The 57,671-nt window shown below is 61.3% G+C and carries 43 protein-coding genes and 1 pseudogene (1 of these 44 running past the window's edge); 20 read left to right on the forward strand and 24 right to left on the reverse strand.

Annotated elements, in window-relative coordinates; translation table 11 throughout:
* The 7 genes and pseudogenes from BV034_RS19855 to BV034_RS19890 form a co-directional block, all read right to left on the reverse strand.
* Positions 1-1,543: pseudogene (locus BV034_RS19855) on the reverse strand (glycosyl transferase); the annotation flags it as partial.
* A 31-nt stretch (positions 1,544-1,574) separates the two neighbouring features.
* Positions 1,575-4,691 carry a discoidin domain-containing protein gene (locus BV034_RS19860; protein ID WP_050028730.1) on the reverse strand — a complete coding sequence of 1,039 codons (3,117 nt, stop codon included), beginning with the start codon at positions 4,689-4,691 and terminating at the stop codon, positions 1,575-1,577.
* 44 nt (positions 4,692-4,735) lie between these two features.
* Positions 4,736-6,004, reverse strand: a complete 1,269-nt coding sequence (locus BV034_RS19865; protein WP_050028731.1) for an ATP-dependent 6-phosphofructokinase — start codon at positions 6,002-6,004, stop codon at positions 4,736-4,738.
* Positions 6,001-7,671 (reverse strand): putative transporter, encoded by a 1,671-nt coding sequence (locus BV034_RS19870; protein WP_050028732.1) that lies wholly within the window; start codon positions 7,669-7,671, stop codon positions 6,001-6,003. Before BV034_RS19870 ends, BV034_RS19865 begins: the two co-directional genes overlap by 4 nt.
* Complete coding sequence (gene pckA, locus BV034_RS19875) at positions 7,668-9,272, reverse strand: phosphoenolpyruvate carboxykinase (ATP) (protein WP_050028733.1); 1,605 nt, start codon at positions 9,270-9,272, stop codon at positions 7,668-7,670. Before pckA ends, BV034_RS19870 begins: the two co-directional genes overlap by 4 nt.
* 141 nt (positions 9,273-9,413) lie before the next feature.
* Positions 9,414-11,483, reverse strand: coding sequence for a hypothetical protein (locus BV034_RS36240; RefSeq protein ID WP_265593215.1), 2,070 nt, complete (start codon positions 11,481-11,483; stop codon positions 9,414-9,416).
* Between the two features lie 12 nt (positions 11,484-11,495).
* Entirely contained in the window at positions 11,496-12,401 is a 906-nt protein-coding gene (locus BV034_RS19890; RefSeq protein WP_050028736.1) for an SgcJ/EcaC family oxidoreductase, read from the reverse strand.
* Positions 12,402-12,593: 192 nt separating this feature from the next.
* On the opposite strand from BV034_RS19890, the gene BV034_RS19895 reads away from it, so the two are divergent.
* Positions 12,594-12,824, forward strand: coding sequence for a hypothetical protein (locus BV034_RS19895; RefSeq protein WP_050028737.1), 231 nt, complete (start codon positions 12,594-12,596; stop codon positions 12,822-12,824).
* A 169-nt stretch (positions 12,825-12,993) separates the two neighbouring features.
* On the opposite strand, the gene BV034_RS19900 is transcribed toward BV034_RS19895, so the two are convergent.
* The 10 genes from BV034_RS19900 to BV034_RS19945 form a co-directional block, all read right to left on the reverse strand.
* The gene (locus BV034_RS19900; RefSeq protein WP_265593216.1) at positions 12,994-16,077 is read right to left on the reverse strand and encodes a two-component regulator propeller domain-containing protein; all 3,084 of its coding nucleotides are present in this window, start codon (positions 16,075-16,077) and stop codon (positions 12,994-12,996) included.
* Positions 16,078-16,277: 200 nt separating this feature from the next.
* Positions 16,278-16,646, reverse strand: a complete 369-nt coding sequence (locus BV034_RS19905; protein WP_050028739.1) for a hypothetical protein — start codon at positions 16,644-16,646, stop codon at positions 16,278-16,280.
* Between the two features lie 36 nt (positions 16,647-16,682).
* On the reverse strand, positions 16,683-18,401 hold the full coding sequence (locus BV034_RS19910) for a SulP family inorganic anion transporter (protein WP_050028740.1): 1,719 nt from the start codon (positions 18,399-18,401) through the stop codon (positions 16,683-16,685).
* A 54-nt stretch (positions 18,402-18,455) separates the two neighbouring features.
* Positions 18,456-19,361: a polyphosphate kinase 2 family protein gene (locus tag BV034_RS19915; protein WP_050028741.1), complete on the reverse strand. Its 906-nt coding sequence runs from the start codon at positions 19,359-19,361 to the stop codon at positions 18,456-18,458.
* Positions 19,362-19,469: 108 nt separating this feature from the next.
* On the reverse strand, positions 19,470-19,700 hold the full coding sequence (locus BV034_RS19920) for a hypothetical protein (RefSeq protein WP_050028742.1): 231 nt from the start codon (positions 19,698-19,700) through the stop codon (positions 19,470-19,472).
* A gap of 34 nt (positions 19,701-19,734) precedes the next feature.
* Positions 19,735-21,225: an efflux transporter outer membrane subunit gene (locus BV034_RS19925; protein WP_050028743.1), complete on the reverse strand. Its 1,491-nt coding sequence runs from the start codon at positions 21,223-21,225 to the stop codon at positions 19,735-19,737.
* 27 nt (positions 21,226-21,252) lie between these two features.
* On the reverse strand, positions 21,253-22,437 hold the full coding sequence (locus BV034_RS19930) for a biotin/lipoyl-binding protein (RefSeq protein ID WP_050028744.1): 1,185 nt from the start codon (positions 22,435-22,437) through the stop codon (positions 21,253-21,255).
* Entirely contained in the window at positions 22,437-22,853 is a 417-nt protein-coding gene (locus BV034_RS19935) for a DUF3302 domain-containing protein (protein ID WP_050028767.1), read from the reverse strand. Before BV034_RS19935 ends, BV034_RS19930 begins: the two co-directional genes overlap by 1 nt.
* A gap of 49 nt (positions 22,854-22,902) precedes the next feature.
* Positions 22,903-23,877, reverse strand: a complete 975-nt coding sequence (locus tag BV034_RS19940; protein ID WP_265593217.1) for a hypothetical protein — start codon at positions 23,875-23,877, stop codon at positions 22,903-22,905.
* 98 nt (positions 23,878-23,975) lie between these two features.
* On the reverse strand, positions 23,976-25,319 hold the full coding sequence (locus BV034_RS19945; RefSeq protein WP_265593218.1) for an OprD family outer membrane porin: 1,344 nt from the start codon (positions 25,317-25,319) through the stop codon (positions 23,976-23,978).
* Between the two features lie 199 nt (positions 25,320-25,518).
* Here BV034_RS19945 and BV034_RS19950 point away from each other — a divergent pair, with 199 nt between their 5' ends.
* Both BV034_RS19950 and BV034_RS19955 read left to right on the forward strand, forming a co-directional pair.
* A complete protein-coding gene (locus BV034_RS19950) occupies positions 25,519-26,166 on the forward strand; it encodes a response regulator (RefSeq protein ID WP_050028768.1) in 648 nt (215 codons plus the stop codon).
* 150 nt (positions 26,167-26,316) lie between these two features.
* Positions 26,317-26,730 (forward strand): response regulator, encoded by a 414-nt coding sequence (locus BV034_RS19955; protein ID WP_050028747.1) that lies wholly within the window; start codon positions 26,317-26,319, stop codon positions 26,728-26,730.
* 363 nt (positions 26,731-27,093) lie between these two features.
* Here the strand turns inward: BV034_RS19955 and BV034_RS19960 are convergent, their stop codons facing one another.
* A complete protein-coding gene (locus tag BV034_RS19960; protein WP_081887966.1) occupies positions 27,094-28,992 on the reverse strand; it encodes an ice-binding family protein in 1,899 nt (632 codons plus the stop codon).
* A gap of 959 nt (positions 28,993-29,951) precedes the next feature.
* Here BV034_RS19960 and BV034_RS19965 point away from each other — a divergent pair.
* Entirely contained in the window at positions 29,952-30,356 is a 405-nt protein-coding gene (locus BV034_RS19965; protein ID WP_265593219.1) for a response regulator, read from the forward strand.
* Positions 30,357-30,851: 495 nt separating this feature from the next.
* Here the strand turns inward: BV034_RS19965 and BV034_RS36245 are convergent, their stop codons facing one another.
* Complete coding sequence (locus BV034_RS36245) at positions 30,852-31,025, reverse strand: hypothetical protein (RefSeq protein ID WP_265593220.1); 174 nt, start codon at positions 31,023-31,025, stop codon at positions 30,852-30,854.
* Positions 31,026-31,320: 295 nt separating this feature from the next.
* Between BV034_RS36245 and BV034_RS19975 the strand changes: the two genes are divergently transcribed.
* Together BV034_RS19975 and BV034_RS19980 are read left to right on the forward strand one after the other, a co-directional pair.
* On the forward strand, positions 31,321-32,634 hold the full coding sequence (locus tag BV034_RS19975) for a hypothetical protein (protein ID WP_265593221.1): 1,314 nt from the start codon (positions 31,321-31,323) through the stop codon (positions 32,632-32,634).
* Positions 32,610-32,822: a hypothetical protein gene (locus BV034_RS19980; RefSeq protein ID WP_050028752.1), complete on the forward strand. Its 213-nt coding sequence runs from the start codon at positions 32,610-32,612 to the stop codon at positions 32,820-32,822. The genes BV034_RS19975 and BV034_RS19980 overlap by 25 nt, the downstream gene beginning before the upstream one ends.
* A gap of 481 nt (positions 32,823-33,303) precedes the next feature.
* On the opposite strand, the gene BV034_RS19985 is transcribed toward BV034_RS19980, so the two are convergent.
* Positions 33,304-33,930 (reverse strand): ATPase, T2SS/T4P/T4SS family, encoded by a 627-nt coding sequence (locus BV034_RS19985; protein ID WP_265593222.1) that lies wholly within the window; start codon positions 33,928-33,930, stop codon positions 33,304-33,306.
* On the reverse strand, positions 33,927-34,163 hold the full coding sequence (locus BV034_RS36250) for an ATPase, T2SS/T4P/T4SS family (RefSeq protein WP_265593223.1): 237 nt from the start codon (positions 34,161-34,163) through the stop codon (positions 33,927-33,929). The genes BV034_RS19985 and BV034_RS36250 overlap by 4 nt, the downstream gene beginning before the upstream one ends.
* A 761-nt stretch (positions 34,164-34,924) precedes the next feature.
* On the opposite strand from BV034_RS36250, the gene BV034_RS19990 reads away from it, so the two are divergent.
* The gene (locus BV034_RS19990) at positions 34,925-35,842 is read left to right on the forward strand and encodes a BRCT domain-containing protein (RefSeq protein ID WP_050028753.1); all 918 of its coding nucleotides are present in this window, start codon (positions 34,925-34,927) and stop codon (positions 35,840-35,842) included.
* A gap of 175 nt (positions 35,843-36,017) precedes the next feature.
* On the opposite strand, the gene BV034_RS19995 is transcribed toward BV034_RS19990, so the two are convergent.
* Together BV034_RS19995 and BV034_RS20000 are read right to left on the reverse strand one after the other, a co-directional pair.
* Positions 36,018-36,296: a DUF4339 domain-containing protein gene (locus BV034_RS19995; protein WP_050028754.1), complete on the reverse strand. Its 279-nt coding sequence runs from the start codon at positions 36,294-36,296 to the stop codon at positions 36,018-36,020.
* 327 nt (positions 36,297-36,623) lie between these two features.
* Positions 36,624-37,253: a hypothetical protein gene (locus BV034_RS20000; protein WP_050028755.1), complete on the reverse strand. Its 630-nt coding sequence runs from the start codon at positions 37,251-37,253 to the stop codon at positions 36,624-36,626.
* Between the two features lie 184 nt (positions 37,254-37,437).
* Here BV034_RS20000 and BV034_RS20005 point away from each other — a divergent pair, with 184 nt between their 5' ends.
* From BV034_RS20005 to BV034_RS20050, 11 genes are all read left to right on the forward strand, one after another.
* Entirely contained in the window at positions 37,438-38,265 is an 828-nt protein-coding gene (locus BV034_RS20005; protein WP_265593224.1) for a glycerophosphodiester phosphodiesterase, read from the forward strand.
* Positions 38,266-38,325: 60 nt separating this feature from the next.
* The gene (locus BV034_RS20010) at positions 38,326-39,780 is read left to right on the forward strand and encodes a hypothetical protein (protein WP_050028757.1); all 1,455 of its coding nucleotides are present in this window, start codon (positions 38,326-38,328) and stop codon (positions 39,778-39,780) included.
* A gap of 17 nt (positions 39,781-39,797) precedes the next feature.
* Entirely contained in the window at positions 39,798-39,977 is a 180-nt protein-coding gene (locus BV034_RS36255; protein ID WP_265593225.1) for a hypothetical protein, read from the forward strand.
* Between the two features lie 131 nt (positions 39,978-40,108).
* Positions 40,109-40,687 (forward strand): YdeI/OmpD-associated family protein, encoded by a 579-nt coding sequence (locus BV034_RS20015; RefSeq protein ID WP_050028758.1) that lies wholly within the window; start codon positions 40,109-40,111, stop codon positions 40,685-40,687.
* 191 nt (positions 40,688-40,878) lie between these two features.
* The gene (locus tag BV034_RS20020; protein WP_050028759.1) at positions 40,879-43,095 is read left to right on the forward strand and encodes a PAS domain-containing protein; all 2,217 of its coding nucleotides are present in this window, start codon (positions 40,879-40,881) and stop codon (positions 43,093-43,095) included.
* The gene (locus BV034_RS20025) at positions 43,082-43,714 is read left to right on the forward strand and encodes a response regulator (protein WP_063768844.1); all 633 of its coding nucleotides are present in this window, start codon (positions 43,082-43,084) and stop codon (positions 43,712-43,714) included. The genes BV034_RS20020 and BV034_RS20025 overlap by 14 nt, the downstream gene beginning before the upstream one ends.
* 75 nt (positions 43,715-43,789) lie before the next feature.
* On the forward strand, positions 43,790-44,155 hold the full coding sequence (locus tag BV034_RS20030) for a response regulator (protein ID WP_050028760.1): 366 nt from the start codon (positions 43,790-43,792) through the stop codon (positions 44,153-44,155).
* Between the two features lie 80 nt (positions 44,156-44,235).
* Positions 44,236-44,574 carry a DUF3302 domain-containing protein gene (locus BV034_RS20035; protein WP_050028761.1) on the forward strand — a complete coding sequence of 113 codons (339 nt, stop codon included), beginning with the start codon at positions 44,236-44,238 and terminating at the stop codon, positions 44,572-44,574.
* Positions 44,575-44,588: 14 nt separating this feature from the next.
* Complete coding sequence (locus tag BV034_RS20040) at positions 44,589-45,896, forward strand: HlyD family secretion protein (protein WP_050028762.1); 1,308 nt, start codon at positions 44,589-44,591, stop codon at positions 45,894-45,896.
* 47 nt (positions 45,897-45,943) lie between these two features.
* A complete protein-coding gene (locus BV034_RS20045; protein ID WP_050028763.1) occupies positions 45,944-47,611 on the forward strand; it encodes an alpha/beta fold hydrolase in 1,668 nt (555 codons plus the stop codon).
* Positions 47,612-47,679: 68 nt separating this feature from the next.
* On the forward strand, positions 47,680-48,351 hold the full coding sequence (locus tag BV034_RS20050; protein ID WP_050028764.1) for a hypothetical protein: 672 nt from the start codon (positions 47,680-47,682) through the stop codon (positions 48,349-48,351).
* A 169-nt stretch (positions 48,352-48,520) separates the two neighbouring features.
* Here BV034_RS20050 and BV034_RS20055 read toward each other — a convergent pair whose 3' ends face one another.
* Complete coding sequence (locus BV034_RS20055) at positions 48,521-49,903, reverse strand: vWA domain-containing protein (RefSeq protein ID WP_265593226.1); 1,383 nt, start codon at positions 49,901-49,903, stop codon at positions 48,521-48,523.
* Positions 49,904-50,903: 1,000 nt separating this feature from the next.
* On the opposite strand from BV034_RS20055, the gene BV034_RS20060 reads away from it, so the two are divergent.
* Both BV034_RS20060 and BV034_RS20065 read left to right on the forward strand, forming a co-directional pair.
* Positions 50,904-54,287 carry a hypothetical protein gene (locus tag BV034_RS20060; protein WP_050028766.1) on the forward strand — a complete coding sequence of 1,128 codons (3,384 nt, stop codon included), beginning with the start codon at positions 50,904-50,906 and terminating at the stop codon, positions 54,285-54,287.
* Positions 54,288-54,415: 128 nt separating this feature from the next.
* On the forward strand, positions 54,416-57,671 hold part of the coding region annotated (locus BV034_RS20065; RefSeq protein WP_265593227.1) for an autotransporter-associated beta strand repeat-containing protein (this coding region is incomplete at its 3' end). 1,030 nt of the annotated region lie beyond the right edge of the window; 3,256 of 4,286 annotated nt are visible.

A 57,671-nucleotide genomic window follows, 5' to 3' on the forward strand; every position in this document is an offset into this window, starting at 1 on the left:
TGGCCTGGCTGTTCCTGGCCCAGGTGCAGCCCGCCCCGGCTTCGCTCACCAGAAACCCCGCCTTTTCATTCGCCACCACATTGATCCAGGGGAGCGGCGGCCGCTGCAGTCTGCCACCCCGCTGCGGCAGGCGAATGACATACTCCGTGCCATCCTGGCTGAAGCCTCCATACCCATTGAAGAACTGGAGCGGCTCACCCGGCACGGTGCCCGGAGCTTCCTCCGGCTGCAGCTTTGGCACCACGGGTGGGCGCGGCGGCGCGGTCAGCACCGCCACCGCAGGCAGGCGGTGCTCCACCACCAGGGATGCTGCCGCCAGTAGCACGGCGCGTTGGGCACTGTCCAGCTCCCGTGAGTTCAAGGTAAACACGCGGTCGTCCAGCCCAGGCGGTGCAGGTTTGGCATCATCCGCCAGAACGATGAAGTTTGTGAAGAACCCCTTCGCGCTCCAGTAGCGACGGGCGCGAAGGGCCTCCTGCGTCACCGGCCTGCCCCAGCCTCCGCACACCACGATCTGCATGCGGTCCCGGGGAATGTGGTGCTGCCCGAACACAGCGTTCACATCCGTGTCCAGCGGCAGGGGCACTGCCGCCGGCTTCAATTCGCGACTTCCATAGTGCATGGCCGCCGCCAGTGACTGGAAGTCCGCCGCCTGATCGGCAGTGAGCTGGAGCTCCGCCCAAAGATTGCCCTCCTGACCTTCTGCCGCCGCAAAGACTCCCTCCCACTGCGCGGCGGCACGGTGCCCTTCCACTACCGTACGCACCTCACGGGTGGTCTCCGCAATGCCCGTAAGAAAAGCCAACTGCAAGGTCTCCCCCGGGTCCAGGTCCACCACGGCACGGAGACTGCAGCACGGGTCCAGCACATTCCCCACCGTACCGGAGAGATTCCCCTCCAGCGCCGCCGGATGCGCCGCAGTGCGCCCCCGCCCCAGGAAGCACAGGCGATCGGTCTCCCACCCCACCGGACGGGCACCGGCGAGGGCATGGTACAGGCAGGGCCACTTCTCATCATTGCCCCGCGGCCGCCGCTCCGTGACCAGGACAGCCTGCTCCGGCACATAGCGGGTTTGCAGAAACAACTTGGAGAAGGCCGGATGCCCGACGTCCGCCCCCTGCCAAGTGAGCACGCTCTCCAGGTAGCTCGTCACCTCGATGGTGCGTTTGCGCCCAGAGAGGTTCTTCAGCTGCAGACGGCGGATTTCCATGTCATGGACCGGGGAGACGGCGATGTCCACCTGCGAGAGGATGTTCCCGTACTCATGCAGCAGACGGCACGCTCCTGCCGAGGCGGAGAATCCATAGCGCCCGCCCGGGCTCTGCACCGGCTGCAGGCCGGCGGACCACAGTTCGCCGTTCGTCATATCACGGAGGTAGATGAACTGGCCATGGGCATCTTCCACCGGATCTCCCGGCCAGCGGTTCACGACATGGCCGTGGCGCCGGGACTGCCCGGTGCCAGCAGCCGTGACAAAGGCGAAGTAGCGCCCGTTGGCCAGCAGCCGGGCCTCCGGAATGGCAATGGGAAGCGGAGCACTCATAGGAAAGGTTCGGGCTATGTGAAGAGAAGGATCAATTTTCCGGGTTGGCAAAGGAAACAACTACCCTCGCCGGCAGTTCGCGCACCACCACCTCGCGGGCGTCGAATTCCCGCAGGTCTCTTTCATTCACGGTGACAGCGCAGATAGCTCGGCCCCCGGGTGGCCGCAGGACGAAACCGCCTCGCGGCACCCGCAGTCCTCCACCCAGCTCGACCAGTACGGAACCATCCGGCCGACGGTCCAGGCTCAGGTCGAGCCGGCCATACCAGGTAGGCAGCCCGCAGACAGAAATGCCGCCGCGCAGCGTGAGCCAGCGTTCATCCACCCCCGCCCCGATGATGAGAGCGTCATCCACCTCCCGCTCATAGGCAAAGAGCGCCGCAAAGACGAGCATGTACTCCGCCGCGATCCACGTGTGCGGCACGTCCCCCAGATGACCCGGGCTGCGAGGATCCTTCCAGGAGATCTCCGGCCACTGGTTCCAGTGCCGGGGCCGGCGGTCTGTCAGGAAGAACTCCAGCAGTTCCAGCGCGTCCGCCCGCTTGCCCAGATGCACCAGCGCCCCCACGATGCGGATTTCATACGCCGTGTAGTTGTTCCACTCCATCTCCCCGCCGTGCTTGCGGCGGAAGTCCCGCACAAAGAGCGAGAACATCTCGTCCAGTTGTTTCATCGGCAGGTGGGCCATGCTCTGCAGCAGGGTCACAGCGTTGGACGTGGCCGTGGGATCAAAGTCCGCCCACTCCACCGAGCCCGGCACATAGTGCAGCCCCTTGTCGGCGATCACCCGGTTGATCGAGTCACACAGCGTGTCCCGGAAGGCGTAGGCCAGCGCGGAAAAGTCTCGCGCTTCATCAGGGTGGCCCAGCTCCGCAGCCATGGCTGCGGCATCCCTCAGACCACGCAGGGCCCAGAAGTCATCCCAATAGGCATGCACAGGGTGAGACAGATACCCCTCGTGGCTGGCAGACTCCGGGAGCAACCCATACCTGGCCAGCTTTTCCGGTGTCTCGTACTCCGGCGTCATTCGCTGGGAGCGGAGCAGTTCGATGAAACGCGCCGCCTTCTGCACATACGGCCACATCTCAAGAAGGAAATCCCGGTCCCCGGTGAAACGGAACGACTCCATCACCCCGTAGATGAGCTGCCCGTGGCTGTCGTGCTCCACCAGCCAGTCCGGCCCCGTGCGGTCCACACAGCAGGGCACAAAGCCATCCTCCCGCTGGTAGGGCGCGAACCACCGGACGAACTCCGGCAGCGCCTCGTAGTCTCCAATGCGCATCAGCGCCGCGCCCATGATCACGCCATCCCGCACCCAGGAGCGGGTGTAACGCCGCGGACCCGGCTGGAGCGCCGGGCCGTCTCGGTTGATGAGGATCTGCCCCGCCGCCGTGCGGAAGGTGCGGGCCGCCTCATGGGCCATCCCTTCCGGCACCTTGTAGGTCACCGTGCCTGTGCGGCGTCGCATCACGCGCACCGCTTCCTCGAACTGGGCCGCCCCATCCAGCGCTGCCATGGCGTGGCGACGGTCCGCATCAATCATGCGCTTGAAGCCGAACGGCGCCGCCAGATACAGGTCATGATCCTTCCCGGGCTGGAGCGTTACGTCAAACCGCATGGCCGCCGAGGCAAAGCCGAAGTCGTCCCGCACCGCGGTCTGCGTGGGCAGCCTCCCCTCCGCGATAAAGTCCGTGATATTCCCCTGCTGAAAGGCCAGCGTGCCAAAGGAGTGGGCCTTCTGCAGCGGTACCACCCACTTGTCTCCGTTGATCTGGGCGGCTCCATCCTTCCACGCTATTTCATAGATCTCACTTACCCCGCCCAGGCCCGGCCAGCCCTGGCACCCGTGCGCGCTCTGCCAGGGCGGGTTCACCTCAAACGGACGCAGCGCCACATAGAAGCGGAGCTTCACAGGCTGCCGCCCCGTGTTGCGCAGGCGGTAGCGCACTAACATCACCGCATCCGCATTGCGCCCGGTGCCAAAGACCGTCGTCTCCAGCGTCAGGCCGGGCAGCTTCCACAACGCAGAGGGAATGGCCAGCCCGTCCTCGCCCTGGTGCACGCTGCGTTGGGCGTCTGCCCAGGAGCTCACCCGCCCCTTCATCTCGATCCACGGTTCGAGGGTAAAAGTGCCCATGTCCGGCTCCACCAGCCCGTCCTCATTGAGGAGGGCGCAGGTCCTGCCCTCCGGCGCCCCGGCGCAGGTCCAGTAGCTCTGCTCCCGCAGCAGCCAGCGCGGGTAGTGCCCCCGCCCGCTCCGTAGGGCGATGGCGTGGAAAAAGTCCACCACGGACCGGGAGAACTCAAAGGACTTCACCTCCAGATGCTGGACGGCTGCGGGACCGTCAAAGGAGAGAAGCAGGTGCTGCGACTCCCCGCCCGGCAGGTAGAGGTAGCTCCTCGATCCCTGGTCGTTCGTGGACTGGTGGAGCTGCCTCCAGGTCTCCCCGTCATCTGAAGCACTCACGGTAAAGGACCGGGTGGCTGGCTTTGATACCCATTCGATGATGAGACCGCCGTACTCCCGCGGGCCGTGAAAGTCCAACCTCACCCATGGGTTGGCATCCCCGCGGGCACTGCGCCAGCCCGGCCCCGCCTTGTTCCCCAGCAGATGGGCGGCGTCCGTGCCCCGCGCACTGGTGGAGGCCGTCACCAGCGGAGTCTTGCGCAGGGTTCGGTTCACATAGCGGAAGTCCTCCAGCCACACCGTGCCCTTCCCGCCAGGCCCGGCACTGATGACAAACTCCACAGCCCCCAACTTCCGCAGGATGCCCCCACCCGCAGGCCCCCAGGCAAACTCCATCTGGCTGCTCTTGATGTTGAGGGAACGAGGCTCTCCGCTGAACTGAAACGCCTGCTCCATCCAGCGCCAGACATTCCGGCCGGACGAGTCCGCCAGTTTGAATTCCAGGTTGTTTTTTGGAGCCTCCCCGCGCACAGCAAAGGAAAAGCCATACGCCTCCGGCAGCCGCATGGCGAAGACCTTCCGCACCACCACGAACCCGCCGCCGCCCATGAAGTCAAAGTCCAGCCGCAGGGCACGGCCCCGTAGTCCCTCATCGCTCGTCACGGTGAGCCGGGCGTTCCCAGAGGTGACGGCCAGCCAACTCGCTGGATCTGAAAAATCGTCCATGAGACGTGCATTCATCTGTGAAAGGCATGGGTTGTTGGAAATAAACTCGTTCCGGGCCGCTACATGAGCCGTGCGGGCTGTCCGGTGGTGGCCAGCACCGCCCGCCAGAGTTCACCGTTCACGTCCACCTGCTTGCTGGACCGGGCGATGAGATCGATGGGCACATGCACATAATGACCATGAAGGAAGCTCACGACCAGCCCCGTACGACCCGACATGGCGGCATGCACAGCGTGCCGGCCCATGCGATCGCAGATCAGCGCGTCCTCCGTGTTCGCCGGGCAGCCACGGATCTGGTAGCTGGGGTCGAAGTAGCGCATCGTCATCTCGATCCCCCTCGCCTGGAAGTGTGCGTTGAGCGCATCCCGGAGGTGCAGGCCGATGTCCTGCAGCTTCGTGTTTCCCGAGGCATCCTTCGCTCCGGTAGCTTGCAGCAGGTCCTGCCCTGCCCCCTCTGCCACCACCACCACAGCATGAGCCTTGGCCGCCAGCCGCCGCTCCAACGCGGCGAACAACCCTGACACTCCCTCCAGTGCGAAAGGCACCTCCGGCACCAGGCAGAAGTTCACATCCTGGCTGGCCACACACGCGGCCGCCGCGATAAAGCCGGCGTGGCGGCCCATGAGCTTCACCACCGACACCCCGTTGTCCACACTGCGCGCCTCTGTGTGGGCGGAGTTGATGACCCGCACCGCCTCATCCACCGCCGTGCCAAAGCCGAATGTGCGCGAGACGTAGCGCACATCATTGTCAATGGTTTTGGGGATCCCTACCACTGCCAGGTCATGCCCCTGGCGTCGTGCCTCCTCATAGATCGCGTTTCCCCCACGCTGGGTGCCATCACCACCGACGGTGAAAAGGATGTCCACGCCCAGTTTCACGAGGTACTCCACCGCCACGGTCACCGCCACCGGACCCCGGGAGGTGCCCAGCAGGGTGCCACCCTCCTTGTGGATGTCCTCCACCACATCATCCGTGAGCGCCATCGGTGCCTTGCCCACCGCCGGATCCAGCCCCCGGTAGCCACCCCGGATGCCCAGCACGGAACGCACGCCATACCCTCGAACCAGCTCCCGCGTCACCGAGCGGATCACGTTGTTCAGCCCGGGGCACAGGCCGCCGCAGGTGACGATCGCCGCGCGGGTTTCTGCCGGGGCAAAGAACAGCCTCTTCTTCGGGCCGGCCTTCTCAAACAGCAGGAGGTCCTCCGGTACGGTCCCGTTCTGCCAGTTGGCGGTGGAGGGCACACACCCACCGTCGTCTTCCGCATTCAAAATGGGTGTGTCATACCTGGCCTCCCCCAGGCGGGTGATCGTGGCAGTCTTCATGAGCAGAGAGTGATCGCGAGGATCTGCGCGGCAAGGATCCGCAACAGGGTGGTAAAAGGAAACACCGTCGCATACGCCACGGCAGGCGCATCGGAGCCCGCCATGCTGGAGGCAAATGCGAGGGCTGGCGGATCTGTCATGCTGCCCGCGACCAGCCCGCTCAGATCCATATAATTCATCTTAAATACGATTCTCGCCAATACCGCGACCGTGACAAGCGGAACAACCGTCACACACACACCCGCCAGCAGCCACATCACCCCGGTGGTGCTCACGATCGTTTCAAAGAACTTGGCCCCGGCGCTCAGTCCGACGGCCGCGAAGAAGAGTGCGATGCCAAACTCGCGGAAGGCGAGGTTCGTGTTTACCGGCATGTGCCATACTTGGCGGCGGATGCGTCCCACACGGCCCAAGATCAAGGCCACCACCAGCGGACCTCCCGCCAGCCCAAGCCGCACCGGATGAGGCAGCCCCGGCACCGGAATCGGCAGAGTACCCAGGAGGACGCCTAGGGCAAGCCCAATGAAAAAGGGGATGAAGTGCGTCTCGCTGAGTTCCTTGAGCGAGTTCCCCACCACGCTGGCGGCCCGGTTGAGATCCTCCTCACGTCCCACCATCTGCAACTGATCCCCATACTGGAGCCGGAGCCCCGGCACAGCGGACATCTCCAGATCCGCCCGGGTCACTCGCGTCACCGCCACTTGGAAACGCTTGTCGAGGTGCAACTCTCCCACCGACCTACCCAAGACACCGCGGTCGGTCACAACCACCCGCCTGAAGGTGACCGGACTCTCATCCAGCAGGAGGTCCTCCTCGCTGCGGCGCCCGATGGCACCTTCCATCTCCTCCAGCCCGCCGACCGTTCCCACCACGGACAAAAAATCCCCCAGATGAACGACCGACTCTTCCGTGGCCACCAGGGTCTCGCCGTCATGCCGGATCCGCGAGAAGGTGACTCCGGCCTCCACCCGGCTGGCGATCGCCCCCAAAGTGGCCCCTTCCAGCTCCAGGTGCGTGACCACCATTGTGCGCCGCTCCAGCGGTTCCGTCTGCACCCGGTGGCTGGCGGCAAAATGGGCGGCCTCTCGGGCAACATCGATCTTGAGCAGGCGCGGCAGCCACAGCAGGGTGGCGATGATGCCGATGGTGGCCGTAGGGTACGTCACAGCGTACGCCAGTGCGGGCAGCGCCAGCCTGTCAGGGGAGACATCCGGCATCAATCCCAGCGTCTGGGTTCCCGCACCGAGTGAGGGCGTGTTCGTGGTGCCGCCGGAAAAGATTCCGAGCACGGCTGCAGGATCGAACCCTGCCAGCCAGCCTGCCGCCGCCGCCAGCAAAGCCCCGATCAGCACCACGGCCGCCGCCAGGAGATTCAGCCTCATCCCCTGCTGTCGCAACGCGGCAAAGAATCCCGGACCGAGCTGCAGTCCGATGGTGAAGACAAAGAGGACGAGCCCGAACTCCTTCACAAAAGCAATGATGTGACCGTCCACCGCCTCCACGAAATGCCCCACCAGAATGCCGGCGAACAACACACCCGCCGTGCCCAGCTTGACTCCATGAACCTTGATGCTCCCCAGCGCCATGCCCGCCACGCACACCAGCGCCATCACTGCGATGGCGTGAGGGATGGGTTGCGTCTCGTGGAGTTCGAGGAGCCAGTTCATGCTTCACCCCTTGGGGCGGCCGCCCGCACTTCAGCGCTTGCGCCATCTGCGTAAGCTTCAAAGTTCTTGATGAAGAGTCCCGCCAGCCGGGCGGCCGTTGCATCATAGGACGCCTTGTCGTTCCAGCTGTCCCGCGGGCGGAGCATCTCCCCAGGCACTCCGGGACACTCCACAACCGTGTCAAAGCCAAAGACGGCATCACGCTCCGTGCGAGCCCCAGCCAGCGCCCCACTGTGAATGGCATCGATGATGGCGCGGGTGTGTTTGAGGCTGATGCGTTTCCCCACCCCGTGGCCGCCACCACCCCATCCTGTGTTTACCAACCACACGCGCGTACGGTGCCGGCGCATCTTCTCAGCCAGGAGCTCAGCGTACTTGCTGGGGTGCCACATCAAGAAAGGCCCTCCAAAGCAGGGCGAGAAGGTGGCCTGGGGCTCCGTTACCCCCATTTCGGTGCCCGCCACCTTGGCCGTATAGCCGCTGATGAAGTGGTACATGGCATGCTCCGGTGAGAGTGCACTCACGGGTGGCAGCACGCCAAAGGCATCACACGTTAGGAAGATGATGTCCGTAGGGTGCCCGGCCATGCAGGGTACACGGGCGTTCTGAATGAACTCGATGGGATAAGCACCCCGGGTGTTCTGGGTGATGCTGGTGTCCGTATAGTCCACGTCACGATCCTCATCCAGCACCACGTTCTCCAGCACGGCGCCGAAACGCAGAGCCTGAAAGATATCCGGCTCGCTCTCCGGCGTGAGGTTGATGGCCTTGGCATAGCATCCACCTTCAATGTTGAAGATACCATCATCGCTCCAGCAGTGCTCATCATCGCCGATGAGATTCCGTTTGGGATCCGCCGAGAGCGTGGTTTTGCCCGTGCCGCTCAAGCCAAAGAGCAATGAGGACGCCCCGCTCTGGCGGTCTGACGTGGCCGAGCAGTGCATGGAAAGCACGCCTCGCAAGGGGGCCAGGTAGTTGGCCACCGTGAAAACGCCTTTCTTCATCTCGCCTGCATACTCGGTACCCAGGATGACCAGTTCCCGGTCCTCCAGGCTCAAGTCAATGCTGGTAGAAGAACCCATGCCCTGCGTCAGCCGGTTCGCGGGAAAAGCGCCCGCATTGTAGATCACAAAGTCCGGCGTGCCGAAATCGTCCAATTCCTCCCTGCCGGGCCGGATGAGCATGTTGTGCATGAACAGCGCATGGTAGGGCCGTGAGCAGATGACCCGCACCTTGATCCGGTGCTGTGGATCCCAGCCCGCGTAGCCGTCAAAGCAGTACAGCCGCTCCCGTGTGTTGAGATAGTCAATGGCCCGCTGATGATTGATGGCAAAGACTTCCTTGGTCATCGCCACATTTACCGCCCCCCACCAGATGTTGTCCCGGGAGGCGGGATGGCTCACCACCCGTTTGTCCTTGGGCGAACGGCCGGTCTTTACCCCGGAGTAGGCCACCAGTGCGCCGTTGTCCGCGATGCTCGCATCCTTCTCATACCGGATGGCGTGCTCATAGAGGGCACCTGGTGGCAGGTTGCGGTGCACTTCTCCCACGGTGAGTCCATAAGGGGTGAGATCGGTTGTACAACCGTGCAGGAAGCTCATGGTGGTTCATGAATTAACCCGACTGACACGCACCCCGCCGCAGGAGTCCTGCGCAGACGAAGAGCATGCCAGTCACGGGAGGTTGCAGGAAACTGGGGACCCGCCCCGGTCACCAGGACAGATCACCGGCTTGTCTGATGATTATTTGGGCGGCATCACGGGATTGAGCGGCGGCAGCGTACGCTGGATCTGCGGTACCGCAGCAGGCTGACCGGTCTCTGCCGGTTCCTTCATGCGGACCAGTATCCAGGTCTCCGTACGGTTGCCATGGAAGTGCAGTGCCACCGTGCAGACGTCCTCTGTCAGGTTCGCCAGGCTGGTCGTGCAGATCGTGTTGCGATTCTCACCGATGCGCCACGCCACTGTCTGGGTCTTCTTGTCCAGCTGTCCAGTGATGGGACGCTGGTCCTCCGTCAGCACGTTTTGATAGGCCCCCGAGATAACGCCCTCCCGGTTGATCGAGAGCTGCATGAAGAGGATGGGGTCCCCCTTCTCCTCCTGGACGAGTGAGAACACTCCCAGCGTCATCCATTCCTCCGGCTGGCCCTCTGGTGCCGGAGCGGGAGGCGGTGCCTGTTCCTGCACCGCCACCTTTTCAATCACGGGCTGCGTGTACTCCGCCACCGGCAGGGGCTGGTTGTCCAGATACACGGTGTCCCCTTCATAGACCACGGTGGTGCCATAGTCCGGGTAAACCGGGGGCGGTACCGTGGCACCGTACACCCAGCTCGAAACACCGCCCCATGCACATGGCCGCCACCACCACCAGGGGTTTACTGGATAGTGCCCAAAACCATGGTACACGCCATGCCCCAGCCAGCCGCAGCGGCCCCACCAGTGGTCGTCAAAGCAATCGTCGTAGAAGTCACGGGCGTTATCCCAGACTTCATCGGCACGATCCCAACGGTAATCCCACATGTCCTTCCGGTGCTCCTGCCAGTCGTCGCGGTTCTGGTTCCGCCAGTCCTGGCGGTCATTCCGGGCGTTCTCCAGCTCACTCCACCGCTGGTCGCGGTTGTTCTGGAAGCTGTCCATGCGCTGCTGGTTGTTCTGCTGCCAGTTGTTCCAGGTGTCGTGCCGGTTGTCCACCCGCTGCTGCCAGTTGTCTCCTCGATTCTCCGACCAGTTGCCCCAGTTGGGCCGGTCCTGAGGCCGTGCTGGCAGGTTCCCCGGCCGTTCCCCCATGCCAGGCCGGTCGCCAATATGGGCTGGCAGTTGGGAGGGCCGCTCTCCGATGCCGGGACGCCCTTCACCGAGCCCCGGCCGCTCTCCAATGTTGGCAGGCAGCTGGGAAATGGCCGCGCCCGCTCCCGCCCCTGCTGCGATACCGAGGAAATTACCCAGATCTCCCTTGCTGGGGCGTTGGGCTGGCAGGTTGGCCGGGGTGCCCGGCCGGCCCGCATCTCCAGGACGCTGGGTGATCCCTGCACCCCCATCTGGCCGTGCAGGAAGCTGGGACGGGCGGTCTCCTGCTCCTGGTCTATCTCCCCCGCCTGGCCGTTGCGCCGGCAATTGCGTGGGGCGGTCTCCCGCACCCGGCCGCGTCGGCAGTTGCGACGGCCTGCCGCCCACATTGGGCCGGTCACCGCCACCCGAGCCGGGCCGCTGAGCAGGAAGCTGGGAGGGCCGGTTGGCACCTGAACCCGCCCCGCCAGGACGGCTTGTGGAAGGCAACTGGGAAGCGCTGCCTCCACCAGAAGGGCGATTACCAGCGACATTGCCACCACCGCCCGAGGGCTTCGAAGGAACCCGCCCCCCGCTGGGCTTGGAACCACCTGCAGGCCGCTGGCTCGGACGCGAGGCAGAACTGCCGCTGCCACTGCCTCCTGAAGGCCGGGAGACACTGCCACCGCCAGAAGGTCGCGAAGCCCCGCTCCCACCCGAGGGCCGGGTGGATCCGCCCGACGGCCGGGAACTCCCGCCGGACGGCTTTGAGTAATTTCCTCCACCTGATGGTCGCGAAGAGCCTCCGCCAGACGGTTTGGAGAAACTGCCCCCGCCACCGGATGGCTTGGGCCGGCTGCCACCACCACCTCCTCCGCCGCCAGAGGGCCGCGACATCCCACCGCCGCCGCCGCCTCCCCGGCTGCCGCCACCTCCTCCACCACCACCCCGGCCACCACCGCCGCCACGTGCCTCCACCTCGGCATGCTCAAACACAATGGCCAGGCCCAGCACCATGGCCAGCACCGCGTAAACTTTGGACTTCATGGCTCGGAGGGGTTAGTTGCCCTTCACACGCTTGACCTCAATGACACCGATGGAAGGCAGCGGCTCGCCATCCAGCGTGCGATTGCCCGACTGCCAGGTGAGCTTGTCCTCGCCGACCTTTGTGATCGTATTCTCAACGGTCGTCCTGCCGCCATCAGGATTCACTCCCGACTCTCGCACCAGCCAGCGCTCCCCTTCCCGGGTCCAGCGCCCTTCCGCGAAACCGCCCTCCGCATCAAAGGTCCAGGAGCGGATGGATCCCTCCACAGGGTCCCAGCCGATGATCTGCCACCCCTCCAGCAAAGTCTCCTCACCCTGCTTCACCGTCACATTGCGGGTGATGAAGGCCGCCCCCTTGGACCACACATACTGGCTGCGGACAGACAGGTCGTTTTCCTTGTCCACATCCTCCCAGTCACCGATCAGCCAGTCGAGTTCTGCCAGCTTGGCCCCCGGCGACTCTTCGGGATACGGTGTCTCGATCAACTGGCTGATCCGCCACTTGTCGTCTTTCTTGACGTGAATCGCCGTGTAGGTGGAGCGCTCCACATCACCGTCCTTGGCCGTCACCTTCGTGGCTCCCTTCTCCACCACCACGTCCGCGGACAACCTGCGCACCGAGATCGAGGCGATCTCGAGCTTCGACCCCTTGCTCCCTGCGAACGAATCACGGATACCCTCCTCAATCGCAGCATGCCCGGTGAGCGTCCGACCGTCTTCCGTGGAAAACTCGGCATCCTCCGCAAAGAAGCTTGCCAGGGCTTTTACGTCTCCTTTGTTGTAGGCCACTTCATACGCCCTGTTCAGGGCATTGACGGCAGTCTGTTCCGGGGTGGTGGCAGCTTGATCAGTCTCTTGGGCGGACACGCCGCCCACCACCATGAGCAATGAGGCAATGGACAAGGACAGTACTTTCATGGCTGGTAAGCAAGGGTGCAACTTTCAGGCTTTCAGTCTCCCCGGTTTGAATCGATCACGCCATAGGACCATGGTCCGATGCCAGGGAGGGCGTTCTCACACCGGCAGCCGCTTTCTTTCAGGGTGCGCCATCGGATTTTGGATGAACCGTGAAAGAAACGGCTGGTAGAAGAGCGGCGCGACCACCTTGAGATGGTGACGACGCAAAAGGTCACGCCATTGGGCGCGATAGTCGCGTACACCTTTGGCATCGCCAGCGGCATGAACGCCACGGCAAAAGTGAGCCCCCATTCCGACCATAGTTCCCAGACAGTCCTGTCGATGCAAGATCAACTCGCGCTCTGCGGCTGGGGTCTGGCCGCCATTGTCTCCATCACCACATGGCTGTTGAACAGCCACGCCGAAAAGCGGACGCAATCGTAGCCCGAGCTTCAGCAGACCTCGTGCGCCGCTTGAACCGGCTTGTCCCCTTACGCAGGCTGAAGGCCGCACCCCCTGCAGCACTCCGCATCATCACCCTGATCCCCAACACGCCCGCCAACACCTCAAACCCTCCGGGTTCATGAGCCAACGCACAGGAGAACCCTTCCCCTCACTCCTCCACCGTTCGCAGCGTGAAGCTGAACGTCGCCCCGCCTTCGGAATGGTTGCCCGCCCACAGCCGCCCTCCATGCGCTCCGACGATGGCTTTGCAGATGGACAGCCCCATGCCAAGGCCTTGCATTTTGGTGGAGAAAAAGGGCTTGAAGATGCGCTCCGCCATTTCAGGCGCGAGCCCCGGCCCACGATCCGACACCGCCACGAGAATGAAGCCAGGGTCCGCTGGCCGCGTCTCCACCACCAGCTGCCGGATCTCTGGCGGATTGGCCGCCATCGCATCGCATCCGTTCAGGATCAAATTCAGCAGCACCTGTTGGAGCTGAATGTGATCCCCCTTCACGAGCAGCACCTCAGAGGAAAAGCGCGTCTCGATGGAGACCTTCCGCTCGATGAGGTCGTTGTTGATGAGCAGCAGCGCCTGCTCGATGTCGGCATTGATGTCGCGCGACTCCATCTCTGCCTCGCCCTTTTTCACCATGTTCCGCATGCGCTCGATGATCTCGTTCGCCCGGCGGTCGGCGGCGGTAATGTCCTCCAGGCTATGGCGCACTTCCTCAATCTCCACCGGCTCGGTGGTGAGGAAGCGCATGGCCGCCTGGGAATTTGCCAAAATGGTGGTGAGCGGCTGTTTCAACTCATGGGCCAGGGAGGCGGAAAGCTCACCCAGCAGGGACACGCGACTCATGTGAGCCAGCTCGGCACGCATCTGCCGGGTGCGCTCCATCTCCGCCAGCTCTCGCCGGTGCCTCGCATTCATGATCCCCAGGCCAGCGGCGCCGCCCACGGCCACTAGCAGCACCATGCCCCCAGCTCGAAACCACCAACTCTCCCAGGGCTGGGGCCGCACCGTGATAGCGAGGCTGGCCGCCGCGTCGCTCCAGTTGCTCCGGCTGTCAGATGCGCCCACGTGAAAGACGTACCTTCCCGGTGCGAGACCGCCATAGGATACCTGACGGCGGTTCCCGGCCTTGACCCAGCCGGTGTCCAACCCTTCCAGACGGTGGCGAAAGCGGATCCACTCCCCGCCCGACAGCGCGGGGGCAGTGTAGCTGATCTCCAGCCGGTGCTGTCCGGCGGAAAGCACCAGAGCATCGCCCAGAGCCTGCGGCATCCCGTCCACCAGCACGCTCTCCACCACCACTCGGGGTTGGGTCATGCTCATGGCCTGCAGCCGCTGCGGATGAAACTCCGCAATGCCGCCCACGGTGGGAAAGAGCAGCCTGCCGTCCCGCGTCTTCATGGCCGAGGGCGAGCAACCGCTGGCGCACTGGGGTGAGAGCACACCTTCATTCTTGCCAAAGACCACCGGGTGCAGCTCGGTGATCGAGCCAGCGTCCAGTGCGTCGAAGTCCCGGCGGTCGATCCGCATGATGCCGCGGTTGCAGCCGAGCCAGACCGCCCCGTGGTCATCAGGCAGGATTTGGGAAACAACATCATCCACCAGCCCCTCCCGCATGGTGTAGTTCACCACCCGCCCCTCCCTCAGGCGGGAGAGACCACCGCCCAGCGTACCGATCCACACGGTGCCGTCTGGATCGCGATGGAGGGCGCGGACGTTTCCTGAGACCAGCCCCTCCACCCGGCCCCACTTGCGCAGGCTGTCTGCCTGCCAGCGGTACACCCCGGAGGCGCTCCCCACCCACAGGGTGCCCACATCCTCCGGCACCAGGCAGGTGATGCCGCCGCGGAAGGTGCCGCGCGGGGCGGAGACTTGAAACTCCCGCCCGTCCCACCTCAGCAGGGTGGCATAGTAGGTGCCCAGCCAGACCGTGTTCCCCAGAGCAGCCACCGCCCGTACTGCTTCGTTCTGCACGGGAGGCGCCCGGTGCAGCACCGTAGGCTGCCCGGTCTGCACTCGGCAGACAAACTGCTCCCCGGAGAACCAGGCGCTGCCATCCCCGGCCACCATGCCAGCATAGGCATGCGGGCGGAAGGGGCCAATCACTTCATCGGTTAGCTTCTCGAACCGCCCGTTTTCAAAACGGAGGATGCCGTCACCGGAGGCGCAGACAAGCCAGGCACTGGAGGGCGATGGCTCCTCTACGATGGAGGTGATGGTCCCAGCTTGGGCAAGACCGGCCTCTGCCCCCCAGAAGTTCAACACCCGGCGGGAGAGCCGGTACAGTCCTCCAAAGGAGGTGCCGGCCCAGATGCTGCCATCCTGGTCCACCAGCAGGCTCCGCACATGACTGGAGCCCAGCCTCTGCTCCATTTCAGGTTCGAACCTCCCTCCCTTCAGGCAGTACACCCCCCCTTTGCGGACGCCCGTCCAGATCGTGCCGTCCCCGCTCTGGGCCAGGCACTCAAAGCTGGAAAAAGGCAGCCCGTCGCGGGTGTCGAGTTTCTTCCATGAACCATCACGCATCTCCCACATGCATCCGTTGCCCATGCCAGCCCACACGCCTCCCTCCCGGTCCGCCAGAAGGCTGTAGCAATCACCCGACACGGGACCCGGCCCCGGCACTTTCACGAACCGGCCGGTGGAATTCTCAAACAACCCTGCCTCAATCACGGACACCCACATGACGCCGCGGAAGTCCTCCGCCACCGCGCGGATTTGATCCCGCGGCAATCCGTGCTCAGGCCCGATGAGCTCGAACCTCCCCTGCTGCCAGCGCACCAGCCCTTCACTCGTGCCAATCCACACCGCGTCATTCCCTCCTGCGGTCATGCACACCACATCCCCGCCAGAGGGGAAGCCCTCCTTCTGCTCATAGGTGGTAAACTTCCCGCCATCCCAACAGCTCACCCCGCCTCCGCTGGTCCCAATCCACAGCTTGCCGTCCCGGCTTTCTGCCAGCGCCGCAATGCGCAGGGAACGCAGCCCGTCCTGCAAAGCAAAGTTGCGAAAGCGATATCCGTCGAACCGCGCAAGCCCGCCCCCTGTCCCCACCCAGAGGAAACCATCGTGCGTCTGCACCAGCGCGTTCACCGTGTTCTGAGGCAGGCCGTCCTCCGTCTGCCAGTTGCGCGCCACCCAGTCTTGCGAAGCCGGGACGGAGACGGACGCAGAAGCAGCATGCTCCACCTCTGAGGCCTGACTGCTGGCAGCCCACCAGGCCAGACCCAATCCCACAATCCATCCCGCCCATGAGAATTGACTCCCACAAGTTGCCGCGCCCCCCTTCCGCCTGACAATCCGCCGCATGTGCTCTTATGCCATAACGGGCCAGCAACCGGATGTCAGTAGAAAAAATTCACAATTACCTCTTCTCATGTTTCCCCGATCTTCCAGAACCCCAGTCCATGCACTCTCCGCAGACGCACAGCGGGCGGTCAAGCCCGGCTGATTTTCCCCCATAACCCGGTGATGGTGGACTGGGCTGCCGCTTTCAGCTTTTCAATAGAGGTGCCTTCAGGCAAAGAGGTGTCCACCAGCGGGTCCCCTGCCAGTTCACTCAGCAGGGCGACGACCGCCCCGGTGTTCTCATACAGAAAGTCCTCCTTCTCTTTCTCCGTGAGGGCGAAGACGGCGAGGTTCAGCACCCAAGTGCCATCCTTGCGCAGGAGGAAACGGTCCAGCTGCAGCGTCATGCTGCCAGGCGCGCTGGCCTCCTGCCGCACGATGAAGGGGCCGCGCCCGCCGGGGCCATAGCCCAGGTTGAGAATTTCACAGTTGTGATAGCTGTTGGTCAGTGTGGCCATGGTTGATGAAGGTTTGAAGTGACCGCCCGGGAGTTCTCAACGTTCCGCCGGCGGGGAGGACGGGACGCCAACAGGTTGTGCAGAAGAAAAATGGTCCACAGCATCGGCGACTGAGGTGAGCCGGTTGATCGGACCGATACTTTCCTCGAACCCCTCCAGCCGCAGGGTCTCGCGAACGGACGCATGGGCCTCCACCACCTGGAGCTGGCTACCCAGGGCCGTCACATCCCGGTGAAGCGAGATCAGGGTCTGTGCAGACTGCATGTCCACATGCGGTGCCGCCGACAGGTCCAGCACCACCAGGGCCGGGACACTCACCAGCGCGCGGACCTTGTTCACGATGGCATCACGCACATGTTCCACATTGAAGTAATAGAGCGCCGACTCCGGCCGTGCGATCAGGAGGCCGCTCAAGGCCTCGTTGTCCGGATTCTTGGCCACGTCTGAATAGCGCCGGGTACCGGGTATGCGACCGAGGAAAGCCACATGAGGATGGGAGGACCGGCGCAGCAACTGCAGCAGGGAAATGATGGCACCGATCAGCACCCCGCGGAGCAGGCCTGACCCCAGCACTCCCGCCATGGCGGCGATGGCCACCACGAACTCCGCGCGATAGCATGTCCACAACCGCACCAGGGCCTTGAGCTTGAAGAGCCCGGCGATGGCAAAGAGCACGATGGCGGCCAGCACTGGCTGGGGCAGATGCCGCAGCACCCCGGAGAGGAAGACAGTGATCAGCAACACGATAACCGCAGAAATCAGCCCAGACAAAGGCGTGCGGGCCCCGGCGCTCTCATTCACCAGCGACTGGGACATTCCGCCGCTCACCGGGAAGGAGCGTCCCAGACCAGCGGCGAGGTTCGCCCCCGCCAGGGCCAGCAGCTCCTGGTTGCCATCAAACCGGCCGCCGTGTTTGGCGCAGAACATCCGCCCGATGGCGGCCGTCTCCACTGCCCCAAGAAGGAAGCACGCCAGGGCCAGGGGAAGCAGCTCATTGAGATCTGCCCATTGAACGGCAGGCAGGCCCGGCATCGGCAGTCCCTGAGGCACGGTCCCCAGCAGCTTGACCCCACGAGCCTCCAGGCCCAGGAGGGGCGAGAGCACGATGCCGCCCGCCACCACAAAGAGGGCCACGGGCTTGTTCTTGAGATAGATCTTACCTAGAACCATCACCCCCAATGCCAGGAGGCCGATGGTGAGCGAGGCCAAATTGGTCTCGCCCAGATGCGAGAAGAAATGCCCGGCCCGCTCCCAAAAGTCCCCGTGGCTGCCTTTGAATCCACACAGCTTGGGCAGCTGCGTGGAAGCCAGAAACAACGCGAGACCGGACTTAAACCCGATCATCACGGGATCAGAGATGAAGTGCACCACCGCGCCCGCCTTGAGCAGCCACGCCGCAAAGGCCAGCACGGCCACGATGAGGGCTGTGCATGCCGCCAGAGCGGAGTAACGGCTGACATCCCCCTGGGCGATGGACCCCAACGAAGCTCCCACCAACAGAGAGATGGCCGAGGTGACCGTGACCGCAGTGTGACGCGAACTGCAAAACAACCAAAAGACCAGCCCGGAAAACAGACACGCATACAGCCCTGCCTCCGGGGGCAGATTGGCCAGCGAGGCATCCCCAATGCCGGCTGGCAGCAGATACGCTGCCAGCGTGATGCCGGCCAACAGGTCCTGTTTGAACCAGCCGGGCTGATACTCACGCAGCCAGCGCATGGCTGGCAACACAGTGCGGGAGGACAGGGCGCTCATGTGCTTCTCGGCTCGTTCGTGGCCAGCGGATTCTCCTGCGCCCCAGCCCGGGCATCACTTCTCTGCCGTCAGCTCCTGTTTGGCGGCTGCCAGTTCCTCAAGCTTGGCCTTGCCCACATGCGGATAGGCGAGGTCCAACGTGGACAGCGCGTCGATAATGGCGGCAGCCACCACCACCCGGGTGTACCACTTGTTGTCCGCGGGCACCACATACCAGGGGGCCTCGTCAGTCGCCGTGTTCCGGATGGTGTCTTCATACGCCCTCGCGTAGTCCTTCCAGTGCTTGCGCTCAGCGGCGTCATTCGCGGAAAACTTCCAGTTCTTTTCCGGCCTCTCGATGCGTTGCAGGAAGCGCTTCTTCTGCTCATCCTTTGAGACGTGCAGGAAGAACTTGCGCACGATGATGCCGTTGTTTCCCAAATACCGCTCAAACCCGCGAATGTCCTTGTACCGAGTGTCCCAGATGTCCTTGCCGGCATGCTTCTCCGGCAGCTTCTGTTTTTTGAGAATCTCCGGGTGCACCCTCACCACAAGGGTCTCCTCATAGTAGCTGCGGTTGAAGATGCCAATCCTGCCCCGCTCCGGCAGGTGCTTCTGGCACCGCCAGAGATAGTCATGGTCAAGGTCCTCGGACGAGGGCATCTTGAACGAGGCCACCTGACAGCCCTGCGGATTCACCCCGCTCATGACATGTTTGATGGCGCCATCTTTGCCGGCGGCATCCATGGCCTGGAAGATCAGGAGCACTCCCCACCGGTCCTGCGCATAGAGCATGTCCTGCAACTCTGCCAGTGCCGTCACCCCGGTTTGGAGCGCCTCCTTGGCCTCCGGCTTGTTTTCCGCCGTGAGACGCCCCGTGTCACCCGGGTCGATGTCGTCCAGACGGAACTTGCCCCCGTCAGAGATGCAATAGGGCTGGGAAAGCTTGCGGGCGCGCTTGATGACTTCCTTGAGTTTCATGGCTGGCAGGTTGGGTTGGGCAGTGCAAGGGGTCACCGGTCCGCGGCAAGGGAACTTGCAGCCAGCCCCGGCAGACTCCCCGGGAAGGGGGAAAATTCCTGTTGACTCCTAGTACGCCAGGCCCCTGCGCCCGCGGGCCTTGTCGTTCACGTTCTCCCGGCGGTCATAACGGTTCTCAAGGTGATCGCCCGGCCCGTCGTAGTGGCGCCGGTCATAGCGGTCTTCACGGCGGTCGTAGCGGTCCTCCACCCGGTCCACCGTGCCCACACACCCTGTCAGCCCGGCGAGCAGCACTCCGGCGGAAGCAGCCATCAGTATCTTGCTTTGCAGTGTTTTCATAGATTGGGTCGGTTAAAGGGTGCGGGTCATCCGGCTACTTCTGGGTCGAGGTGGTGAACCCGCCGCCCAGCGCCAGATGCAGGTTCGCCCGCTCACGCAACCGCGAGGCGCGGATCTTGGTAAGCTCGATCTTGGCCGCGAGATTCTCCCCCACCAGCCTGAGGATGGTGAACATGTCTGCATGCCCCTGATCCACCTGCTCCCTGCCGAGCTTCACGGCCGTGCCGCTGTTGCTCACCATTTCGCTCAAGGCCCCTTCACGGCGCCTCAGGTGGTACTCACTGGCCAGGGCATCCTCCACTTCGGCAAAGGCGCGCAAGGCTGCGGAGGTGTAGTCTGAGGCAGCGGCCCGCTGTTCATGAGTGCGAAGGTCTTGGGCCGCCTTCAACTCCCCACCCAGAAAGATGGGCTGCACCACACCGGTGGCGAGGCTCCAGTTGATAGAGTCCAGCACCCCTACCCCGTCCAGATCTGCTGTGCCCGCCCCGCCCATGGCACTGATGGCAAAGCGCGGCAGCCTCGCGGCTTTGGCTTCATTCACCCGATGGAAGGCTGCGGCAAAGTGGCGCTCTGCCGCGATGAGGTCGGGCCGCCTCTCCAGCAGTTCCATGGGCATGCCTGCTGGCACGGGGCGGAGGCCGGAGGGAAAGCTGGTGCGGATGGAGGCCTTCCCCGCGGGATAGTGGCTGGTGACCACCTCGATGGCCCGCACGGCGTGATCATGCGCAGCCTCTGCTGCATACAAGGTGTCTCGCGCAGCGGCGGTGCGGGAGTTGACCTGGGCCAGCTCAAAGTCGCTGGAGAAGCCCTGCTCCTTGCGCTTGTCCGTAAGCTTGCCGTAGTCCTGGTAGAGGCCCAGTGTCTCCCTCGCATTGGCAGCCTGCTGGGAGGCCTCTATCGCGGAGAAGTATGCCTTGGCCACCTGGGCGGCGAGCGACTGCCGCGCATACTCATAGGTCGCCTCCAGCGCCGCACTGTCTGACTTGGCCGCCGCCTTCCGGGAGCGAACCCGCCCCCAGACATCCGCCTCCCACGCAGCGCCGATGCCGAGACCGTACACCCACCGCTGGGACGAGGAGTCAACCGTGCGGGTGTCCGGGCTGCCGCCGCTCAGATTGATGCCAAAGGAACCCAGCTCAGCGGGGTCAATCCCCACCCCCAGATCACCGGAAAGCTCACTGCCCTGGCGCTCGCCCAGCCCTTTGAGCCCCACCTGGGGATACAGAGATGAGGCTGCGATGCGCACCGCCGCACGCGAGGCATCCACGCGGGCTGCCGCGGCCTTCAGATCCGGATTCCGCAGGATGGCCTCCTCCACCAGCCGGGTGAGAGAGGGATCATTGAAACTACGGATCCAGTCCGGGGCCACCCGCCCCCTCGTGTGGGGCGAGGCCCACTTCTCATTTACCTGGGAACGGGCGTAGTCCGTCATGATGTCACCACCCGCGGGCGGTTCCTTGATCGCGCAGCCTGCCAGCAGCAGGCCTGTGACCAACGAAAGTGATGCCGTAGTCTTGGAGTGCATGGCGAAGCAGGGAGGGACAGCGCAGTCTCAGTGAAGCTTGAAAACGAACCAGTCGACCTTCGTGGACACACGGACGAAGACCTTTCGAATGATGTGGAGAAACTTGCCCTTCTCCGTATAGATGGCACCGCCGCCGCGGGCACCTGCAGCGAGAAAGAGGTCCTTGTCCCGCGGCTCTACCAGCAGCCGCACGGCGATGCGCTGGTCCGGCATTTCATGGGGCAGAGTGTTGGGCAGATTCCCGCTGATGGGCATCTGCCCCTGGGCTGTGGCCCAGAGGATGGAGTCCACCTTGCACTTGATGATGCGGTCCGGATAAGTCTTCAGGAAGATCTCGGCCTCGTTCCCCTCCTCCACATAGCGCAGCTCATTCTGGCTGTAGAAGGCCAGCACCCAGGGATCGTCCTCCTCTATAAAACTCATCACCGGTGAGAGGGGCAGCTGCACGGCCCGCACTCCGGGACGGAGCGCGAGGTTTGCCACCCTGCCATTCGCAGGTGCGAGGAAAGTGGTTCCTTCCAGATCATACTTGGCCGACACCAGATCCGCCTCCGCTTTGGCGATCTGCGCCTTGGCCTGGGCCACCTCGTCGATCTCCCCGGCCTCGGTGCGAGCATCAATCTTCTGCTTGATCTTGGACTCCATGGCCTTGGCCCCGGCAATCTGGCTCGTCAGCTGCGCCACATCCGACTCGGACTGCTCCTGCTCCGCCCTACGGCCGGCACCTGAGGTGGCCAGTTGGGTGAACTGGGACACGCGCTTCTTCGCCAGCTCAAGTTTCACGTTGAGCGCCTCTGTACTGGCTTGGGCGTTCTTCAACTCATCATCCAGCCCGCGTTGGTAGGCCTGCGCCGTCACCAGGCCGACTTTGAGTTCAGCCAGCTTGGCCTCCGCCGCATTCACCGCCTCCTGGAATGGCACCGGATCGATCTTGAAAAGCACATCGCCCTTCTTGATCGGCCGGTTGGGCTCAATAGGCACATCCGTGACCTGACCGGACACCCGCGGCACCACAGGGATCACATAGTTCATGGCCCGCACATCATGCGACGATGGCGCGACGATGTTCATGAACAGAATGATCACTGTGAGCGCGAAGATGGGCAGAGTGACCACGATCACCTGACTCACAATGTTCCAGGGCAGCAGCTTGAACTTGAAGAAGATCAGCCAGACGATGATCGAGTAGATGATGAGAAGGATAAGCTCCATCAGACAGTCCCTCCTTTTTCAGTTTCCGACTTCTTCCCGTGGCCATGCCCGATGGTCTCGTCCACATCCGTGCCGTACGCCGCCTTGTAGAGGACAGGTTTCATGTACGCCCACAGCCAGGCCAGCGGCCAGAGCAGCCCGCCAAACACGAGGGAAAGCAGGCACAGGCACTGGATGGCAGCGGTCTGAGGATGCTTCTTCTTCTCCGCAATCTTCTCCGGAAGAATGTGCACCAGCCAGAACACCACGATGCCGATGATGGGGGCGAGGATGATGGCCACCCAGGAGATGACATTCGCCACAGCATCCAGCGTCTCGCCGTGGAACAAGGAGGCATGAGCCTGCGCAGGCAAGGCCATCAAGAGCAGGAGAACCGACATCGCCGCTCGGGGATGTCGGTCATGATGAAGCTTCATGGTGGGGAGTCGGGGTTGGGTTGAGCTGTCCAAAAGGAAGTCCACCATGCTAGGCGGATCCGGCTTTCTGCTTCGCGATCGCGGCCTTCGTGGCATTGATGTTGGCGAGTTCGATGACAAACTCGGAATACCCCTGGAAAAGGGCGGTGAAGTCGCGCCGCAGTGTGACCACGGCTGCACGCAGGGCATCATCCATGCTCTTGGCATCCTTCGCCCCCACAGACAGGGTCGCTGTCTCATAGCCGGAGGCCACCTCCAGCTGCTGGGCCTTCCGTGTCTTCACCAGCTCATCACAGCGCACCAGTTCCGTCATCAGCGTATTGCGGTCAGCTTCGGAGCCGGAGGCGGCGATGCGGTCTGAGATGGTGCGCTTTTGCCGCTCGATGGAGTCAATGCTGCGCTGCAGCCCTTTGCTCACCTTTTCCCGCTGCGAGTTGGTGTGCGAGCTGAGCCGCCGGTTCTGCTTGTAGTCCTCGTTCTCCGCGTAGGTGGGGCCGTTCCAGCTGTCTCCGGTGACCTTGTAGCGCTCATATTCTTTGGGCGTGGGCAGGGACGCGGTGAGGCTCATGACCTGCTGCACCCGCTTCTCGATGCGGGCGTCGAACTTGGCGATGGCCTGCTGCTTCTGCTCCGGTGTGAGGTTCACCGTGGGGCGGCGCAGCTCCTCTTGCAGTCGGGCACGGCGCTGCTGGTAGTAGGTGATGTTCTTCCCCAGCGCATCGATGGTCTCCACCTTGATCCTCGTCATCTTGGATTTGGTGTCATTGGAGTCCCCCACCTTGCGCAACGTTTCCACGATATGATCCACCGTGTTTTCGATGCGGGAGTCGGAGGCCTTCAGCTCCCCTCTGAGAAGGGCGGCGCGGTCTTCTCGTGCCTTGAGCTGTGTCTCCAGGGCCGTCGGTTCTTTTCCCATCACTGGTGCCGGCACCGCCAGGGCCGCCCATCCCGCCACCGTGGCCGCTATGAGCAACATCGTGCCGGAACTGTGCGCCGGCGTGCAGAGGATTCGTACTTTTTTCATAGCCGTCGTGTGCTGAAAATTGCGATCTGAAATGCCTGCCTCATGCTCAGTCATTCACGCGGGCAATGCTATCGGCCTTTGGTCCTACAAGATCCCGGTCAGAAGGTGTAAGTGTAGTTACAGATGACGCGGAGATCCGTGAGATCGTCCCCCGTGCCGCCACGCTCATCCACCACGGCATAGCGCAGGCGCAGAGACAGCCCCTTCAACACCCCCTTGGGAGCGGTCCACTGGAGGTTCAAGTCGTACTCATCTCTCGCGTAGAGTCCCGCAGGATCAGGGTCCAACCCATGAACCCACAGTGCATAGGCACTCAATCCTTTGACCCAGGGGATGTCATATGCAGCCCTCAACATCAAGGCGTCCTCACCATCGCGATTATAGTCCTCCACCTGCACGGCGGTGTAACCCGGATAACCACTCCAGGGGGATTGAATGGCACCATCCCCAAAAATGTTGGTGTAGGCCGCAGTGAACAACGCTCCGCCCACGGGAAGCTCGGCCTTGATGCCAAACTGCTGACTGGAGTCACCGTCCTCCAGCAAGAGATCATCCCCCACACTGCGCTGGTCGATGAACTGCACGGCGAACCTGGGTTTCAGCTTCTCGCTGATGGCCACCTCCAGCTTGGCCTCGGCATAGCCGATGTTGATGACATCGGGGCAGTAGTAGTCAATGGCCCCCACGGAGAAGTCCCCCTTCTTGTAGAGAGCCCCCGCGGTGTAAACGCCACGGTCCGCATCCGCGCCAGCATCCCTGCCCATGGAGACAAAGTCATCGGAATTGCGGTCTTTGATCGCATCCACATATCCCAGTCCGTACTTGAGCGTGGCCCCTTCACTCCCCAGATCTGTCGTACCTTGCAGGGTGATCGCCTCAAAGGTGTTGGGCGTCATCCGCGAATCGTTCCGGTTGATGAACGGGGTGTCGTACTCCTTGCGACCCACGTACAAATGGAACTTCTCCACGAGGCGAAGGTCTACATAGGCCTCCCCCAACACGGTATATCCCTCCTGCCCGGACGCCAGAATGAGCGAGCCGTCCCGGTCATCATCCCCCGACAGATGCTGGGAGGTGTAAGCGGTCACACCGAAGGACACGTGATCGAGGAAGTACCCTGTCTTCACCCCTGCCCAGCCCCCGGTCGCCAGGGCTTCGCTGATGGAGCCATCGTACTTCTCCCGGTAGAAATAGTAGGTGCGGGAGTGCAGCTTGAACTCGGTGTCTTCCAGGGCCCCCTTCCGCTTCTGCAGACGCCATTCGCGTCCCCTCCAGTCAAAGGATTCATCAAGAGGAGTCTGGCCCTGCTCCGTGGAGGACGCGGCCGCTCCTTCATCTTCAACAGGCTGTTGACCCGACACTGTGGAAGCAGTGCCAACGCTCAAGGCAAGCATTCCACCTGCCACCACCATCTCAAGCCGGAAGCAATGCAAGGTTCTCATCAAGGTCGAAGCATGCCCACTCCGGTCCCACAAAGCCATCGGACCTTGGTCCTATTCCACCCACTGCTTTGCATTAGCATGCAAACAACCTGAGATTCCGTTTCCCTGTAGAAACTAGAAATCATCTTGACACTTAGCTTCGAAATGGAGAAAAATGGCGGACTTTTCGCAGCTCCGCATGCAACCGGAACCAAGAGCCATGCCCACATCCTCCGCTCCAGAAGATGGTATGGTGTACGTGGTGGATGACGATGGGCCGGTGAGGAGAAGCATTGAGCGGCTGATCCGGTCGTGGCGCATCCAGGCCACCAGCTTCCCCTCGGCGGCCACCTATCTTGACTGGGTCCGCCAGACCCCGCCTCCGGCGGCCTGCTGCCTGGTGCTGGATGTCTGCATGCCCGGTTCCGATGGCTTGGAGCTTCAGCAGACTCTCGCAGACCAAAGCATGCAGATTGTGTTCCTGACCGGGCATGGTGACGTGCCCACTTGCGCCACAGCGATGAAGGCCGGAGCCGTGGACTTCCTGACCAAACCCGTCGAAGAAGACAGACTCTACGGTGCCGTCACCATTGCGCTGGAAAAATCCCGTCAGGCCCGTCGGGAGGCCCAGGAGAGCATCTCCGCAAGAAAGCGTCTGCACACGCTGACAACCCGCGAGACGGAGGTCATGCGCTGCGTCATTGCAGGCATGCTGAACAAACAGATTGCAGACGTGCTGGGCGCTGCAGAAAAAACCGTCAAGATCCACCGCGGACGCGTCATGGAGAAAATGGGTGTGTATTCCGTGGCGGATCTGGTGCGTGCGGCTCAGGCGGCGGGTGTCCGCCCCATGGAAACCGTCCTCTAACTGGACGCCCATTGCGTCACCTTGCCACAGGTGACAAACCGGGATCACGCAACCGTTGCGCTGCGATTCGGCCCCTCCAACGCGCGTGTAAGACCTAGGTCCGATAGGCTACGGGGAGCGAATATTGGAGTGTAAAGCTGACCCCAAACCATGTCCCCGCCCCCCATCCATGTTTACATCGTGGACGACGATCCCTCAGTACGGACCGCCTATGCGCGATTGCTGCGGTCAGCCTTGATCGAAGCTCAAACCTTCAGTTGCGTGGAAGAATTCCTAAATGCGAGGGTTACTGATGCCAATGCCTGCGTCGTCTCAGACATTGTGATGCCCGGCACCAGTGGTCTGGAACTACCCAACAAACTGGCCCACTCTGGCCGGAAGTTGCCGATCATCTTTATCACCGCGCATGACTCCAAGGAACTGCGCAACAGGGCGCAAAGCATCGGTGCGGTGGCGTTGTTCCGCAAACCCGTCGACGGTCAGGCGCTGCTGGATGCCATCGCTTGGGCTGTGAACAGAACCCCAGTGACAGGCACCCACCCTACGGAGCCGAACGGCAAATAGGAGCAAGAATCCACAAATAGGTGACCCTATGCAGAGCAGGATGGGACCAAGCCTATTCGCACTGGTCGCGCTGCGATCACATTAGCAGCTTGAGGGAAGAGGCTGGAATGACACAGAGAGAAAGTCCTCCAGCAGCATCGGGCAGGCTTAATCTGCCAAGGCTCATTGTCTAGCATTCCCGCCTTCCCTTTCGGCGACCATCAATCATTGAAGCGTGCGCCTGCTGACCACACAGCCAGCCACCCCTTGTGCCAAGATGGCCACCCAGCACACTGATGCAATTGTTCGCATCGCCCAACTTGTGTGCTGTTAGCCCTTTGCTTGGGGCCAACCACGTGTGAATAGAAATGAACAAATAACTCGCTACCAACTCACCCGGAGTCCGACCAGTCCGCTGTGATTTTCGTAGTTCTCGCGACCCAGACTGGCCTGATAGGCAATGTAGGCGGCATAGCGTTTCCATGAGACATTGAGCGCTGCTGTCAGCAGAAGACTGTCGCGTCCCATCTCGGGCCCATACACGGTGAAGAGGCTGCCGCTGTCATTGGCGAAGCGGGCCTGAAAGGGAAGGCTGTCATCATGGAACTCATGTTGCCACTGAATGCCCACCGAAGGGGTCACAAGGGCAGAACCCACCTTGGTGGTGTAGGCGACCCGAGGTCCAATGCGGGTGCGCAGCGAGCTTGCGTCCTGGGATTCAATGACGAGGGGCAAGAGTGAACCGACTTCGTCGTAGCCATCAATGCTGACCAGGGTGTAGAGCACAGAGGCCATAGGGGTGATCGTCCAACCGCCCAGTTTGAAGTCGTAACCCATCCCCAGATAAGCGTCGAACTGTTTCCCCTCCGTTTCACCACGAGCCGTGCCGAGAAATGCGCTTCTCTCAATGTCATATGAATTGTAGCCGCCACCCACTATGGCCTCGGTAAAGAAGCCGCCATCGTGATACATGGCATAGACCGCGGCTTTTCCGCCATCGGCTTCCACGTTGCTCGTCCCCGTGAGGTCGCCTTCTGTATGGGAATAGCCCACACTGACGCCTACGACGAACTGTTCACTGAGACGGTAGTCCACACCCATGGCCGTGCCCACCGTTGTACCGTCGTAGCTGTTGGCACCACCGGCAGTGAGGTAGTCCCCGGTCCCTACGATGAAGAAGCCCCAACGCAGGTCCTCATCCTCTTGCACTTCTTTAGGTTGCACGCCTTCACCTCTTTTGCCGCCCCAGCTGTTCTTGCCCCCTGTGGGATTTTTTCCGCTCCACGGATTTTTCTCACTCGGCACAGACTCCGGACTGTAAACATCGGGAGCCCGGTTGGACCAGGCGTAGGATTGGGCACGAAGGTCAGCGAATCGCTGCTGAACGCTGAACACCTCGGTGTCGAACTGGGAAAAGCCCTGGGTGTAGATGGAGGTAAGGCCTGGCAGGGAGGCGATGTCCACCACTTGGGCTGCCAGCAGAAGCGTCTTCCGCAGTTCAGCAGCCTTTTCTGCATCGCTCCCTCCAGAGGAATCCCCTTCACCTTCCCCCTCATCATCAGGGGTGGTATCAACCACCTCCGCACAGATCGCTTTGATGATCTCATTTGTGTCCAGGGTCACCGCCCCATTTCGCGCCAGGAGCCGTCCCGTGACGGACGCTCCTGTCGTGGCGGTGATGGAGGTGAGGGCAAGGACATTTCCCTGGAAAGTGGAGTTGGTGCCCAGCGTGGCCGAGCTGCCCACCTGCCAGAAAATATGACACGCCTGCCCCCCGTTGATAATGACCACGGAGCTATTGGAAGCTGTGATCAGGGTGGATCCGGTCTGGAAAACCCACACCGCGTCAGGATTGCCCTGCGCATCCAGAGTGAGCGTACCTGTAAGCCCCAGAGAAAAACCGCCATCGTTATAAACGCCCGCAACGAGCGTCAACCCACCGAGTGTACCTGCGGTGATGGTGCCTGTAGGGGCCAGACCAGCGGCATTGTTATACGCAGTCACCAGGTCAATTTTGGCCTGCGCCGTGACCGCGTCGTCGGCATGATTCGTTCCTGTAAGGGTGATGCTGCCACCGTTTGTGATCGCGGGGTTTGGATGGGTTCCGATATCCCCGACGATGGTGGTGGGACCGGTATTGCTGATCCCAGACCCCGCCAGCACCGCAAAACTGTCAGCTGTGCCGAGGTCTACAGATTGCGCATGGATAGCATGGTGGAGAATCAACGCTAGAAACGCGGAAATAACGTGCAGCAGGAGCCGCTTGCATTTTTTAGGACTCATATTTTGTCTGGGTAGGCTGACATGGCGAGACGCAAGGGCTCGAGACACCGTGGCAATTGTGCCAATTATATTTTCGCCATATATTTATATAACACCGCCACTCTTTCAGGTTGGCTCCATGCGCACAATGCATATTTTTCTTTATATTTATGTTAATTTATTCATATATTGCCTCTTCTAATTTTTTACATGGCGCTTTTGGGGCACATTTGCTGTGCCACCACTTTAACATTTCGATGAAGTCCGCCTCTTGCAGAAACCTCATTCTCAGCAGATCACGCCAGTGGCCCTCTCGTTTTGACAAGCATTCGAAGCTTCCAAGAGAAGAATGGGTTTCTTCGCAAATGCTCGCGGCATATTGCATCAGTTTCCATACTCGCTGCTCCTCAAAGATGCCGGCATCACGCGTTTCGTTAGCGACAAAGTCGTCCTGACGGCGCACAAAAGGACAGAAGGCTCACCGATTGCAGCTCGCATTGAGGGTCATGTACACCGACCTGCGCTTCATCAACCATCAACCATCAACCATCAACCAAATCTCGCGGCTCCTCAGCCGAGGGCCGCATCACGTTCTCGCTCGGTCAACTGTGGCACCCCAAAAACTTGGCGTCTTCCCATGCCATCCGCACCGGCCACAAATATCGCAAGCGCCCCACCTGAGGCGATTGCGTCTGGTGATTCAAACCCGTTGAAGAAGGCAGACTCTACAGTGCCGTCACCATTGCGTTGAGAATCTCATCAGGCACTTCGGGAAGCCCACGAGAGCGACTCCCCGCAAGAAAGCGCCGGCACAAGCTGACAACCCGCAAAGTGGAGGTCATGGCGTTGCGTCATTGCAGGCATGTTGAATAAACAGATCGCAGACGTGTGAGACCTAGGTCCGATAGGCTACGGGGAGCGAATATTGGAGGGTAAAGCTGACCCCGAGTTAGTCCCCGCCCCCCATCCACGTTTACATCGTGGACGACGATCCCGCAGTACGGACCGCCTATGCGCGATTGCTGCGATCAGCCTTGATCGAAGCTCAGACCTTCAGTTGCGTGGAAGAATTCCTAAATGCCAGGGTCACAGATGCCAATGCCTGCGTCGGCTCAGACATTGTGATGCCCCGCGCCAGTGGTCTGGAACTACCCAACAAACTGGCCCACTCTGGCCGGAAGTTGCCGATCATCTTCATCACTGCGCATGACTCCAAGGAACTGCGCAACAGGGCGCAAAGCATCGGCGCGGTGGCGTTGTTCCGCAAACCCGTAGATGGTCAGGCGCTGCTGGATGCCATTGCTTGGGCTGTGAACAAAACTCCAGTGACAGCCAACCAACCTACGGAACCGAATGGGCAAATAGGAGCAAGAGTCCACAGATAGGTCACCCTATGCAGCGCAGGATGGGACCAAGCCTATTCGCACTGCGACCTCCTTCTGTCCGCCGCTTCCTACAGGAAACTCCTCACCCGCACGGCTGTACTGCCAGACGGTGGGCGATTTTTGCCTTGTCTTTCATGACACGGGACGCAGCGTAGCGCTTCCAGGTCAGCATTCCGGAAGTTTGCATTGGGGACTCACCCGACATGTGGCATTTCCTAAAACCCAACGCCGAACACACGGCTCCGAATACCGCGACCTTTACAGTTCACGCAATTTAGCTGCCAAAATGGTTTTGAATCTGTTTGGACAAAATGCTGGAGGAGTGTCGCGAGACCTTTTGAGGCTGGACTAGGCGCGAGGAGGGTCGTGAATCGAGATTCACAACCGACAAGCAACGCCGTCCGGTCTCCAAAGGACCGCAAGCCACAGGGCAGGCCGTCATCCTGATGAAGCCGCCCTTCACCCGCCACCTCCGGCTGTTTTCCAAACAGGCTCTTAGCCCTTGGCAGTCTTTTTCACGGTCTTCTTGGCTGACTTTCCTTGAGGGGACTTTGCAGCGGATTTTGATGCTTTCTGCACCTGCTTCAGCTCCTTGCCCGCCTCCTTTGCCTTTTTCTTTGCCTGCTTAAAGGCAGCTCTGGCAGCTTTAACCGCCTGCTTGGCGGCCACTACCAGGGAACTTGCCTCCTCAGCATTTTGCTGGGCGGCTGAAAGAGCCGAGGGAACTGCGGCCACAGCTTTTTTGCGAGTGGCAGCTTTTTTGGATGCTTTGGGCACTTTCATTGGGGAAGGGCAGATGTTCTCGTTGGCGGGGTTGTCGTTACGAAAACGTAACACAATGTCACATATGGATGCAATTCATGGAATGTGACATTTACATTCCTCCTCCCCCTCGCCCCTGCGTGACGAAAGTTTTGCACGTCGCCTCGCCCACTGCTCAAACCGCCACACGACTATGCGCTGCATGAAAACCATTTTACCGCCACTTCTCACCGCAGTAGCCTCAGCGTCGCTCCTCACCACCTCCCCGGCCGCTTCGCTGAGGTTTCTGAGCCAGTTCCAACCCAAGGATGGCGGGGCGGAGATTGTCGGTTTCACTCCAGACGGGCATCGGCTCGCCACCATGTTCTCCGGCGGGAAAGATGGCAACGGTGTGCAAATCCTGAAACTAGACGGCAACGGCGTCCTTGCGGAAGAGCACGTCCTCGATCTGGGCAAGTTGTTTGACGGCAAAATCCTCACCCTCAGCAGCGTTGCCCTGGATCCTCTAGGCCGCGGCCTGGGTGCGGTGGTGGCGGTGCCCACTGAGAACAGCAAGGTGCAGGGGAAGCTGGTGCTCTTCGACTACCGAAGCGGGACCCTGCTGGGGGAGACGCTCGATGTCGGCTCCCACCCCGACTGCGTTCGTTTCTCTGAGGACGGACAACATCTCCTCGTGGCCAATGAAGGCGAGTATGTGAAGGACTCTTCCGCTCCCGGCTCCCTTTCCTTGGTGGACATTTCTGGAGTGAAAGAAGCCTCGGCAGAAGGCGTCAAGGGATTGACGGTACAGACCTACGATTTCAAGGATCAGGACTTGGCCAAGATTCGCGTCAACGAGCCCGGTGTCCCCCGATACGAAGCGGTGGAACCCGAGTATGTGGTCGGGCTGGATGGGAGAGCCTATGTCACGCTTCAGGAAAACAACGCCATCGCGGTGTTTGATCTCAGGGCGAAGCGCTGGATCGCCGTGCATTCGCTCGGGACCATCGCCCAGACGGTGGACGCCAACAGCCAGGACAAGAAGGCGGAGATCCGCTACAAGATCTCTGGCATGCCCATGCCGGACACGCTGGCGGTGTTCCACCAGGACGGAAAAGTCCTCATCGCAACCGCCAACGAAGGCGATGCCCGGCCCGACGACTTTGACCGGATCGCCCTGGCCGCGGCAAAGCTCGCCCCAGAAGTAGCGGCCAGCCTCCCTCTCAATGAGATCGGCAGCCTTGAGATCTCCAAACTGGACGGCGATACCGATCAGGACGGAGACATCGACGTCCCGACGATGTTCGGCACCCGCTCGCTTTCCGTGTGGGATGCAGCAACCGGCAAGCTCGTCGCTGACACCGGCTCGCTCGAAACGGTGCTGCTTGAGCAAGACAAAACCCTTCACAACATTGAGGAAGGCAATCCCGGAAAGTTTGACAAACGCTCTGCCAAAAAGAGCCCCGAGCCGGAAGCGCTCACGATCGGCAGACTGGGCCAACGCCTCTGGGCATGGAACGGCAGAATGGCATCGTGATGTACGACATCACGTCACCCAGCCAGCCCATCTTCACGGCCTACGCCAACACCATTGCCCAAAAACTGGTCGCACCCGAGTGTCTGGTTTTCATCCCCGGTGACAAGAATCCCACCGGCAAAGCGCTGCTCATCGGCGGTTATGAACTCAACGGTGGCGGCATCGGCGTCTTCGAAGTCGCCCCGTGATAGGTAAGAGCCGTTCGATGCACTTGAAGGGCGCTCACTTTGGTGAACAAGGTGAGCGCTCTTTGGTTCCGTGAAATAGGGCTGGGCACCACAGGCTTCAGCCTGCCCCAGGATATTCGTTGTATGAACCTTAGTTTCGCTACGCTGGGTTGCCTCGTCTGAGAGATCGGGATAGCGCCTTCAAGTCACGCATTGGAGGGGAGGCTCGACTCCGGAGACTGATTCCGCCTAAAGGCGGTACTCCAACCCTGCTGCGCATGTTTTTTTGGAGTTCGAATGGTGGATTGCGCTGCTCACAGCCTGTCTCTGGAGGTGAGGTTCCAAACTCCCTGTGAGGGTTCCCACCATGGTTGGAGTACCGACTTGGGTCGGCTTAGGGAAGCAGTTTAAAGTACAAACACAGTTTGTCTACGTTGCGGTCCTCCCTGAGGTGGCTGCAAGACTCTAGGCAGCCGGATTTTGTTGTTTAATCTGAAGTCCTTCACGCCGGTGGCGGATCTTCAGTTGCCGCGTGATCACGCGAGGCCATCACCTCCTCCACCGTGGTGTGGCCAGCTAGCACCTTCAGCCAGCCGTACTCCCTCAGAGACAGAAATCCTTCCTCCCTCGCCTGGCGCAGCAGTTCATTGGCACTGGCCCGGCTTGCCACCAGATCCTGGATCGCGGGGGTGAGCAGAGCTATTTCATAGATCGCCAACCGCCCGTGATAGCCGGTGCTGCGGCAGGCATGGCAGCCCCCTGGATTCGCACCGTAGAACGTCTGCCCCTGGCCCTCGGCAAAGCCGCAGGCACGCAGCTTTTCCTCACTGTACTCCACCGGCACCCCACAGTGCGGGCACAAGGATCTCATCAGCCGTTGTGCGAGGAAGGCACGCACGGAGGTCGCCACTAAGAAAGACTCCACTCCCATCTCCACCAGACGAGTGATGCCACCTATGGAGTCATTCGTGTGAAGGGTGGAGAACACCAAGTGACCGGTGAGCGAGGCACGCACGGCGATCTCAGCTGTCTCTAGATCGCGGATTTCACCGATCATCACCACATTGTGATCACCGCGCAGGATGCTGCGGAGACCGGCAGCAAAGGTCAGGTTGATCTCAGGCTTCACCGCGATCTGCACCACTCCCGGGGCTTGTGCTCCACAGGATCTTCAATGGTCACGATGCGGCGGTGAATACTGTTCAGCGCAGAGAGAAAGGTGTAGAGCGTGGTGCTCTCGCCACTGCCGGTGAGGCCGGTGACGAGAACGATGCCATTGGGCTTGGCCAGCAGTTGATCAATCTTCGCCCGATAGGCGGGCGTGAATCCCAAGAGAATACCGCGGCACCTTGCTGAGGACATGCCAGACCCTCTATTTCCAAGGATCTGAAGTCAAAAAGCCACCCGTGACGAATCCGCCACGTCAACTCTGATGAATCATCTGCGATACTATATTCCGATAGTTTTCTCAAGAATTGCGCGCCAAGCATTTTCGCCTTCTGGATTCGAATGGAAAAAGCGCCATGAGAAGTTTTTCACCTGAAATGTCCGACCTGCGCCAGTGCCACCGCACCCGAGTTTGGCATTATCCTCTCAAACCAACCGGCTTTCATCAGCATATTGATATGCCAAAATATACTTTGCAGCGGCCCCAGTTTTCTCCCACTGTGTCGTGTTGTGAGAATGATCTTCGCCGTCATTTTCTGCGTCGTGCTGGAACTTGGGCTGGTGATACTGGTGACAATGCCACCAGGATGCCACTTTGCTCTTTCATCAGCCAGCGCAGCGCCCCCTGCTGGACCGGGCTATGAGTTCAGCCGTACCAACCGCCCCTTGGTCGGCCGGTTGGTGGGTCGTGTCGACCGATGGTGCAGGGGCGCTGCCCCTTTTCATTCCCCATGGGTGAAACCGAGGGCATCCACCGAGTAGCACGCTCAAGCTACGGGAGCCGTTGTTCGCGAACGATTTCCAAGGACATACAGTTCCGATGTCTCTGGGCAGTAGCCCGGCGCGACGCATTGAACATGTATAGCTCAAAAAATGTTGCCTCCGAATCACATTTTCGGCTACAACATGGAGACAACCCAGTCCTCCTCTGACTTCTACCCCTGCTCCACACCACCATGGACTACGAAATTCTCCTCACCGACCTTGGTTTTACTCGGAGGCAACGCCTTGATCGCGCCGTTCACACGCTTGAAGGCATTCTAACAGGGATTGCGATTGATGGGACCATCAATCCGAAAGAGCTCGAAGAACTGAAAGCTTGGGTAAATGACCATCGGAAGCTCATCGGGAACCACCCCTTTACAGAACTGATCCCCACCATCGATGCAGCACTTGCAGATGGCGTCATCGATACCGAGGAACAGGCTGATCTGCTCTGGCTCTGTCAGAATCTCCAGGGCGGGAGCGAATACTACGACGAGATCACTTCCGACATCCAGCGTCTCCAGGGCATCCTTCACGGCATCCTGGCGGACGGCGAGGTGCGGGATGAGGAAATACGTCAGCTAAGTCAATGGGCAGACGATCATGGTCACCTGAAGGGCTGCTATCCATTTGACGAGATCGACGCCTTGCTCACCCAGGTACTCCGGGATGGCCAGATTGACTCGATGGAACGCGAAATGCTGAAGGTGTTTTTCGAGGATTTCGTCTCCTATTCGCTTTCTCGAAGGATGTTAGACCGGCGATCAGGTGTGACAGGCTCTCGGAAACTGTCTGGCATTTGCGCCGTGTGTCCAGAACTCGCGTTCGCAGATCGCATCTATTCATTCACCGGCGCCTCGGTAAAGGCCAGCCGGTCCCAGATGGCATCCCACGTTGAGTCATTGGGCGGTCGGTTCTCACGCAATGTCACTCCAGTGGTCCACTACCTTGTTGTCGGGGCCAATGGCAATCCAGCATGGGCGTATGCCTGCTACGGTCGCAAAGTTGAGCAGGCTATGAAATTGCGGGCCGACGGACACGCTGTGGTGATCGTGCATGAGAATGACTTCTGGGACGCACTACAGGATCACACAATCAGCGCTAGTTGACAGGTCCTATCCAGCGGGGGCCAGGATTCGCTGACGACCCTCTCTCCCTTGCGACTAGCCAGAACGCCACCCGGCCCTACGTGCCTTCAGGAAGGGCACTTGCTCCGTCATCCCTGAGCGGCATGCCGGAATAAGAGGGCGACAGAGTCAGGCTCAAGCTGCACCACGGTGGCGGCTAGTCCACCCTGGCTTTCTTTGGCGCAGCCCCATTCCCCTTGCTGCTGGCGTTGCGCTTGGCAGTCACCCTGTCATTGCCGCCCGAAAGTTCCTTGATGGGCACGGCATCTTGGGCCCCTGAAATCCATGCATGCAACGGAATCCAGGTTTCGCCGCCGTCCAAACGTACAAAGTCGTTTTCTGTCAGGATGTTTCTTTTGTGGAAGTCAATGATTTCGGCGGATCGGAAGCCACCCAGTTCTGTGAAGTTGCGACTGATGAAGATGAGGTGAGACATGGAGAGAGGTGTAAAAGGGTTGTGCCATGCGGTCACGAGGGCCCACGGCGTCGCTATCATTCGCGATGAAACACCCTAGCGGTCTTCTGTATCGCAACCCCTGATGCAGGATTCTGCGTTGGCGCGTCACCTCCCCCCGGATCGGCCCTGGAGCTCCTTAAAGAATTGCACGGATACCTTCTTTGACCAGGGCATGGGCCAGCGATCTGGTGAAGAGCGAAACCGTCCAGCAACGTGGGACCTCTCCCAACCGGAAGTGACGGAAGAGCTGTTTCAGGCACCATCTCTAGTGGGACTACGGGTGCACGCACCGGCCTGAAGCCGGTGTCACCTCCCTCCCGCCAAACTCTCGATCAGTTCATACGCTGGCAGCTGATTGCCATTTTTCCATGCCGCCAGTGCCGACTTCGCCTTTTTTCGAACCAGTGCATTCGACTTCGCGGAGGCTTCCGCCTTAGCCTTCTTGAATCGAGACGCAGCCTTTTTGACGTCTCTCTTAGGCTGGGAAGGAGCTTCTGCCTTCTGAGGCGGGAGCTGGATGATGTTGTCTGCAGGCTCCTCCCTGCTCTCTTTATTGACGTTCTCCGCTTGCCGACGCTCCACTTTGCCACGGGTGGATGCGGCAGGTTTTTGACGGGCAGTGGTGGGCTTTTTGGCAGGGCGGCCTGAGGCCTCAGGCGGCGTCTTCAGCAGGTGGTAGTCGATGCCCACCACCCGTTTGCCATCGATCTTTCCCAGACTCTTGGGAAAGACCAGAATCTGCCCACCCAGGTCCTCGCCCAAGCCGACCTCCCCCCAATCCTTTTTGGTGCCCGTCCGCGGCTGAGCAAGTGTCATCACACGACGCTGGGCTACGAGCTTGCGCAGTGCAGTGTCCTTGGCGGGTTCCTTCCACATCAGGTAGATTTCCGGACTGCCGGAATCCTTCACTACCTTGCTAAAACGGACGGTCTGCATGGTTGTGCGGAGTCTCTCAGACCCCATCCTCCAGCTCAGAATCGATGCCACCCCCGGTGCGCGGCTGTCTCTCCTTGCTCATCGGCAGAGTTGTTGGGCACGAACCGCACCCGTCATGCAGGAGGCTAGGCGAAACATCTGTCTTATGCACAGCGTATGAATGCTCACTTCATTCTCCACGTTCATGCTCCCATCGCGCATTTTTGGCTTTCTTTCACTCGTCATCACTCTGGCCCTGTCCGGAGCTGCTCCGGCGGCAGACTACCAGGGGGTGCGCCTGATCGCCCACCGTGGGGCAGGTCACGAGTTCGATGAAAACACGATCGAGGGCTGCAGGCAGAGCTACGGACGCGGGCTCCGGGGTTTTGAGGTCGATATCCGTCTCACGAAGGACGATCACCTGGTGCTCATGCATGATACGGACGCCTCCCGAACGACCAAAGGTACAGGGAAAATTGAAACGCTGACTCTTGTCGAAGTACAGCAACTCCGCACCAAGGATCACGGCGTTCCTGTTCCGGCCATGGCGGACTTCGTGGCATATTTCAAGGACAAACCCGATGTCACGCTGCTTCTGGAACTGAAGACCTCAGATACACAAGCCTACAACGAAGATCGGCTGGAGACCTATGGCCGCCTGGTGGCCGCGGCAGTGAAAGACCTGCCCAAAGGAACCTTCTGGTTCACGTCTTTTGACCGCCGGGTGCTGGCGCTGATGAAACGCTTATTGCCCGAATCCCCTACCGGACTGCTGACGGGCACGCCTCCCACTCCCGAATTCATCCAGGATGCGATCAAGCTCGGCTGTGGCAGACTGTCTGTGTCATTGGACCACACGAGCCGCCAGTATGCACACGAGGTGAAAAAAGCCGGCCTCCAGCTCTCCCTCTGGCCCATCAGGTCCAAGGAAGACGCAGACCTCGCCGTGATGCTTGGAGCCAACATCCTCTGCACAGACATCCCAAGCGACCTGCTGGAGGCGGCGGGCGCCACATCCCGTGTCAAACCATAGGTGTGTGACGGCGCCTCCGCGGCACGCCCTGTCTGTCTGAACCACTTCTTCCTCGAACTCATGAACATTCGCCTCCGGCATTCTTTCAGAGATTTGGGTCTTGCCATCATGCTGCTGGCAGGCGCGCCCCTTCTGTCCGCGTCTGATCTACATGTGGGCGCGGCGACTCTCGATATCACCCCTGCCCGGCCTGTGCCTCTGGACGGCCAGATGCATGTGCGCATCTCGGAAAGCGCGGCCACGCCGATCGTGGTCACGGCGCTGGCCCTGGAATCACGTGACAGTGACCGGGTGCTGGATCAGGCGATCATGGTCTCCTGCGACATCGTGGCCATACGTGAGGGGGTCATTGAAAAGGTGCGTGAGAAGGCGAAGGACAAGCTCCCCGGATTCGACCTCAACAAGCTGTTTCTGAACGCCACCCATACGCACACTGCGCCCGTGACGATGAAGGGCGAGCACTATCGGCTGCTGAGGAGCGATGTGATGAAACCCGAGGAGTACACGGACTTCATGACTGATCGTATCGTGGAGGCTGCCTCACTGAGCTGGACACAACGGAAGCCTGGCAAGGCAGGCTGGGGCCAAGGGCAGGCCGTCATCGCCCAAAACCGGCGAGCGACCTACGCGGACGGCAGTGCCAAAATGTACGGAGCCACGAACGTGCCGGAGTTCCGCGGCATTGAAGGATATGAGGACCACAATCTGAATGTGCTCTTCTTCTGGGACTTGAAGGACCAGCTTGTCGCCACAGCAGTGAATGTCCCCTGTCCATCGCAGGAGGTGGAAGGTCTGAAGGTTGTACATGCGGATTTCTGGGACCCGGTGCGCCGTCAACTACGCGAACGTCACGGCAAGGACCTGCACATCCTGGCCTGGACCGGGGCGGGTGGAGATCAGGTGCCCCGCCCCATGTATGACAAGGCGGCTGATGAACGCATGCGCCGGCTGCGTGGCCTCACCCGGCTGGAAGAAGTGGCCCGGCGGGTGGTCCGTGGTTGGGAGGAGGCGTACGAGGGCGCGAAGCTGGAGCCCGTCACCGGAGCCCTGCTGGATCACCGGGTGGAAAAGATCAATCTGCCCTGGCGTGTCGTCACGGAGACGGAACTGACCAATGCCCAGAAGGAGGTGGAGAAGTACAAGGATGTCCCCGGGGAGCAATGGAAGCACCTCTGGAACAAAAGCGTCGTTGATCGCTACGAAACAGAGAAGGCAGGCACGTCGGGCACTTTTGAGATGGAACTCCACGTCCTTCGCCTCGGCGATGTCGCCATTGCCACCAACGAGTTCGAGTTGTACACGGACTACGGGGTGCAGATGAAGGCCCGCAGCCCGGCGGTGCAGACTTTTCTGATTCAACTGACCGGTTCCGGCGGTTATCTCCCCACACCGAGAGCGGTGGCAGGCGGCAGCTACAGCGCCATCATCCAGAGTAGCCGCGTGGGCCCGGAAGGCGGCCAGGTGCTGGTGGATCGCACGGTTGAAAATCTGAACGCACTCTGGAGCAAAAAATAGCCTCAGCCACTACCGCGATGAGCGTCCCCTCCACACCGCAACAGCAGCCCGACCCCGAAAGCGAGCCTCCATCCCTCCCTCATCCCACTCATCCTACTGACGACGAGAGGGTGGATGAAGCGATTGATGAGTCCTTTCCGGCCAGCGATCCTCCCTCCTGGACGGGTGGTCTGGAGCATACAGACGAGGATTCCTGATCATCGCGCAGACAGGGTGGAAGAGGCATTGTTGTGTTTGGCAAACAAGCTTTCCCAACGACGAGGCAGTTGCAGCGGAGAGACTATTTCCCTACAATCGCTCGCATTCATTTTCCTCACACTTCCGCCGCATGAATCCCAAAGTCGACGACTTCCTGAGCAGGGCCAAGAAATGGCAGGATGAACTGACGAAGTTGCGAGCCCTCGCCCTCTCCTGTGGACTGACGGAGGAACTGAAATGGGGCAAACCCTGCTACACCTTTGAGGGCAGCAACGTGGTGATTCTCTTGGGCTTCAAGGAATACTGCGCCGTGCTCTTTTGCAAAGGCGCCCTGCTCCAGGATGCCAAGGAGATCCTCGTACGCCCCACGGAGAACACGCAGGCAGCACGTCAGGCCCGGTTCACCAAGAGCACCGACATCGTCAACAACCAGACCATTCTGAAGACCTACATCCGGGAGGCGATGGAGGTGGAGAAGGCCGGACTGGAAGTGCCGTACAAGGACATCTCCGAGCACAAGGTGCCGGAAGAGTTCCAACACAAGCTGGACAAGAACCCGAAGCTGAAAGCTGCCTTCAAGGCCCTCACTCCTGGACGGCAACGCGCCTACTTGCTGCACTTCTCCAGTGCCAAACAATCCAAAACGAGAGAGTCGAGGATTGAAAAATGCGAACCCCAGATTCTGGCTGGAAAGGGCTTGGACGATTAAGGTGTACTTGATCGGATAGCGTCCGCGTTCGTTGATGAAAGTGGCGACCGCCTCGGTTGCCTCAGTCAGGGATGGGCGCGGCCTTAAGGCGATTGTGCCGCCCTGTCTCCAAGATCACTGGCCACCTTCCTCATCTGTCGCACGACTTTCCATTGCATCCCTAGACGTCCGGGCATTCAATGGCCCCACGGATGAACTGGCTTACCTTGATCTGGGCGGTTGGCATGGGGGCGTGCCTCACGCTCGGGCTGATGCACCTCTCCATCTGGTGCCGGACCACCCGCGCATGGGCGCAGTTGAGCTATGTGATCGCCACGCTCGGGATCATGTGCATGGCTGCCAGTGAGATGGGCATCATCAAGGCCCAGACACCGGAGGGATTCGCAGGAGCCGCTAGGCTCGCCCATGTCGCGACGGGCCTGTTCACCTTCGGCTGCGTGGCCTTTGTGCACCACTACTTCAAGACGGACCGGCCCTGGTTGATGTTCACCGCGCTGGGGGCCAGGCTCCTGGCGGTCCTGCTCAACTTCACCACGGGATCGAGCCTGCACTTCCGCTCTGTTGAAAGCATTCAGCAAAGCACGTTCTGGGGCGAGCAGGTGACCCTGGTGGATCAGGCGGTGCTGAACCCTTGGATGCCCTTCGGCCCATTGGCCTCCTTCCTCTTCATGGTATATGTGGCGGACACCTCCATCCGCCACTTCCGGCATGGGCCGCCGGAATCGCGACGGCGGGCCCTGGTCGTGGGGGGAGCCCTCGTTCTCTTTGTCTGTCTGGCATCCGTCCAGGTTGCCTTGGTCGCGCTTCAGGTGCTCCGGGCTCCCTTCCTCTTCAGCCTGCCCTTCATGGCCATGGTGATGGCGATGGGTTACGAATTGAGTCACGAGGTGCTGCGGGCAGCACGCACCGCTCAGGAGCTGCGCCAGTACCAGGAACGGCTTACCCTCGCCGCCTCCTCTGCCCGACTGGTCCTCTGGGAGTGGGACATTCGCGCAGACCGCATCTGGCTGTCCGAGACGGGCCGCGCGATCTTTGCCTCCGGATTGCAGACTGGCTGCACCATCCAGCAGTTCGAGGACATGTTGCACCCGGAGGACCGCCCCCACGTGCATGCTGCCCTGCAGAGCGCCATTCACAGCACCGACCCCTACGCCAGCGAGTACCGCATGCTCCGGCCAGATGGTGCCGCACGCTGGCTCGCTGCCTCTGGGCGGGTGGAGCGGGATGCCCAGGGGCGCGCCACCCTGTTGCGTGGCGTGGCCATCGATGTGACCGCCCGCAAAGAAGCAGAAGACGCCGTCCGCGACAGCGAGACCCGCTTCCGCAACATGGCCGACAACGCCCCGGTCATGATCTGGATGGCCGACACCGAGAAGCACTGCACGTTTGTCAACAAAGGCTGGCTCGACTTCACCAGCCGCACGCCGGAGCAGGAGATGGGCCACGGCTGGCTCGACAACGTTCACCCCAGCGACCTCGACCGTTGCCAGCAGGCGTTCGCCACCGCCTTTGAGAAACGGGAACCCTTCCTCATGGAGTACCGGCTCCGGCGTCATGACGGGCAGTACCGCTGGCTTCTGGACAACGGCGTGCCCCGCTTCGCCACAGAGGGCCAATTCCTCGGCTACATCGGCTCCGCGCTCGATGTCTCCGCGCTGAAGCTCGCCGAGGCAGAGACCTCCCGCCAGCGCCATGAGCTGGCCCATCTCTCCAGGGTGGCCACTCTGGGCGAGCTCTCCGGCTCCCTCGCGCATGAGCTCAATCAACCGCTCGCCATTGTCCTAAGCAACGCCCAGGCCGCCCAGCGCCTGCTCGCCCAGCCGCAGCCCGATCTCGCAGAAGTGCGTGAAATTCTGAATGACATCGTCTCGGAAGACCGCCGGGCCGGCGAGGTCATCAAGCGCCTGCGCGCCCTGCTCAAGCACGGCGAAGCCAACCTGCAACCGCTCTCCCTGGAGCAGGTCACGGGTGAGGTCCTGGCTCTCATGCGGAGTGACTTGATCGATCGCGGAGTGGCCGTGGAGCGAGCCTTTGACCGCGGGATGCCGGCCGTGTCTGGGGACTCCGTGCAGCTTCAGCAGGTGCTCCTCAACCTCATGCTCAATGCCTGCGATGCCATGGCCCACAACGCGCCCCATGAGCGCCCTCTGCGCGTGGCAGTGCAGCAGGTGCACGGCTTCGTGCGCCTCTCCGTGCAGGATCGCGGTTGCGGCCTGCCCGAGGGCGAGACGGAGCGCATTTTTGATCCCTTCTTCACCACCAAGAGAGAAGGCCTCGGCATGGGCCTGGCCATCTGCCGCTCCATCGCCACCGCCCACGGCGGCAGGCTCACCGCAGAGACCCGCACTCCCTCTGGCACGACCTTCCATCTGGAACTTCCCGCTCTAGACACTCATGACGAGTCCTGACACCTTCAAATCCGGAGCCGACATGGTTTACCTGCTCGATGATGAGCCGGGGATGCTCAAGGCCCTGCAACGTCTCCTCACCGCAGAGGGGTTCAGAGTGCGCCCCTTCACCACCATGTCCGCATTTCTCGATGCCTATCGCACCGGGGAACCCGCGTGCCTGGTGCTGGATGTCTCCATGCCCGACCTCGATGGCATGGAGGTGCAGGAGAAACTTCACCGCGATGGCTTGCTGATCCCCATCGTCTTCCTCACCGGCCGGGGCAGCATCCCCCTCAGCGTGCGGGCCATCAAGGCAGGCGCGATCGACTTCCTCACCAAGCCCGTGGATGATGCCGACCTCCTCCGTGCTGTGCGGGCCGGGCTGGAGCAGGCGGCAGACCACGCCGCGCTGGCCACAAGCATGGCCAGGCTCACCCCACGTGAACGGCAGGTGATGAAGCACGTCGTGGCAGGCCGGCTCAACAAACAGATCGCCGCCGAGCTCGGCACCGGGGAGCAGACCATCAAGGTCCACCGCGCCCGCCTCATGCAAAAACTCAATCTCGATTCCGTGGCCGACCTTGTCCGGGCTGCGGAAAAATCCGGACTCCACCGGCAGCCTCTTGCAGGCGGATGAAGCCGCAACTATTTGCGCCATGTTGTACTAAAGTGCAATAGCGGCATCATCCCCCCTGCTTCACAATGCCCCTTAATGAAAGCAGGCGGACCAGTAGTGGGAGTGCTGGATGACGAGGATCAGATGCGGAAAGCTCTGAGCCGTCTGCTCGCGACCTACGGTTATCAGGTCGAGGCCTACGCCTGCAGCGCAGATCTGCTGGCAGTCCTCTCATTCAGTCACCTGGGCTGCCTGATTCTGGATCTTCACATGCCAGACCTCAACGGCTTCGAAGTGCTCCAGACCTTTATCGACCGATGCGTGAACCTGCCGGTCATCGTCATCACCGGCCATGACATGCCTGGCACAGAGGAGCGTGTCCGCTCGCTGGGTGCCGCAGCCTATCTGTTAAAGCCAGTGGATGATGCCGCGCTTGTCGCGGCCATCCGCCATGTCACCTGATGCCTTTTCTTCCTCCATCAGACCACATTCCACATTTCAAGTTTCATTCACACATCCTCCTACAACAACCCAATGCTACCATGTTCCTGAGCTACTTCGCCCTCGCCGTCCTATTGATTGGATTGATGCTCGTCTTCTACACCTTCATCTACATCCACGACATCCCCTACGAACAGGCCAAAAAACGCAACCATCCCCAGGCCGAGGCCATCCACGTCGCCTGCTGGCTGAGCCTCTTCACGCTGCACGCCATCTGGCCGATCGTGTTCCTTTGGGCCGTTGCCAAGCCCCGCCCCCTCTCCGTCGCCATTGAAAGCGGCGGCCTGCCCGGTCATGACAGTGCGACACTGGATCGCATCAAACAGCTTGAGGAACGGCTGCAAAAACTGGAAGCGACCACCCCATCAACCAAGGCTTAAACAGGAGACAAATCATGATTGAACTCGTCATCGGTGTTTACGGTGGGCTCTGCTGGCTCATCTTCAAGAAGTGGAAGCTCGTTCCGACGAACTCCTATACAGTGTGCACCGCCATCCTTGGCGGCCTGGGCATCCTGCTCCTCATTGCCATTCTGCTTTCGCTGTTCCATCCCTCCACCAAGGACGGTCGGCTCTATGCCACCACGGTGCCCGTCGTGCCCCAGGTGCGCGGCATGGTGGTGGAAGTGCCCGTCGTGGCCAATCAGCCTCTTAAGAAGGGTGACATCCTCTTCCGCATCGATCCCAAGCCCTATGAAATCGAGGTGCAGCGGCTCGAAGCCACCCTGGCAGGTGAGAACACCCGCGTGGCCCAGCTTGAAAACAAGCTCGCCGCCGCGGAAGCGCTCGTCTCCCAGGCCAAGGAAAACCTGCGCGTGGCCGAATCAGTCAATGACCGGCAGCTCCGCGAAACAGTGGAGAATGCAGCCGGCAAAGTGAGCGAGATGCAGGCCAAGGTGGACTACGCGAAGACGCAGGACGTGCGCCGGACCGAACTGCTGGCCAAAGGCGCGGTGTCTAGAGAAGAGGCCGACTTCGGCAAGAAACAAGTCGGCACCACGGAAGGTGAACTGCGCCAGGCCCAGGCCAGCCTCCGCGAGGCAGAGGAAAAACTCAGCGCCGGTGGCAGCCGCACCATGGCCTCACGCGAAGATCTGAAACGCGCCGAGGCCCAGGCCCAGGAAGTGCGGGTGGAGATCGCCAGCGAGAGCGGTGGCTTCAACCCCAAGGTACGTGAAACCATGGCCGCCCTCGATGCGAAGCGTTGGGAACTGGAGCAGACGGTCGTGCGCGCCCCCAGTGATGGCTTTGCCACCCAGGTCATGCTGCGCAGCGGCCAGATGGCAGTCCCCCTCCCGCTCGCACCCGTGATGGTCTTCGTGCCAGCGGAATCGCCGACCTTTATCGCCACCTATCCACAGACGGTCATCCCGGGTGTGAAGCCGGGACTCGAGGCGGAGCTGGCCTTCAAGGCCTATCCGGGCCGCATCTTCAAAGCCAAGGTCGTGCGGGTCATGCCCATCATCTCCGAGGGTCAGGTGCAGGCCAGCGGGCAGCTCGCCACTGCCACCTCCGCCTATGCCCCGGGAAGAGTGCCGGTCGTCTTCGAATACGACGAGGAGCTTGCCACGCTGAATCTCCCGGTCGGCGCCCAGGCCACTACCGCCATCTACATGGAGCAGGCCCACGCCCTCTCCATCGTGCGGAAGATCCTCCTGCGCATCAAGAGCTGGGAGCACTACCTGTTCTTTGTTACGGGTTGAAACCCCATTGCCTGAGAAGAAGACCACGCTCACCCCTCACCCAGCCCATGAGACGTCATCTCCCTGTCCTCCCCCTCTCCGCACTGCTCGTCTGCACCACGCTCTCCAGTTGCGTACGCATCGCGGAGGTCCGGGAGAGACGTCCCACCTATCGGTCTATCCAAAATGCCCCGGGGGCCTCCACCGAGGTGGAGCGGGGCATCACGGACGGCCTGCGCCGCAGCAAACGTGAGCCGATGGCGGCCTTAGGAAACTATCTCTCCGCCGCAAAGGCCGCCTCCATGCAGTTGCAGCTCCATCCTGGGGACAAGGCCGCACGCGAGGACTACAACTTCGCCGTGGCCCGCATCTTCACCAGCATCCGGGATGCGAAGCTCGACCCGTGGACGAAGCCGCTCACCGTGCCCGCAGAGGGCGGCGACTTCGTGCTCACCCGCCGCCCGGATGCTCGCAAGACCTGGAATCCCGCACTCTATGACTTCACCCCCGCAGACCAGTTCGATGTGGGCGGCAGCTTTGTGAAAGAGCGCTCCATCAAGGAGGGCGTGGGAGCGCCGCTGGTAGCCGTGGGCCGCAAGGAGAACACCGACTCCCGGGAAAACTTCGGCCTCCCCCGCACCTACTACGGAATCACTGCGGTTGCGCGGTTCTCAGGCCGCACCTGTGAGATCGCCTTTGAGGACCCACTCGCCACAGAGGATGTCCGCATGGGCACGCATAACTTCCCCATGAGCGCGGACTTCACCGTGCCCGTGGCCGTCATGCTCGCGAGCACCAAGCCGGAGAAAATGGGGCTCGCCCGTCTCCTCAATCCAGAGAAATACGCGGATACCGCCCGCATCTCCCGGCTCCAGCCCTATGATCCCAACAAGACCGTGGTGCTCGTCATCCACGGGCTGAACTCCTCCCCCGCCACCTACACGCCGCTGATCAACTCGCTGCGATCCAACGAGGAGATCCGGCGTCACTACCAGTTCTGGTTTTACAGTTATCCCAGCGGCTACCCCTACCCCTACTCCGCCGCCATCCTGCGCAAAGAGCTGGATGCCGTGCAGAAACGCTTCCCGTTGAAGAAGAAGATGGTCGTCATCGGTCACAGCATGGGGGGCTGCATCAGCCGCCTCCTCATCACCGATGTGGATGACAAACTCTGGCTCAAGACCTTTGGCAAGCCACCATCCGAGGTGAAAGTCTCCGCGGAGAACAAGGCCCTGCTCATGGAGTCATTGATCTTCAACCACCGCCCGGAGGTCGGTCGCGTCATCTTCGTCTCCGCTCCGCTCAGAGGGGCAGACATGGCCTCTGGCATGGCGGGCCGTATCGGTTCCCGTCTGGTGAGGGCCCCGGTCAAACTCCTCGCTGTGGGCACAGAGGCCCTCACCCTGCTCACCCCGCTGCCCGAAGGCACCCTCAAGCTCAACCGCATCCCCAACAGCGTGGACACCCTCGCACCGAACAACCGTTTCGTGATGAACATCAACACGTTTCCTCTAACCCCTGGCATTCCCTACAACGCCATCGTGGGCGACCGGGGCAAGGGCGGGAACAAGGACAAGACCAAACCCTGCTGCTCAGACGGCATCGTGCCCTACTGGAGCAGCTACCTTCCCGGGGCAGAGAGTGAGCTGACCGTCCCCTCCGGCCACAACGCCCACCAGAACCCGCAGGCCATTGCAGAGGTCCGCCGCATCCTGCTGTTGCACGCCGGCGGGTAGGCGGGCTCCATTTCCTTTAACCACCATTCGCCCCCAAACAAAGCGGCCTGGCCGTCCTTCCTCCCGCAATGTTAGCACCTAGACACGCCACTTCTCACATCCATGAAATTTTCCTCAATCCCGTTCCTGGCCCTTGCCCTGGCGGCGGGCCTGACCACGTCCTGCCGATAGATGACCGCCGCTCCGAGCGCTTCAACCCCACCATCGCCGGCCGCCCCGATCTCCTGAACGGACGCAAAACCCTCACCGTCTATCCCGGCATGATCGGCATGCTGGAGAACGCCTTCATCAACGTAAAAGGCGTACACCACACCGTTGAGGCCGAGGTGGAGGTGACCGGTGCGCAGAGCAACGGCGTCATCATCGCCCAGGCGGGCTACTTCGGGGGTTGGACGCTCTACCTCAAAGAAGGCAAGCCGCGACACGAGTACAACTACTTCGCGCTTGAGCGCACAAACATCGGAGGTGACGCGCCGCTTGCTCCAGGCAAACACATCATCCACTACGAGTTCATCCCCGACGAGAAGAAACCCGGCACCGGCGGCAAATCCATTCTCAGTGTCGATGGCACGAAAGTCGCCGAAGCCCAGATTCCCAAGACCCAGCCCTTCATGTTCTCCGGCGATGAAGGAGCCGATGTGGGCATCGATGCCGAGACCAACGTCTCCCCCGACTACAAGCCCGGCCTCCCCAGCACCTTCACCGGCAAGATCGTGAGAGTCACCGTGGAGCAGAAGTAAAAGACTCCTCCAGGCAAGACCTCTCTGAACCGGGTCGCGTCGGTTCATCCACCCGGCGCGGCCTCGTCTCTTTTTTCGACCCCTCCCCTTCATCAACACATGACTCACCCCTTTTCTTCTCATTTCCTCGCACCCGCCATCGCCGTCCTCAAACCTTTCGCGGTACCCATCACTTCTTGGCCGACAACCCCGCCGTCGCAGTTGGCGAGTTGTTCTCTCGCAGCAACTGGTCATACTTGCCTCGATTTGCAAAGTAAGCCGACCCATCCAGAGGGGTGCCATCATTGAAAACAATGTGGAAGCGGCCGCCCGTCTCCTGCGCCAGGCGTTGCATGGCGGGAGCGCCGGAGCTGGTGTGCATCAGAAATGTGTTGATGCTGGCATTTGCCTTCTTCTCCTTGTTGTAGCCCAGGATGAGATCCACGTCGGCCCCGCCCGTGCCATCGGTCATGAAGATGATGGTCTTGGGCGCAGGACTCATGTTCAGCGCCATCTTGAATGGCCAGCGCCAGTCCGTGCCGAACCAGCGATCTTTGCCCTCCAGGTCCTTCATGGTTTCTCGCGTGTGCAACGGAGTGGAATCTATCCAGTCATCGGAGGGAAGTTCCTCATTCTTGCCTTCGAAAGCCCAGTCACTGGCCACTCCATTGGGGGAAAAGAACCGGTACTTCGTCCGGCTACGGTGGACGGCATAGGTGTTGCGAAGGTCGCCTCGTTGTTGGTCAATCTTCCAGCGACTGCCCGCAAACCGGGCTCCACCTGCAAAGAGAATCACTTGATATTGGGAGCGCGGAGGCAGCTTGGAGAGCGTCTTCCCCATTTCTGCCACGACCAGATCCATCTGGTTGGCTTTCATGGAATTCGAAAAATCCAGGATAAAGACCACACGATCCAGTGGCGTGGTGAAGCCGAAGAAACTGACACCTTTGGCTGAGCCGATACCCATTCCCACCCCCGATCCACCTCCTTTGCCGAGAGAGCCAAAGCCCCCAGCCTTCATCCATTGAGTGCCGAGGAACTCGCCAGACTCCGGCATTTCCAAAGCCTCCAGCGGAAGATCTGGAAGCGCAATGGATGCCCGGTCGCTGGTGCTGACAAGCCGCTGGCGTTGCACCGGGTTTCGCAGGTGCTTTTGTCGCTTGGTCTGCACCCGGTGAGCAAGCTCACGTGAGGCTTCCTCCCCCTGCTTGCTTCCGCCTCCCGGAAGAAAATCCACGCGACGCTCCGTGACCAGCGTATTGACGACGAAGGCCGCCAGAGTGAGCAGTCCCGCATGGATGCCCAAGCTCACGAGCAAAGATCCACCCCCGAGCCGACGCCAATAACTCACAGCCACGGGAGGCGATGGCGATTGCGGGGTCAAAGACGGAGATGGAGAAGAATCTGGAGACTCCAGTAGAGATGAAGCAGGCTCGGGAGGTTGAAAGTTTGGTGCAGGCGGGCTGCCCTTGGGATCCCCGCTTTTGACATGCCAGGGGTTGTCTTCGGGCGGACGCAGTTCCCTGATCTGCACAACGGGTACAGACTTGCGGGCAAAGGAGGAATGGGACATCACAATGTTGTTTCAAAGACAGGCCAGCGCTTTCGACGTGAATAGACAGTCCGGGTGCGAAAGCAGGAGTCTCGCGACCCGTTCAGGTCAGGCCTCGCCGCGGAGTGAAATCACCGTCCGCAGGGCAGAGGCGATCAGATGGGATGACATCAGGAAACCGGGGGTGATCATGAGTGAAAAGAGTCAGGGAGGCCCGATGCCCTTCTCGCTTGGAGATCAGTGTATCGTGATGAGGTGCTTACCTTCCGCTATCTGGATGGGTCCACTCAGCCAGCGCAACTCAATGCACACTGATCCAGTGTGCATTGAACCTAGGCGGCAGTTTCGCCTTGTCCACCGGAAAAGGCAGAGATTTCACTCTGCAACCAAGATCGACTCCCGACTGTGCTCGGTCAAACCACCCAACAACTCATCGATTTCCTCGTACCGGAATTCCGGCTTTCGAAGGCTATATTCCACAGTCTTTCACCCAAAACCATAAATCTGTTTAATTCTTCTGGACAAAGCCAACACCACGCGTAGGATCAATTCACACTGAACTAGTGTACTTTGCAGTTCCAACACGGCTGCATCGTCTTTCCCTATCCAGACAGCGGATGGAATCAGCTATCTCCCGGTGGACCGATCTCAAGGATGAGAAGGCCTCGGACCATCCCTAACACATGCTCCCTTCCCCTCCCAGCATTGTCTCCAGGCCCCATAGGGGCTGTTGATCCCACCTAGCGATTTTCGTCTCCAGATTCTGGTCCCCTGACCAGAACAGGGCCGCATGCTGCCAGACCGCCTCCTGCACGTTGTCGGCGGTCGGAAGCTTTGTCGCGCCCTGCTCTGACCGGCATGCAGCAAATGGTCATCCATGCGCCTGTGCCTGGTTAGTTCTATGAAATAGTTCTTCCATCATCTCCTGTTCCACTTGCGACGCCAATTTTCTCTCTGAGCCATGCATCCCCGGCCATTTCCCCATCGCCCCCACCGACACCCGTCGGGGGCTGCTCTCATCATGACCCTGTTTATCCTGGGAGTGTTGACCATCCTGGTGGTCGGCTTCCTCTCGACGATGACGACGGAAAAGCAGGCTGCCAGCGCCTACGAGGAGTCGCAACGGACCAAGCTCGTCGCTCAGGGCGCGGTAGCGCATGCGATCGATCTGCTGCGCACCAACATCCCAGAACCTGCGCGGTTGTCGGAAGGTCCTGATACCGCACCGGGTGAGAACTGGGTGACAAATCCAGGCCGTCTCACCATCCTGCGGGAGAACGGAGGACCCCAACACATTCCGCTTCATACAGGTGAAGTCACCACCGCACCTGCTCCTGGTGCCCTGCGGGATGCGGAGTCCGTGGATCTCAATAAACCGCTGCCGGGAAGAACCTCTCCCGCCATTGTGCCGGCAGCCGGCGGTGGCTCAGCGCGTCCTGAAATGCGGGTGAAATGGGTGAATCTCCTGCAAGATCCCTCTCGCACTGCAGCGGACGACAACCGCATCTCCGGACGGTACGCCTTTTGGGTGGATGATGAGAGCACCCGCCTCAACTTCAACACCGCCATGGGCAAGCCCGCCACCGGCGCAGACTCCCATTACGACGCCCAGGTGGCAGCGGGATTCATGCCTCCTGTGTTCACCCGTGGAGGCACCACCACCACCGCCAACGGCCAACCCGCCCAGTGGGCGCTGGGCAAGCCTCAGTCCGTGAATCTGGATGTGCTGTTCAGCAATGCCGCCGACCTGCAGCATGAGAAGCTGCTGGCCCACTCCTTTCTCAACGGATTCGCCAGGTATCCCGAGGCCATCAAGGACTTCATCAGCGTGGCCGATCCCGACGCTTGGTATGAGACCAACAAGTTCAACCTGACATTTTACAATCGCAGCCCGGAGTTCAACGCCTTTGGCCGCTCCCGGCTCTTCACCAGTTATGTGCCGCTCTCCCTTGAGGCCGGCCCCAACTTCCAGCTGCCTTTCATCTACGACGCGTCTGCAAACAACGGTGTCGTCATCCCGAAAGGCGTGGAAGGTGACCTCGTGGCCGGCACGCTGGAGTCGGGGCGTCTGGAGGACAATCAGATCCTGCACCTGAACTCACTGCTTGGCTTCTTCGGTGCCAGTGCCGATATCACCGGTCCCAGCGGCTATGTCTCAGATCAGGCCAACATGGTGAACCGGAACCAGATCCGGATGTTGGTGGAGTACTTCCGTAGAAAATGGCCCGGCTACAACCGGAGCTTCGTGGAGAAGTACGGTGAGGTGGGAACCTACCAGATCGCCCTGAACATCCTGCAGCAGGCGCGCATGAGCACCACACAGATCGCAAAGAATCTGGGTAATTTCAGCAATGCATGGGGCATGCGCAGCACGAGCGTGATCTTCTTTCCCAACGGCTCGGAGTTGAGTGGATACGCTCCAGAGCGCTTCTACTGGCGGCTTAAGGACCCCACCACGAACAAAGTGGTGCTCATGCTGCCGCAGACCCCTGGACCGCACATCACCGAAGTACGCCTGTTCGCCCAGGCTTGCGAGGCCACGCCCGCGCCCAAAAACGGCACCCTCACCGCCAACTCGCGGTACATCAAATACTGGTACGAGGTGGAGTACTACATGCACCCGCTCGGCCCCGTCGTGGATCTGAGTTATTTCCCCACCCGCATGGACTACTTTCAGCTCAACGTGCGCGGCGGCGGCAAGACTGCGGCCCAGCAGTTCGGCCCTACAGACGGCAACGACACCCGCGGGGACAAGCAATGGCAGAACGACTGGATGAACCTGCTCGCCACTTATCCCAAGGCAGGGACGCTCATTGGCCCCGCCGGGGCCAAGTGGGAGAATGCCGATGTGCCCAACCGCGTGGTGGTGAAGAGCCCTGAGTTCTACGTGAGCCAATGGCAGCGAAACGACGCAAACGCCTCCGGTGGCAAGAGCGACACGGTGGCCCGCTTCGACAGCGAAATCCCCAACCTCAATGCGGATCAGAAGGACAAAATCTGGGACCCGGTCATTTTTGACAAAACCCTCACTCAAGGCAAAGCCCAGTTCACCGTCAAGTGGCGTCCCGGACAGGGCATCACCGGCGCGAGCAACCGCCCCCGCCAAATGATCCCGCTCGGCCTCACCCAGAGCGACACACTCCAGGCCAGCTATGTGGTGGACCTGACCAACACCACCACCCCGCAGGTCGTCTCCTGGCAGATCGCCGATCCCAACTTGAGCCACGATGCGACCCAGTGGGTGATGACCGGCCCTGGTCAGGAGGGAGCCATCGGCACCCCCGGAAAGGTCAACTCCAACGAGCCGGATGAGGGATCCTCAGAGAAGAGCAAGTTCCGCTATGTGCAGCGCACTCCCGAGGATGCCTTGATCGGCGAGGAGCCCTACGATCGTCCCGATGAATATGAGCAAACCAGCCGTGTCGCCTCCCCCGGCTACTGGTCCTTGCTGCACACCGGCATGCGCAGCAGCACGCCGTGGCAGACCGTTGACCTGAGCGCGAATGCCTCCACCAACACCCCACCGGACTGGCTGCTCCTCGATCTCTTCGGCGCGACCTATCCCATGGCGCATGACCAGTGGAAGATTGATCAGAAGCTTCCGGACAGCTTCTCCACCGCCTCCTACATGAGTTCCACCGCCGGGCAGGTCAATCTCAACTCCCGCATCTACCCGCGGAATACCTGGTTCAATCCTCCCGCCCGCAAGCTCCCGCTGGAGGCAGTTTTCAAACATCTCCGCTCGGACTCACAGGTCACCTCTCTGGTGGACAATATCGACAGCTACCAGACAGACAGCCAGGTCTTTGACTATGTGGGAGAGCTGGCCAACGTCCCGGGCTATGAGGGCAGTGCAGGCACACGCTGGGGAAAGGAATCCCTGCTCCGCAACATGGCCGGCGTCCTCACCACCCGTACCAACACCTTTGGCGTCTGGGGAGTGGCCCAGACGGTGAAGAAGCTGCCTCGCAACACTGACAACGGCACGTTTGAAAGCGGTGACCGCGTCACCGGCGAGAAGCGCTTTTACGCCCTGATCGAGCGCTACATCTGGCCAGGCCGCGATGGGGTTCCAGGAAATGGCCACACCAGCAATGTCGGCAAGTGGGACCGGCTCGCCACCCAGACGTCAAACATCACCACCTCAGACGGCACCACCGACACCCTGTTCCAGCTGCCGGGTTCCCCGCCCCTGAAGCGCAGCGGTGATGGAGAGCGGCTCGATCTGGATGCCACCGGCACGTATCCCAAGTTCGACGGGCCGGAACCCGTGGGCATGGATGCCTACACCAAGTCTGCCCTGGGCACCATCACCTACACACCCAGCTCTCTGGAAGACGCATACAACCCGCCCCAACCGGTGGTGAAGTACCGCGTGGTGTACTTCAAGTACCTCGACCAATAGGCCGGCAGCACGCCACCGGATCCTGCCCAGGAACGGCCTGCCTTGCCCCTGTCTAATTACCTCAAACCGTCGCTGACCCTGCCCGGGAAGGACTGGATCGCTCTCCTCCCCCTCCCGTTCCCAGCGTCATGTCATTGTTGTCCCGTCCCCTGTTCCTGGCCGCCCTGCCCATCCTGTCGCTTCTCCCACTAGGAAGCACACCCGCCGCAGACGTCTATAAAGCCAACAACAACACCCAGATCGCCCAGGCAGCAGCGTGGGAGGGCGGAGTACTCCCCACCAGCGCTGATACCTTTGTTATCAGCGACATCTACGCACAGACAGGGAACTTCGGCACGGGTGCCCCGCTCACTTACTATGGTTTGCGCGTTGAGGGAACGCTGACCACCGGCATCAACATCAACAATACGGCGGTCGCCAACTTCGTGGCGCTGGGTGCAGGCGGGCTCAATCTCTACACCGGACTCCGCAGCCTCATCATCGCGGGACTCAAGGCGGATGTGGACCAAACCTGGAACCTGGGAGCCAACTCCCTCACCGTGGGCAGTGCCCGCTTGCAAGGGGCGGGCAACGTCAGCGTCATCGGCACCGGGGAGCTGAATGTCCTGGCCAGCAACATCATGACCAAGGGGTTCAATGTCACGGGTGTACGGGTCAACGCCAGCACGGCTACTTCATTGGGGGCCGCCGCCACCGTTGTCCAGACCATCAACCCCGCCGGTCAGGCTTATCTCACCGCCTCCGGTACCTATGCCAACAGCTTTAATCTCTCCGGGACCGGCTGGGGCCAGGAGACCACCAAACTGGGGGCACTGCGACTGGCGAACGGAGCCACAGTTTCAGGAAACATCACCCTGGGTGGAGATGCCCTCATCACCGCCTATCAGAGCACCGGCACCCTGGCCGGCGCCATCAGCGAGAGCGGTGGCTCTCGCATCCTCCAGCTCGGCATCGCGGATGACACAGGCATCGTTACCCTTTCCGGCACGGTCAACCTCACCGGCGGCACCCTCGTGCGCGGTGGGACAGTCCGTTTCGGGGCCAACCATGTCTTTGCCGATACCAACGCCCTCACTGTCAATGGCGCCATCCTGGATTTGAACGGCTTCAGCGACACCCTGGGCACTCTCACCCTGACCTCCGGCAGCATCACCAATTCCGGCGCAGCCGCAACGCTCTCCGCGACTGACATCATCGCCCAGAGCGGTGCCATTTCGGCCAGTCTCGGCGGAGGCAAGCTCACCAAGACCACAGGCGGCACCGTGACCATCACCGGCGTGCAGAGCTACACCGGAGGCACTCAGATCGATGAGGGTATCCTGGTACTGGATGGGGCCGACCTGCTCTCCCCCACTGGAGCCGTCCAGGTCAATGGCGGCTCATTGGACATCTCCGGTCACAACAACCATGTCGGAGCTGTGACGCTCGCAAGTGGCAGCATCGTAAACACCGGCGGCACGGCGGCCCTCACCGCCACCGCGTATGAGGTTCAGTCCGGGCAGATCAGCGCCGTACTGGCTGGTTCAGGAGTCAATCTGGTGAAGAACACCACCGGCACCGTCTGGCTGACGGCCGCCAACACCTATTCCGGCCTCACCACGGTGAATGCCGGCACCCTCCAGGTCACCACGCAACACGCTGGCGGTGGAGGCTTCACTGTCAACAATGGTGCCCGCCTCGCGGTAGCCCTAACCACCACGGGCGATTCCTTGGCGGCCAGTTCCCTCACGCTGGATGGCGGCACGCTCGTCATCGACCTCGGCACTCTCCCCAATCCCGCCACCGGCGCCCCGGTCTTGGAAGTAGGTTCATTCAGCATCGCTGCATTGTCGCAGATCGATCTCAGCGGCTCCGCCCTCTCCCTCGGCCAGTTCAGCCTGCTGAGCTACAGCACCATCACGGGCAACTTTACGGACCTTGTTCTGGGCTCACTCCCCGCCCGCACCCTGGCTGAGCTCATCCACAACACATCCACCAAGACGATCGACCTCAAGATCACTGGCGTGGACGTGCCTCGGTGGACCGGCCTCTCCGGCGCCAACTGGGACGTGAACACCACTTCCAACTGGTCCCTCGTCACGGCAGGCACCACCACTACCTATCTGCAGGGGCCGGCAGGCACAGACAGCGTGCTCTTCAATGATCTGGCGACGAACACCACCGTCAACCTGACCACCGAGCTCACACCTATTTCCACCACAGTGGACAACAGCTCGAAGACCTACACCTTCACTGGCAGTGGCGCACTTGCCGGCACTGGCGGACTGACCAAGAACGGCGCCGGCACCCTCATCCTGGCAGGGACCGGCATCTACACCTTCAGCGGTGGCATTTCCCTCAACAATGGGACCTTGCAACTCGGTGACGGGGCCACGACCGGCATCTCCCAGCCCGGCACCGGAGCCATCGCCATCGCTGCATCAGGCCGGCTGGAGTTTTTCCTCGCCCCAGGCCAGAACCTGACCGTGACCAACGTGATCCAGGGTACCGGCACGATCGTCCAGAAAGGCGCCAATGTCATCACCCTGGCGGGCGGTAACAGCGGCTTCAGCGGCGCCATCCTGGTATCCAACGGCACACTCAAGGCCGGCTACGACAGTGCCTTCGGCACCGCCGCTATCGAGGTCGGGCCGACTGGCACTCTCGACACCACCGGCTACGACGTTGACAACCACATCCTCCTACGTGGCGGTAAACTGGCCGTCACCTCCGGCTTGGAGAACTCCCTGGGCGGCACCATCACTCTGGACAATGGAGGCTCCATCAACACGGCGCTGAACTCCCAGCTCACGGTGGACGGCATCATCTCAGGCACCGGCGGGTTCACCAAAGGGGAGGCAGGTGCCCTCATCCTTTCAGGTGCCAATACCTACACCGGCGTCACCACCGTGGAACTGGGTCTGCTCCGCCTGGGGCACACCTCCGGACTGGGGGCTGTTGGTTCCGGTAACCAAACGGTGGTCAAGGCCCCCGCCACCCTGGACCTGGCCGGCCAGAATGTGGGCGAGTCTTTCGACCTCCAGGGCGGCAAGCTGGCCAACTCAACCGGCACCGCCACGGTGACGGGTGGCATCACACTCACCGCCGCCTCCGTCTTGGACGCGGCCCTCAATACCAACCTGCTCCTGCAGGGAGTCGTGGACGGCGCGGGGAGCCTCACCAAAACAGGCACCGGAAAACTCGTGCTCAGCGGTACCAATACTTATAACGGTGGCACCCTCCTCACCGGTGGAGCCCTCGTCTTTGCCAACGCGGCCTCCCTGCCGAACACCGGTGTGGTCACTGTGTCGGCGGGCACTGTCCTGGGCTTTGGTTTTGCCATTGATCAGGCGCTGCTGGACTCTCATGTGGCCGCCACCGCCAATGCCCTCGTTCTCGCACTCG

Origin of the sequence: Verrucomicrobium sp. BvORR034, assembly GCF_000739635.1 — a bacterium.
In the GTDB taxonomy this organism is placed as follows: domain Bacteria; phylum Verrucomicrobiota; class Verrucomicrobiia; order Verrucomicrobiales; family Verrucomicrobiaceae; genus Verrucomicrobium.

Excerpts from the sequence above, each read along its gene's own strand:
- BV034_RS19860 (WP_050028730.1), bottom strand. The coding sequence starts at position 4,691 with ATGAATGCACGTCTCATGGACGATTTTTCAGATCCAGCGAGTTGGCTG.
- BV034_RS19865 (WP_050028731.1), bottom strand. The coding sequence starts at position 6,004 with ATGAAGACTGCCACGATCACCCGCCTGGGGGAGGCCAGGTATGACACA.
- BV034_RS19870 (WP_050028732.1), bottom strand. The coding sequence starts at position 7,671 with ATGAACTGGCTCCTCGAACTCCACGAGACGCAACCCATCCCTCACGCC.
- pckA (WP_050028733.1), bottom strand. The coding sequence starts at position 9,272 with ATGAGCTTCCTGCACGGTTGTACAACCGATCTCACCCCTTATGGACTC.
- BV034_RS36240 (WP_265593215.1), bottom strand. The coding sequence starts at position 11,483 with ATGAAGTCCAAAGTTTACGCGGTGCTGGCCATGGTGCTGGGCCTGGCC.
- BV034_RS19890 (WP_050028736.1), bottom strand. The coding sequence starts at position 12,401 with ATGAAAGTACTGTCCTTGTCCATTGCCTCATTGCTCATGGTGGTGGGC.
- BV034_RS19895 (WP_050028737.1), top strand. The coding sequence starts at position 12,594 with ATGGTGACGACGCAAAAGGTCACGCCATTGGGCGCGATAGTCGCGTAC.
- BV034_RS19905 (WP_050028739.1), bottom strand. The coding sequence starts at position 16,646 with ATGGCCACACTGACCAACAGCTATCACAACTGTGAAATTCTCAACCTG.
- BV034_RS19910 (WP_050028740.1), bottom strand. The coding sequence starts at position 18,401 with ATGAGCGCCCTGTCCTCCCGCACTGTGTTGCCAGCCATGCGCTGGCTG.
- BV034_RS19915 (WP_050028741.1), bottom strand. The coding sequence starts at position 19,361 with ATGAAACTCAAGGAAGTCATCAAGCGCGCCCGCAAGCTTTCCCAGCCC.
- BV034_RS19920 (WP_050028742.1), bottom strand. The coding sequence starts at position 19,700 with ATGAAAACACTGCAAAGCAAGATACTGATGGCTGCTTCCGCCGGAGTG.
- BV034_RS19925 (WP_050028743.1), bottom strand. The coding sequence starts at position 21,225 with ATGCACTCCAAGACTACGGCATCACTTTCGTTGGTCACAGGCCTGCTG.
- BV034_RS19930 (WP_050028744.1), bottom strand. The coding sequence starts at position 22,437 with ATGGAGCTTATCCTTCTCATCATCTACTCGATCATCGTCTGGCTGATC.
- BV034_RS19935 (WP_050028767.1), bottom strand. The coding sequence starts at position 22,853 with ATGAAGCTTCATCATGACCGACATCCCCGAGCGGCGATGTCGGTTCTC.
- BV034_RS19940 (WP_265593217.1), bottom strand. The coding sequence starts at position 23,877 with ATGAAAAAAGTACGAATCCTCTGCACGCCGGCGCACAGTTCCGGCACG.
- BV034_RS19945 (WP_265593218.1), bottom strand. The coding sequence starts at position 25,319 with ATGAGAACCTTGCATTGCTTCCGGCTTGAGATGGTGGTGGCAGGTGGA.
- BV034_RS19950 (WP_050028768.1), top strand. The coding sequence starts at position 25,519 with ATGCCCACATCCTCCGCTCCAGAAGATGGTATGGTGTACGTGGTGGAT.
- BV034_RS19955 (WP_050028747.1), top strand. The coding sequence starts at position 26,317 with ATGTCCCCGCCCCCCATCCATGTTTACATCGTGGACGACGATCCCTCA.
- BV034_RS19960 (WP_081887966.1), bottom strand. The coding sequence starts at position 28,992 with ATGAGTCCTAAAAAATGCAAGCGGCTCCTGCTGCACGTTATTTCCGCG.
- BV034_RS19975 (WP_265593221.1), top strand. The coding sequence starts at position 31,321 with ATGAAAACCATTTTACCGCCACTTCTCACCGCAGTAGCCTCAGCGTCG.
- BV034_RS19980 (WP_050028752.1), top strand. The coding sequence starts at position 32,610 with ATGGAACGGCAGAATGGCATCGTGATGTACGACATCACGTCACCCAGC.
- BV034_RS36250 (WP_265593223.1), bottom strand. The coding sequence starts at position 34,163 with ATGTCCTCAGCAAGGTGCCGCGGTATTCTCTTGGGATTCACGCCCGCC.
- BV034_RS19990 (WP_050028753.1), top strand. The coding sequence starts at position 34,925 with ATGGACTACGAAATTCTCCTCACCGACCTTGGTTTTACTCGGAGGCAA.
- BV034_RS19995 (WP_050028754.1), bottom strand. The coding sequence starts at position 36,296 with ATGTCTCACCTCATCTTCATCAGTCGCAACTTCACAGAACTGGGTGGC.
- BV034_RS20000 (WP_050028755.1), bottom strand. The coding sequence starts at position 37,253 with ATGCAGACCGTCCGTTTTAGCAAGGTAGTGAAGGATTCCGGCAGTCCG.
- BV034_RS20005 (WP_265593224.1), top strand. The coding sequence starts at position 37,438 with ATGCTCCCATCGCGCATTTTTGGCTTTCTTTCACTCGTCATCACTCTG.
- BV034_RS20010 (WP_050028757.1), top strand. The coding sequence starts at position 38,326 with ATGAACATTCGCCTCCGGCATTCTTTCAGAGATTTGGGTCTTGCCATC.
- BV034_RS36255 (WP_265593225.1), top strand. The coding sequence starts at position 39,798 with ATGAGCGTCCCCTCCACACCGCAACAGCAGCCCGACCCCGAAAGCGAG.
- BV034_RS20015 (WP_050028758.1), top strand. The coding sequence starts at position 40,109 with ATGAATCCCAAAGTCGACGACTTCCTGAGCAGGGCCAAGAAATGGCAG.
- BV034_RS20020 (WP_050028759.1), top strand. The coding sequence starts at position 40,879 with ATGAACTGGCTTACCTTGATCTGGGCGGTTGGCATGGGGGCGTGCCTC.
- BV034_RS20025 (WP_063768844.1), top strand. The coding sequence starts at position 43,082 with ATGACGAGTCCTGACACCTTCAAATCCGGAGCCGACATGGTTTACCTG.
- BV034_RS20030 (WP_050028760.1), top strand. The coding sequence starts at position 43,790 with ATGAAAGCAGGCGGACCAGTAGTGGGAGTGCTGGATGACGAGGATCAG.
- BV034_RS20035 (WP_050028761.1), top strand. The coding sequence starts at position 44,236 with ATGTTCCTGAGCTACTTCGCCCTCGCCGTCCTATTGATTGGATTGATG.
- BV034_RS20040 (WP_050028762.1), top strand. The coding sequence starts at position 44,589 with ATGATTGAACTCGTCATCGGTGTTTACGGTGGGCTCTGCTGGCTCATC.
- BV034_RS20045 (WP_050028763.1), top strand. The coding sequence starts at position 45,944 with ATGAGACGTCATCTCCCTGTCCTCCCCCTCTCCGCACTGCTCGTCTGC.
- BV034_RS20050 (WP_050028764.1), top strand. The coding sequence starts at position 47,680 with ATGTTAGCACCTAGACACGCCACTTCTCACATCCATGAAATTTTCCTC.
- BV034_RS20055 (WP_265593226.1), bottom strand. The coding sequence starts at position 49,903 with ATGTCCCATTCCTCCTTTGCCCGCAAGTCTGTACCCGTTGTGCAGATC.
- BV034_RS20060 (WP_050028766.1), top strand. The coding sequence starts at position 50,904 with ATGACCCTGTTTATCCTGGGAGTGTTGACCATCCTGGTGGTCGGCTTC.